The sequence below is a fragment of the Acidiferrobacter sp. genome (genome assembly GCF_054609335.1).
On record NZ_JBTRWP010000015.1, the window covers coordinates 1 to 57671 of the forward strand.

46 protein-coding genes and 1 tRNA gene (1 of these 47 running past the window's edge) are annotated in these 57671 nt (G+C 58.1%); 18 read left to right on the plus strand and 29 right to left on the minus strand.

Features of this window, described 5'->3' with window-relative positions:
* Positions 1 to 46 precede the first annotated feature (46 nt).
* From ACYCTF_RS05605 to ACYCTF_RS05630, 6 genes are all read left to right on the plus strand, one after another.
* Positions 47 to 122: transfer RNA gene (locus ACYCTF_RS05605), tRNA-Asn, on the plus strand.
* An 87-nt stretch (positions 123 to 209) separates the two neighbouring features.
* Positions 210 to 1226: a tyrosine-type recombinase/integrase gene (locus ACYCTF_RS05610; RefSeq protein ID WP_461284603.1), complete on the plus strand. Its 1017-nt coding sequence runs from the start codon at positions 210 to 212 to the stop codon at positions 1224 to 1226.
* A gap of 621 nt (positions 1227 to 1847) precedes the next feature.
* Positions 1848 to 2678: a hypothetical protein gene (locus ACYCTF_RS05615; RefSeq protein ID WP_461284604.1), complete on the plus strand. Its 831-nt coding sequence runs from the start codon at positions 1848 to 1850 to the stop codon at positions 2676 to 2678.
* Between the two features lie 466 nt (positions 2679 to 3144).
* Complete coding sequence (locus tag ACYCTF_RS05620) at positions 3145 to 4311, plus strand: ComEC/Rec2 family competence protein (RefSeq protein ID WP_461284605.1); 1167 nt, start codon at positions 3145 to 3147, stop codon at positions 4309 to 4311.
* Positions 4308 to 6554: a ThiF family adenylyltransferase gene (locus tag ACYCTF_RS05625; RefSeq protein WP_461284606.1), complete on the plus strand. Its 2247-nt coding sequence runs from the start codon at positions 4308 to 4310 to the stop codon at positions 6552 to 6554. The genes ACYCTF_RS05620 and ACYCTF_RS05625 overlap by 4 nt, the downstream gene beginning before the upstream one ends.
* Positions 6547 to 7743, plus strand: a complete 1197-nt coding sequence (locus tag ACYCTF_RS05630) for a patatin-like phospholipase family protein (protein WP_461284651.1) — start codon at positions 6547 to 6549, stop codon at positions 7741 to 7743. The genes ACYCTF_RS05625 and ACYCTF_RS05630 overlap by 8 nt, the downstream gene beginning before the upstream one ends.
* 661 nt (positions 7744 to 8404) lie before the next feature.
* On the opposite strand, the gene ACYCTF_RS05635 is transcribed toward ACYCTF_RS05630, so the two are convergent.
* The 7 genes from ACYCTF_RS05635 to ACYCTF_RS05665 all read right to left on the minus strand — a co-directional run bounded on the left by ACYCTF_RS05635 (position 8405) and on the right by ACYCTF_RS05665 (position 21274).
* On the minus strand, positions 8405 to 10117 hold the full coding sequence (locus ACYCTF_RS05635) for a DUF262 domain-containing protein (RefSeq protein WP_461284607.1): 1713 nt from the start codon (positions 10115 to 10117) through the stop codon (positions 8405 to 8407).
* Between the two features lie 267 nt (positions 10118 to 10384).
* The gene (locus ACYCTF_RS05640) at positions 10385 to 13210 is read right to left on the minus strand and encodes an ATP-binding protein (RefSeq protein ID WP_461284608.1); all 2826 of its coding nucleotides are present in this window, start codon (positions 13208 to 13210) and stop codon (positions 10385 to 10387) included.
* A 14-nt stretch (positions 13211 to 13224) separates the two neighbouring features.
* A complete protein-coding gene (locus ACYCTF_RS05645) occupies positions 13225 to 16146 on the minus strand; it encodes a DUF1156 domain-containing protein (protein WP_461284609.1) in 2922 nt (973 codons plus the stop codon).
* A gap of 10 nt (positions 16147 to 16156) precedes the next feature.
* Positions 16157 to 16777 (minus strand): NYN domain-containing protein, encoded by a 621-nt coding sequence (locus ACYCTF_RS05650; RefSeq protein WP_461284610.1) that lies wholly within the window; start codon positions 16775 to 16777, stop codon positions 16157 to 16159.
* Between the two features lie 151 nt (positions 16778 to 16928).
* The gene (locus ACYCTF_RS05655) at positions 16929 to 20465 is read right to left on the minus strand and encodes a helicase-related protein (protein ID WP_461284611.1); all 3537 of its coding nucleotides are present in this window, start codon (positions 20463 to 20465) and stop codon (positions 16929 to 16931) included.
* Positions 20466 to 20495: 30 nt separating this feature from the next.
* Entirely contained in the window at positions 20496 to 20852 is a 357-nt protein-coding gene (locus tag ACYCTF_RS05660; protein WP_461284612.1) for a restriction endonuclease, read from the minus strand.
* A gap of 251 nt (positions 20853 to 21103) precedes the next feature.
* A complete protein-coding gene (locus ACYCTF_RS05665; RefSeq protein WP_461284613.1) occupies positions 21104 to 21274 on the minus strand; it encodes a hypothetical protein in 171 nt (56 codons plus the stop codon).
* Positions 21275 to 21299: 25 nt separating this feature from the next.
* Here ACYCTF_RS05665 and ACYCTF_RS05670 point away from each other — a divergent pair, with 25 nt between their 5' ends.
* Complete coding sequence (locus ACYCTF_RS05670; RefSeq protein WP_461284614.1) at positions 21300 to 22220, plus strand: restriction endonuclease; 921 nt, start codon at positions 21300 to 21302, stop codon at positions 22218 to 22220.
* A 20-nt stretch (positions 22221 to 22240) separates the two neighbouring features.
* Complete coding sequence (locus ACYCTF_RS05675; RefSeq protein WP_461284615.1) at positions 22241 to 22771, plus strand: hypothetical protein; 531 nt, start codon at positions 22241 to 22243, stop codon at positions 22769 to 22771.
* A 433-nt stretch (positions 22772 to 23204) separates the two neighbouring features.
* On the opposite strand, the gene ACYCTF_RS05680 is transcribed toward ACYCTF_RS05675, so the two are convergent.
* The 8 genes from ACYCTF_RS05680 to mobF (ACYCTF_RS05715) form a co-directional block, all read right to left on the minus strand.
* Positions 23205 to 23954: a GIY-YIG nuclease family protein gene (locus ACYCTF_RS05680; RefSeq protein WP_461284616.1), complete on the minus strand. Its 750-nt coding sequence runs from the start codon at positions 23952 to 23954 to the stop codon at positions 23205 to 23207.
* Positions 23955 to 24915: 961 nt separating this feature from the next.
* Positions 24916 to 25230 carry a hypothetical protein gene (locus ACYCTF_RS05685; RefSeq protein WP_461284617.1) on the minus strand — a complete coding sequence of 105 codons (315 nt, stop codon included), beginning with the start codon at positions 25228 to 25230 and terminating at the stop codon, positions 24916 to 24918.
* Between the two features lie 985 nt (positions 25231 to 26215).
* Entirely contained in the window at positions 26216 to 26680 is a 465-nt protein-coding gene (locus tag ACYCTF_RS05690; protein WP_461284618.1) for an outer membrane lipoprotein, read from the minus strand.
* 55 nt (positions 26681 to 26735) lie between these two features.
* Complete coding sequence (locus tag ACYCTF_RS05695) at positions 26736 to 27686, minus strand: ArdC family protein (RefSeq protein WP_461284619.1); 951 nt, start codon at positions 27684 to 27686, stop codon at positions 26736 to 26738.
* 350 nt (positions 27687 to 28036) lie between these two features.
* On the minus strand, positions 28037 to 28543 hold the full coding sequence (locus tag ACYCTF_RS05700; RefSeq protein WP_461284620.1) for a hypothetical protein: 507 nt from the start codon (positions 28541 to 28543) through the stop codon (positions 28037 to 28039).
* Between the two features lie 375 nt (positions 28544 to 28918).
* Positions 28919 to 30877, minus strand: a complete 1959-nt coding sequence (locus tag ACYCTF_RS05705) for a type IV secretion system DNA-binding domain-containing protein (RefSeq protein WP_461284621.1) — start codon at positions 30875 to 30877, stop codon at positions 28919 to 28921.
* Positions 30878 to 30888: 11 nt separating this feature from the next.
* Positions 30889 to 31116, minus strand: a complete 228-nt coding sequence (locus tag ACYCTF_RS05710; protein WP_461284622.1) for a hypothetical protein — start codon at positions 31114 to 31116, stop codon at positions 30889 to 30891.
* A gap of 297 nt (positions 31117 to 31413) precedes the next feature.
* On the minus strand, positions 31414 to 34251 hold the full coding sequence (mobF, locus tag ACYCTF_RS05715; protein WP_461284623.1) for a MobF family relaxase: 2838 nt from the start codon (positions 34249 to 34251) through the stop codon (positions 31414 to 31416).
* Between the two features lie 433 nt (positions 34252 to 34684).
* On the opposite strand from mobF (ACYCTF_RS05715), the gene ACYCTF_RS05720 reads away from it, so the two are divergent.
* The 3 genes from ACYCTF_RS05720 to ACYCTF_RS05730 all read left to right on the plus strand — a co-directional run bounded on the left by ACYCTF_RS05720 (position 34685) and on the right by ACYCTF_RS05730 (position 36626).
* Positions 34685 to 35023, plus strand: a complete 339-nt coding sequence (locus ACYCTF_RS05720) for a hypothetical protein (RefSeq protein ID WP_461284624.1) — start codon at positions 34685 to 34687, stop codon at positions 35021 to 35023.
* A gap of 84 nt (positions 35024 to 35107) precedes the next feature.
* Complete coding sequence (locus ACYCTF_RS05725) at positions 35108 to 35833, plus strand: hypothetical protein (protein ID WP_461284625.1); 726 nt, start codon at positions 35108 to 35110, stop codon at positions 35831 to 35833.
* Positions 35834 to 35903: 70 nt separating this feature from the next.
* Entirely contained in the window at positions 35904 to 36626 is a 723-nt protein-coding gene (locus ACYCTF_RS05730) for a hypothetical protein (protein ID WP_461284626.1), read from the plus strand.
* A 92-nt stretch (positions 36627 to 36718) separates the two neighbouring features.
* Here the strand turns inward: ACYCTF_RS05730 and ACYCTF_RS05735 are convergent, their stop codons facing one another.
* The 4 genes from ACYCTF_RS05735 to ACYCTF_RS05750 form a co-directional block, all read right to left on the minus strand.
* Positions 36719 to 37147, minus strand: coding sequence for a protein-export chaperone SecB (locus ACYCTF_RS05735; protein ID WP_461284627.1), 429 nt, complete (start codon positions 37145 to 37147; stop codon positions 36719 to 36721).
* A gap of 7 nt (positions 37148 to 37154) precedes the next feature.
* Complete coding sequence (locus ACYCTF_RS05740; RefSeq protein WP_461284628.1) at positions 37155 to 37643, minus strand: helix-turn-helix domain-containing protein; 489 nt, start codon at positions 37641 to 37643, stop codon at positions 37155 to 37157.
* Positions 37644 to 38241: 598 nt separating this feature from the next.
* Positions 38242 to 38871, minus strand: coding sequence for a replication protein P (locus ACYCTF_RS05745; protein ID WP_461284629.1), 630 nt, complete (start codon positions 38869 to 38871; stop codon positions 38242 to 38244).
* Positions 38872 to 39816: 945 nt separating this feature from the next.
* A complete protein-coding gene (locus tag ACYCTF_RS05750; RefSeq protein ID WP_461284630.1) occupies positions 39817 to 40356 on the minus strand; it encodes a hypothetical protein in 540 nt (179 codons plus the stop codon).
* A 775-nt stretch (positions 40357 to 41131) separates the two neighbouring features.
* On the opposite strand from ACYCTF_RS05750, the gene ACYCTF_RS05755 reads away from it, so the two are divergent.
* The 3 genes from ACYCTF_RS05755 to ACYCTF_RS05765 all read left to right on the plus strand — a co-directional run bounded on the left by ACYCTF_RS05755 (position 41132) and on the right by ACYCTF_RS05765 (position 43268).
* Entirely contained in the window at positions 41132 to 41464 is a 333-nt protein-coding gene (locus ACYCTF_RS05755) for a type II toxin-antitoxin system RelE/ParE family toxin (protein WP_461284631.1), read from the plus strand.
* Positions 41445 to 41735 (plus strand): NadS family protein, encoded by a 291-nt coding sequence (nadS, locus tag ACYCTF_RS05760; protein ID WP_461284632.1) that lies wholly within the window; start codon positions 41445 to 41447, stop codon positions 41733 to 41735. Before ACYCTF_RS05755 ends, nadS begins: the two co-directional genes overlap by 20 nt.
* A 537-nt stretch (positions 41736 to 42272) precedes the next feature.
* Entirely contained in the window at positions 42273 to 43268 is a 996-nt protein-coding gene (locus ACYCTF_RS05765) for a tyrosine-type recombinase/integrase (RefSeq protein WP_461284633.1), read from the plus strand.
* Between the two features lie 6 nt (positions 43269 to 43274).
* Here ACYCTF_RS05765 and ACYCTF_RS05770 read toward each other — a convergent pair whose 3' ends face one another.
* The 9 genes from ACYCTF_RS05770 to mobF (ACYCTF_RS05810) all read right to left on the minus strand — a co-directional run bounded on the left by ACYCTF_RS05770 (position 43275) and on the right by mobF (ACYCTF_RS05810) (position 52977).
* Positions 43275 to 43562 carry a hypothetical protein gene (locus ACYCTF_RS05770; protein ID WP_461284634.1) on the minus strand — a complete coding sequence of 96 codons (288 nt, stop codon included), beginning with the start codon at positions 43560 to 43562 and terminating at the stop codon, positions 43275 to 43277.
* A gap of 31 nt (positions 43563 to 43593) precedes the next feature.
* On the minus strand, positions 43594 to 43845 hold the full coding sequence (locus ACYCTF_RS05775; RefSeq protein ID WP_461284635.1) for a hypothetical protein: 252 nt from the start codon (positions 43843 to 43845) through the stop codon (positions 43594 to 43596).
* On the minus strand, positions 43823 to 44164 hold the full coding sequence (locus tag ACYCTF_RS05780; protein WP_461284636.1) for a hypothetical protein: 342 nt from the start codon (positions 44162 to 44164) through the stop codon (positions 43823 to 43825). Before ACYCTF_RS05780 ends, ACYCTF_RS05775 begins: the two co-directional genes overlap by 23 nt.
* A 147-nt stretch (positions 44165 to 44311) precedes the next feature.
* Positions 44312 to 44551 carry a hypothetical protein gene (locus ACYCTF_RS05785; RefSeq protein WP_461284637.1) on the minus strand — a complete coding sequence of 80 codons (240 nt, stop codon included), beginning with the start codon at positions 44549 to 44551 and terminating at the stop codon, positions 44312 to 44314.
* A gap of 505 nt (positions 44552 to 45056) precedes the next feature.
* Positions 45057 to 45554: a hypothetical protein gene (locus ACYCTF_RS05790; protein WP_461284638.1), complete on the minus strand. Its 498-nt coding sequence runs from the start codon at positions 45552 to 45554 to the stop codon at positions 45057 to 45059.
* A 742-nt stretch (positions 45555 to 46296) separates the two neighbouring features.
* On the minus strand, positions 46297 to 46713 hold the full coding sequence (locus ACYCTF_RS05795) for a hypothetical protein (RefSeq protein ID WP_461284639.1): 417 nt from the start codon (positions 46711 to 46713) through the stop codon (positions 46297 to 46299).
* A gap of 1 nt (position 46714) precedes the next feature.
* Positions 46715 to 49045: a type IV secretory system conjugative DNA transfer family protein gene (locus ACYCTF_RS05800; RefSeq protein ID WP_461284640.1), complete on the minus strand. Its 2331-nt coding sequence runs from the start codon at positions 49043 to 49045 to the stop codon at positions 46715 to 46717.
* A 408-nt stretch (positions 49046 to 49453) separates the two neighbouring features.
* Positions 49454 to 49771 carry a hypothetical protein gene (locus ACYCTF_RS05805; RefSeq protein ID WP_461284641.1) on the minus strand — a complete coding sequence of 106 codons (318 nt, stop codon included), beginning with the start codon at positions 49769 to 49771 and terminating at the stop codon, positions 49454 to 49456.
* 53 nt (positions 49772 to 49824) lie between these two features.
* Positions 49825 to 52977 (minus strand): MobF family relaxase, encoded by a 3153-nt coding sequence (gene mobF / locus ACYCTF_RS05810; RefSeq protein WP_461284642.1) that lies wholly within the window; start codon positions 52975 to 52977, stop codon positions 49825 to 49827.
* Between the two features lie 444 nt (positions 52978 to 53421).
* Here mobF (ACYCTF_RS05810) and ACYCTF_RS05815 point away from each other — a divergent pair, with 444 nt between their 5' ends.
* From ACYCTF_RS05815 to ACYCTF_RS05830, 4 genes are read left to right on the plus strand one after another with little or no spacing between them, the layout of a single operon-like run.
* Positions 53422 to 53709 carry a hypothetical protein gene (locus ACYCTF_RS05815; protein WP_461284643.1) on the plus strand — a complete coding sequence of 96 codons (288 nt, stop codon included), beginning with the start codon at positions 53422 to 53424 and terminating at the stop codon, positions 53707 to 53709.
* 12 nt (positions 53710 to 53721) lie between these two features.
* On the plus strand, positions 53722 to 54465 hold the full coding sequence (locus tag ACYCTF_RS05820; protein WP_461284644.1) for a hypothetical protein: 744 nt from the start codon (positions 53722 to 53724) through the stop codon (positions 54463 to 54465).
* Positions 54465 to 55241 (plus strand): hypothetical protein, encoded by a 777-nt coding sequence (locus tag ACYCTF_RS05825; RefSeq protein WP_461284645.1) that lies wholly within the window; start codon positions 54465 to 54467, stop codon positions 55239 to 55241. Before ACYCTF_RS05820 ends, ACYCTF_RS05825 begins: the two co-directional genes overlap by 1 nt.
* Before the next feature lie 60 nt (positions 55242 to 55301).
* Positions 55302 to 57572 carry a DotA/TraY family protein gene (locus ACYCTF_RS05830; RefSeq protein WP_461284646.1) on the plus strand — a complete coding sequence of 757 codons (2271 nt, stop codon included), beginning with the start codon at positions 55302 to 55304 and terminating at the stop codon, positions 57570 to 57572.
* Between the two features lie 63 nt (positions 57573 to 57635).
* Here the strand turns inward: ACYCTF_RS05830 and ACYCTF_RS05835 are convergent, their stop codons facing one another.
* Positions 57636 to 57671, minus strand: the final stretch of a protein-coding gene (locus ACYCTF_RS05835) for a DNA-primase RepB domain-containing protein (RefSeq protein ID WP_461284647.1). The gene runs 876 nt beyond the window's last position; the window shows 36 of its 912 coding nt (coding positions 877–912); its start codon lies off the right edge, out of view — the gene reads right to left on this strand; it ends in the stop codon at positions 57636 to 57638.

Sequence of the window (57671 nt, forward strand, 5' to 3'; positions counted from 1 at the left end):
TCCTTGACGCCAGGGGTCTGGGTTCGTAGCATAGCGGGCCTTGTGTTCCCCGGTAGCTCAGTCGGTAGAGCAGGTGACTGTTAATCACCGGGTCGGAGGTTCAAGTCCTTCCCGGGGAGCCAATAAATCAAGGACTTAGCACCGCCCTCTTCCTTTCCAATCCGTAATATGTCCACACTATGTCCACCTGAAAAAGAAAAGGGGCGGATATGGCGAGTCTGCGGGCAAGACCTGGCCCATCGGGCCGTAAGGTTTGGCAGGTACGGATCAAGAAGCGCGGTTATTCTGAACTCGCGCGGACATTCGACTTGAAGGGCGAAGCCGAGGCTTGGGCCAAGCAGGTCGAGGCTGAAATGGATCGGGGAATTTTCGTCTCCCGTACCGAGGCCGAGGGCACGACCTTAGCCGAAGCCCTGAACCGCTACCGTACCGAAATCGTCCCACAAAAAAAGAACGCAGAGCGCGAATCTCGGCGCGTCAACGGACTCATCCCTATGCTCGGTCCCCTTGCCCCGCGTTTTCTGGCGAGCATCCGAGGAAAAGACATCATGTCCTTTATGAAGACCCGACAGGCAGGCGGCGCGGGTCCTAATACCGTCCGATTGGATCTTGCCTTACTCTCTCACCTGTTTAATGTCGCCCGTACCGCCTGGGGCATGGAGTCTTTGAGTAACCCCGTCGAACTCGTCAAAGGCCAACGCCCTAAACTCCCACAAGGCCGCACCCGTCGCTTGGTAGACGATGAGCAAGCCCGCCTGCTGACCGCCGCTGCTACCTACGGTGGCGAGATCGGCCCGATCATTACCTGGGCCATCGAGACCGCCATGCGCCAATCCGAGATCGCCACCATGCGGTGGGAGCGAATTGATTGGCAAAAAAGCGTTTTGACGGTTCCTTGGGAAGAAACGAAGACCAGCGAGGCGCGGGGCGTGCCACTGTCCACGGCGGCGCTGGCGGTCTTGGGCGCCCTGCCCAGGCAGATAGACGGGCTGGTGTGGGGCATGCGTCCCGGCTCTATCAGTAGGGCCTTTAAGCGCGTCTGTAAGCGCGCCGGCATCGAGGGCCTGACCTTCCACGACCTACGCCACGAGGCGACCTCACGGCTCTTTGAAAAGCAGGAGTTCAATGCCATGGAGGTCTCCAGTATCACCGGGCATAAGTCGATGCAGATGTTGAAGCGATACACGCACCTGCGGGCCGAGGATTTGGCGAAACGGATGAAGTGAGGATGGGTTTTGGTCCTCGCGTCCCAACTCGATCAGCCAAGCACAGATACATGCATTTGTGGGCAAAGAGCCTAGTAGCGAAGTTGGGGTAACGTGAATATCAATAACGGTAGGGTTTTCTTCAAAGAACGCTGACCACTTTCTCCACGCTATTTTTGATTACGCAAAGATCGGGTCGGGACTCAATGCAGTCAATTAAGCTCCTCGCATTGAGTGTCTGGTTGTTGGCCAATGGCGATGTTGGCGTTTCGATCCATTTGGTCCGCAGTGCATGCCAGACCGGACATGGGCACGGATAGGAAACCTGACCGGCTGCTTTGATCAAGCCCGCCGGCGGGACTGCCCCATGGCGGGCATTCGCCTACTATAGAGGAACCAATGGGCCGAATGATCTCGGAGACGCGGGTACATCGCACTATATCTTCGGCTCGTTGGAAGCGACGCCTTAGTCACTGACGACAGGGGGCCATAATTGCTCTCAACGAGACGAGACATTGACGGCAGTGCGAGTACGCTTTGAGGTCGCCACAGAACTGCGAATCACATACGAACTGCGGAGTCGTAGCTTGACGACATGCAGTTCATCCATTTTGACGGCCCATTGGACGGTGACGCTTAAATATGAGCAAGATACGGGGGAAGACCATCGCGATCCGGACTGTCACAGGAGGTCCAGCGCGCAAGATTACCAAAATTATCGGTTATGGCGCAAAGGGCTTCGCAGTGGTTACGCCGTATCATGCCGCCCGCGCCGGCTTCGTAGGGAAAATGCCGGTTGACTACAAGAAGATTGGCCAGTTTGAAGTGCCGCACACTGACATCGTCGGATTCACAACCAGTGATCGCGTAAAGCTTTCGTACCACCCAGACGGCTTTGTTCAGTTTTCGGGAGAGGCGCAGGGAGCTATCATTTCTGGCCGTGACCCAACTAATGGCCTCCCGAAGGGAGTCGCGCTCATGAGTCAGCCCTTGTCGAGTCCGGTGCGTTCAGGACCGACCTTTGGGATCACTGCGTGGGGCCTCCACGATTTTTCTGCTTTGCCAGATACGGACGCCGTATCTCCGGCAACCGTCCTCTTCGAACCAGACGATCTGTACTTTCGCGGAGCAACCCCTTGCGAGGCCAACGGCATTATTCTGGAGGTCTTCGCGTTCCCAAAAAGATACTGGGCGGGTGTACGGAAACGCGGTCGCGACTATGTTCTGACAATCGCGTTCAAAGACTTTGAAGCGTCACGAGCCGCAATTGAGCTCAAAGTGATCGATATTCCAGGGCAAGATGTAATGTTGGCTGGCTTTGCCAGCAACGCTCGGTTGACGTTCCCAAGTGATTCTGGTTGGGTGCTCAGCGGTCCTGGCAGTGCTGCTCCTGATGGGAAGGGTCACGTGCTGGTAGCTTTTTATCCGCGTGACACATTCGATGCGAAAGGACTTCCGTCGCTTGACCGCTAGAGTCTGCGACGGCCGACAGTTAACCAACAGTTACAGGACACCGTAGGCAGTCTTCCTGCGGCCGCTTTGCGCAACTATGGTCCATACTGACAGTGTCGGCCCGGAAGGGTTGTTCCCTTACGTCGCCATCGGATATTGCTGTGTCCGCTCCGCTAACCGGTTATTGCTAGCGCCGATGGCGTGGTTCAGCACTCGAACGTCGATCAGCAACATACATCCTTGAGTCGCCCGGTCTGGATCTGTTGGCCGCGCTCGGCTCGGGATTACCCGTTCAGACGGGGTTATTTCAAATCAATCCTTGTCCCGCTGCCTCGCGTATAAACTGAAAGTCCAGAAAAGTTCCGGTAGTTGGACGTGTTCCCTTGAAATGCAGAAAAGCGGCCCCATCCAAATAGATGTCTACGAGTTGGGCGGCACGGTGGCATCGTCCCCCCGATTGCCAAGCATACTTTTGGAGGAGCGCTGCATGTTTGCCGACGTAAAGGGACCATCTTTCATCTTCTGGCCGGTTGGTTGCGGCGACAGCACCACCATCGCAATCAGCGATACTGAAAACCTACAGATTGATCTCAACGACAGCGCCATGGCTGAGGCGGGCGACAACGAGAAAATCCCACTTGTTGATGAGCTGGTAGCCAAGCTTCCACAGCGTAACGGTAAGCCCTATCTGTCCTGCTTTGCTCTCACACATCCCGATCTGGATCATTGCAAGGGGTTCAGGGACCTCCTCAAGCGCGCGACCATCGGCGAACTGTGGCACACCCCACGGATTTTCCGAGAATTCCATCGGGATTTGTGCGATGACGCTATTGCTTTTAAGAAAGAAGCCAAGCGGCGCGTTGCCGAGACGATCAAGGCTGGCGGCGACCCCGGAGCTGGAAATCGCGCTCGGATAGTAGGCTATGATGATTTGCTGCAGGAAGACGACTATCGCGACTTCCCCGGGGCGTTCTTCACGACGCCTGGAAAATCCATAACCTTTCTGGATGGCGTCGATGTCGCGGATCGCTTTGCCGCTTTCGTCCACGCGCCCTTTAAGGACGACTCTGCCGAAGAGCGCAACGAAACCAGCTTGGCAATGCGGGTCTTGATCGGCACACCCGCCTTATCGATGGCAGGCCTGTTCTTTGGGGATTTGGCCTATGCGACCCTACGGCGCATCTTTGACGAAACTAAGAGCAATAACAAACTGGACAAGCTTAACTGGAACGTTTTGCTGGCACCGCATCATTGTTCGAAGAAGGCGATGTACGAAAAGGACGACCAGGGCAACGATGTCCTCAAGCAGGATATTTTGGATGACCTCAAGAATCGGCAGTATGCTGGCGGCTACATCGTGTCGTCTTCATCCACCATCCCCGGTTTGAATTCGTCCGGTGACAATCCGCCCCACGCCAAGGCCAAGAACCGCTACCAAGAAATGGTTTCCGGCGGCTTCCTGTGTACTGGTGAGTACAGCGCCCCGGAAAAGATGCGCCCGATCATTTTTACCGTGACCGCGCAAGGTATAGCGCAGGTTGACAAGGACTATCCCCTGTCCGAAGAAGCTAAGTCCGACCTAGCCAAGGCAGTCGCGGCTGCGCGTGGCACAAACGCCCCCCCTTCCGCCAAAGTCGGTTTCGGCCACGGATGAGGTCAGGCGGCCAGACCTGGGCTCTCGAACAACTCGAAGGGATCGCTGCCAAGTCTAATGGCGCCTTGGAGATAGTTGAGATCACGGAGCCCGCGGAGACAGACGCTTACCTAAAGGCGGGGGTCTCGGTCGACTGCGGTCGCTATCCTCGGGCTAAAGGTGGTATCCCGTATCGGCCGCGTGAAAGGCTAGTGATTTCGATTCCGTCGCAGTTCCCACTGGAGATTCCTAAACTTAGGTTTACCCACTCCGACTATAGCGGGTTTCCGCATATCCAGTGGGGTAGCTCGGTCTGCCTCTATCAATCGCCGGAGACGGAATGGCAACCGGATGATGGGATGTTCGGCTTCATCCGGCGCGTGGACGAGTGGCTTTGTGCCGGGTCAGACAACCAGCTTGAGCCCATCGGACTACCGCTGCATCCACCAGTCGCCTACCAGAAAGGGCAAGCTCTTTCTGTTGTTCCTACCCAGAATACCCCAACGCCCGAGCCGCCCTGGTGGGCAGGGTACGCAAAGATCGTCAGGGAAAATGAGGTTTGTCTGGAACTTGGCGAATGGCTGGAGCGCGACAACGTTGCTTCAGGAACGCGCGTCGCGCCCGCGATTCTGTTACCGGGCGACATGCCATTTGAGTATCCCGAGACCATCGCCGCGCTGAAGGATGTACTAGAGCAACGTGGCATCCCGCTGGAAATCATTCGGTTGCTCCTTTCGATAGGCGCGCTGCGCAACCATGATGACAAGCCGCTGATCTTTATTCTGGGAGCGGCTATGCGGAGGATAGCGGGGGGCGATCGGCAGCAGCACCTCGCGGTCTGGCGCATCAAAGCGGAACAAGCGCTTGAACTGCGCAACGCCGTACTCGCCGCAACGGAAGAGAACCCGGTCGATGAGCATCTCTTCCAGGAATGGACGGAGCGGGCTAGTATCGATTGGTGCTCGGTTTTGGAGGACCGGCCGGAAATCATCGTCCAGAGGGACACTGGGACGCCCGCTCAGTTCTGGCGTGGTCGCCATGTAGTGATAATCGGCTGTGGCGCAATCGGAAGCACAATTGCGATGCTTCTGGCTCGAGCGGGCGCGGCGAAGCTCCAGCTCTACGATAAGGCAGTGGTGAAGCCAGGTCTTCTTGTCCGGCAGATCTTTGACCGTCATCAGATCGGTTACGGGAAAGCCACTGCAACCCGCTCCAATGTCCGTTACATCAATCCGAAGGTCGACGCTGTTGCGCACAACGAGAATATTCTCGATGCGCTGCGCAACGCCTCCATGCTTGGGGCCTTATTCGAAGCAGACGTTATCATTAACGCAACGGCCTCGGTTCGTGTTGCAAGCGCTTTGGAATATCACTTGCGCGACTGGCCAAAAAGCCATCCCCCGATCGTGTCAATGGCCATTGGCCACAAAGCCGACACTGGCTTGATGACATTGGCGCAGCGTGATGTGGCCGGCATCACTTGTGATCTAGACCGGCGCCTGAAGTTGGAATTTGCCAATTCACCGAACGGCAACCACTGGCTGGACGAGTTCTGGCCGAACAAAGCATATGCATCACGACTATTCCAGCCTGAGCCCGGATGTTCTGATCCCACTTTTGTCGGATCAGCGACAGACATAGCCGTCCTGACTGGTCGCATGTTGAACGTGGCAAGCGGTTGGCTTACCAGAGGCGTCAGTGACCGTGCCTACGGTTTTGGTATGTATATACCGACAGCACCTCAGACAATCGCTGACTTGCCGCCGGAGGCGGAATATTCTTGGCCATCGGACGGGATATATGCTGACGCGCGACATGGTTATCAGATCCGTCTCGCACCTGCGGCGAAGGCCACGATGTTGAGCTGGATACGGAGTTCGGAACGGCAGCGCGCGGCCGACGTGGAAACCGGAGGTGTTCTATTTGGTCAAGTAGACGATTTCCTAAAAGTCATCTGGGTTAGCACCGCCAGCGGGCCACCACCCGATAGCACGGCAACCCGGAACGGATTCGTCTGCGGAACGCGTGGCGTGGAACGGATGAATCAGGAGTTCGTTGCACGGTCGCACGGCTCTGTATCCTTCATCGGCATGTGGCATACCCATCCTGGGAGTGTGCCTGAACCGAGCCCTATAGATCAGGATGCCATGGCACAGCTGTTCGCCAGTCCCGACTTCCTGGGCCACCACTTCCTTATGTTGATTGTCGCTGGCTCATCGAACGCACCATTGATCGCGGGAAGCTTGTTTGACCGAGATGAATAGCGCTTCCCCTGAACCTTCACAGCCATTTGTCGCGCTTGCTCTATCTGGCGGCGGCTCGCGTGCCATTGCGTTTCATCTCGGTTGCTTGCGCGCACTCCATGACAGAGGTTTGTTGGAGAAGGTCAAGGTCGTGTCGACGATTTCTGGCGGCAGCGTCATCGGGGCCTGCTTGGCGTACTGGGATGTTGACTTTCCTGAGTTTGACCAGCGGATCGTGGGTATTTTGCGCAAGGGATTTAACAGATCAATTGCCCGGTCGGTGTTCTTCAGTCAAGAAACGCCCAAGATCTTGGCGACTCTTGTATGTACCGCCATCCCCACGCTGGTACTGGGCGCGGTGAGGATCGCGTTGCGATTGATTCGTCTCATTACGGGCCTGCCGACAACGGCGATTGAAAATTGGCTGGCATTCCTGTCGCGCTCGCTGCCGATCTGGGGAAGCCTGACGACCGCATTCGAAAATGCGCTTCAGAGGAATGTTTTTGGCACTGCCACGCTGACCGAAGTCAAGCGGCCAGGCGTGCGAGTTGTCATCAATGCCTGCGATTTGCGGACTGGAACAGCATTTCGGTTCGGTTCCCAGAGCTCCGGCGGCTGGAGATATGGACGTATCACCGAAAATGATATTCTTGTGGCAAAGGCAGTGGCGGCGTCTGCTGCATTTCCTCTTTTCCTGCCGCCGCTAATCGAGGAATTCCGCTTTGAACGAGCGGGAGCGATAATCACGGAAAAGGTGGTACTAACAGACGGTGGCGTCTTCGATAATCTCGGCATCACCGTTCTAGAACCCGACAGGGATAGCGGAATCAGCATTAATACCTTTCCCGCAACCCATATTATCAGCCTCAATGCTGGGCCGGGCCAGATGAGTGGGGATACGAGTCCATTCTGGTGGCTAAGCCGGGTAAGACAGTCCTTCGATACTGTCCATCGTAAGGTTCAAGACAGCGCTTATAGTCGCCTGCATCGCTACGTTGAGAGTGGAAGATTAAGGGGATTCGGTATGGTATATCTTGGCCAGATCGATAGCCGCTTGCCCTGTGCGCCGGCTGACCTTGTTCGTCGTGAGACGGTACGGGACTACCCCACGAACTTTGCGTCTATGGCACAGGGCGATTTAGACATGCTTGCGCTTCGCGGTGAGCAACTCACGAACGTCGTAATCGATCGGTATTTGTCCAGTATTTGAAAAGGTGAGACAGTGTTTTCTAAACGCGCAGTTCGTGATGCAGCGCCCCCCGCACATCGTAAGAACACAGCGGAATCATGAACCCATCCGCGTAGCCGGCAGAGAAAGGTGTCACGCCCTAGGTACGTCGCAGCGTGTGACACCCTCGTGTTCCACGGAGCAGCGCTTGCTCCTATCGGAAAGAGTCGCTCCGGATCACGCAAAACGAACGCTAAAAGCTGGCCGCCACAGCTTGTACTCAAATGGCTGGCATGGCCGAGTACCTTCTGGAGAATGCGAGGGTGATTGGCCAGAGCACATAGAACGCTGCCTTCGACACGGCACTGAATCGAACGGCGGCAGTTGGTTGAGTCCCGCCGGCGAGTCCGATCAAAGCCGTCACTCAAGCGTCCTATCCGCGCCAGTGTCTGGTATTGCCTGCACTGCGGACCGAATAGATCGAAATGCCAACGTCGCCATTGGCCGATGATTTGCCGTTCGTGACTGACTCAATGTCGGCCAAAGCCGTCGTTGATCGCCCGCTTGATCAACGACGGCTAACGACCAGAAGCGGAAGTAGATCGGTTGTAAAAGTGGACGCACATTGCCATGCCACTCAAGCCGAGTGACACGTTTTGGACGTATTTGACGACAACCCATCCACTAGCGAAGCACGAGACTGCTACATCGCGATTCTTTTCAGCTTGCCCTTGATGTCGTCCCGCCGCCGGCCAATAAATTCGAGGAAATGGTCAAACCCGTAATTATGCAGTACCGGAATCGAATGTCGCGTCTTGAACTGAGCGTCACGCATCTGTAACCACCCATCAAGCGCCGCAGCATTCTTTTCCAGATTTTCCTTGTCAGTCAGCAATTGAAGGTTGGTAATCGTGTTGAAGTGCTTTTGGTAAGATGCGATGACATCGGGGTCATACCCTCGGGCATTTAGGTTCCGCGCCGTAAATTCCGATTTCGGATAAATGTGGTCCTCGTGGTACGTACTATCTTTCCAGTCCCGGCTGGGGTATAGGAGCGACAGGATCAGGTAACTGTACTTGGATCCATACTGGGTTGCCAGAAGATTGTCGATTTCCGTCTCAGAAAATCCAGGCTCGATGTTGAGTTTTTTGTTGATGGCTTCATAAGGGAAGAACGAAAAATCCGTTTGTTCGTTAAGTACGTCTTGGAGGTTCTTCAATGTGGTGTCGGATGAACCGCCAAACGCATTCTTGAGGAGGGCTATGGCAAGCCACTTCTCCATCAGTAGTTGATTTCGCACATCCGCTTGCTGGGTTGATTCGACAAAATTCTTCTTCCCAAGCCGACTTAGATACAGCGCGATCGGGAGCAGCGCCAAGGTGGAAATCAGGTTCTTGTCGCTATAGCCAAATCGGCTAATCAAGCGAATCGTCGTGTGGATGTTTGTCTTGATCAGTTCCCAGTTGTCCTCGATTTTCTCTAGGTTCGGTTTGGTGAAATGTTTCACCTGATACTGAATCGGGAGTCCGGAGGTAAGATACAGAGCGCCTTTGAGCACAAAATCTTTGCCGAGGTTGTACCCCGCACCGATGGCGTTAATTTCGTCTGTAAAATCATGGATCTCGTCGCGTGCGTTGAGGTTTCTCCATTTGGCAGTGGCTGTGGAGAGTAGAATGTCACTGTACTCCAGCTTTTTCCCTCCCGTATTCGCACGAATGAAAATCTCAACTACCTTGTCATAGTCATCTGACCGCTCTTCGAAAAAGTTGATCAACCGCTCCGTAAACAACCGATTGTGTAGTTCCTCGATCAGTTCAACAGCATTATCAATGAGTAACAGGTCGTGTCCGATGAGCCGATCCCGAATGTCCTTTCTGGCTTGTTTAGCTGAGTTGAAGTTCAAAATATTTCCCACAAGGTACCAATATTGTGGGTTCGGATTTTTGGGGTTTTGTGTCGCACTTTCCCTGAAGGCGAATTCGTAAGTTAGTTCCTCTGGATTGTCACTGCGCTCTGGCTTCTTAAAGAGGTTGATATAGAGGCGTGTTTGTTTCCAGTTGTAATAGAAGAACCGATACGATCCCTTAAGGCCGAGATAGAGCGATGTCAGTCTCTGCTGCCCATCTAGGACAAGGTAAATGTCCTGATTGATTCCGGCCACGTTGGCCTCTTCGTTGTGCGGATATTCCTTATCAAAATCGCTGAAGAATTTGTACGCGGCCCATAGACTTTTGTTTTTTTCCAGTACCTTCCAAAACAGAAATGAACCAATCGGGTAATTACCCATAATAGAATCGAACAACTTTTCGATGCCGTCCGTGTCCCAGACATATTCGCGCTGTATCGCAGGCAAAAATGTCGTCCGATTTATGTACTCGAGAACGACTTCGCTGATTGTTTTTGGAATATAGCTCATGGAATCCTCAGGATTGTATGTTTTTGTGAAGGAAATAGCACCCACACGTATTTGTATGGCTTCATACCATTCTGCCACACGATTAGTAAGCGAATTGCCTCTTACGCTATAAATATCGTGTAACTACGAAGATAGCCCTCACTTTGATTGACCGTTGGCGCCCAATGGTCATTTGGCGGCTCACCACGTAGTCACAAGCCTCCAGCAGGATATCGCGCAAGCGCGGATCACATTGTAGATGATCATGCTCTGACCGGGCTTGCCATATCAGTCACCTTCCTCTTCGAATTCAGCGTTCTTGAATCGCAGCACCTTGGAGTTCTCCTTCACGGTACGCTGCACCCCCTCATCAAATCCTGCGGTTGCCTCCGCCTGAATATCCACCGTAATCTTGACCTTCACGCCGGCACGCGATGTGAAGTGTAAGATCACCTCATCGACCACATCGGCAAACTGCTTTTTGGCTTGAATCGCCTCCAACTCGATACTGCCATAGAACTGCGTCTTCAATGTTTGCGGCGCGGTTTGACCACTTGTGTAGACCGCCTTTCCGGAGTCCTCAATGTGAGGCGCGTTGCCGGCGGAACTGGCAATCGGCTCCGTCGGATTCAATCGAGCAGCCCCGTCGGCAGCCTTCTGCGCTGCGGCATAGGCCGCCGCCGTTACAGGCTCGATCAGGAGCAGGGAGGCATCCAAAACCTGCGAGGTGGGCTTTCCGAACGTAAATCCGAGGTAGCGACCTTCTTCCTTACCTTGCGCAAAACCGAAGAAGTCCTGACTCTCCGCCCCGCCGCGCAGCGTGCGCCGAAAAACGGCATCATCCTTCAGGCGTGGCAGATACAGCTGCTGGCAGCTCTGCTGCCACACATTCAGGGCGTTGGTCTCCGTGACGCCGTCCTTCCAGAACCAGTCCTTTAGGACTTTGGCTAAGTGGATCGGCGCCCACTCGGTGATCAAGAGCTCGTTCTCCTTCAGCACCCGTTCGATTTCTTGCGTGAGGTTTGGCGCCCCCGCGTTGATTAGAAAAGGTTCCCACCGGATTTCGGACAGCCCTTTGCCGGGACGCGCTTCCTGCATGGGGGCGATAATCCACTTATAGGCCTCGCGGATCATACGGCGCAGCGCGTCGTTCGCCTCTTCGAGGGTCTTGCGGGCCTGGCGTGCCTGGATCTGGTCGAGATTGAGCTTCGTCTCGTTGATGTCGCTCACAATAGAGCGCCATGCCAGGGTCGAACGCACCTGATCCCTTAGGCGGCTGACGGTGTCGTCGGCGGCCGCCAGGAAGATCAGGCGGTTCTGCTTGAAGCGCGGCTGGTCGCCACGCGTCTTTAGAATCTCGGTGGCGCGCGCAATCGCACGGTTCTCGCCACTACGGCTGAACGCGGCGTCGGGTGGTAGCGCCACCAAACGCAGTTGCCAGTCATCAGGAACATCGCTACTGGGCATGAAAGTATGGGTACCGCCGAACACGCCGCCAGCGAAGGCCTTCTGCACACCCTCCCGGATGACAGGGAACACGTCCTCTTTATCCTGGAAGCGGCGCTTGCGCTCCTCCATCTCCCGGCGCAGGTTCGGACGGGTATCAAACCAGAACCGGTTACTGCCGCTATTCAAATAATGAAGGCGGTCGCCTAAGCGGCGCAGGGCATCTTTGTAGATGCCGACCTGTTGCCCCGGTTGGGCGGCACCCAACAGAACACGCTCCTGTTCAACGCCCCGCACCACTTGATTCGCCGTGCTCGGTGCGCTTCCCAAAAAGATCGTCCGGGCCGAGCGGCGGCACGCTTGCACGCTGCCCAGACGGGGGTCGCGGTTCTCAATCTCGGTGGTCTCGGCGCGCTCGCCATCGACATCCCGCTCGACCACGGGGTCCCAACCCTGCGGCAGGTAGTAGAGCAACTCGTTGCGCGTGTCGGCATCGGCAAGCGGGAAGCTGCCGGGCATAATCAGCGGGTCTTTGTCGTTGTCCTTCCACAGTCGGTGGATGACTTTTGCCATCAACTTCAGTACGCCCCGAGTCCGCTGGAAGCTATCGAGCGATGACCAGTCCTCATATAGGCGATCGAAGACTTCCGGGTGAATCGGATAGGCATGCATCAGGCGCTCGAAATAACGGCTCTCCTGCGTCTCGTGCGGAAAATCCTCGCTATGGGCCGTATAGGTGTCAGCAAACGCCCGGCACACCGATTCGGCGGCCGCTTTGTCGTTGATGCAGGCAAAGAGACGCCGGCGGACGATCTCGAACGCCTCCTCCGTACCGACCGGCTTCCACAGCGCTTGGATACGACCAAAGTAATGCGCTAAAGAGGCCAGCGCCTTCATACCGCGCTCGCTGCCGGCCTCCTTATCCGACTCCGGTAACGAAACCAACAGGACCGCGGTCGGTACGGCCTTGAGGGCCTCCGTCAGCGCCTGCACGAAGCTTAAGTTCGAATCAAAACTGCCCCCGGTCAGGGTCTTCCCTTCCTCGAACTGGCGCACATAGGCCACCAGTTCATCGATCAGAATCACGCAGGGGGCATAGCGGCCGAGCAAGGTCCCTAGTACCGCCTTGCCGGGCGAGGTGCCAGAGGCATCGGCATCGGCCACCAGGGCGTAGCCCTCAGCCTCCCCCAACTGCCACGCAAGATCGCCCCACAGGGTGCGAATGATCTGCCCGTCCCGCGTTACCGGTTGGTTGGGCGATGACTTGACCCCATCCAGTACGGCCACCCGCGCGGGCGGCAATTCCGTCACGCCCGCCGCATCCAGAATCGGAGGGATACCCGGTAAATCACTGACTGCGGCCTCTCCTTTGGCGAGGTGGTAGACCGCCAGCATCGTGTGCGTCTTACCGCCGCCGAAGGCCGTTTGCAATTGGATGACCGGATCCCCGCCCTTGCCAGACAAGCGCTTCACCACAGAATCCAGCAGCAGACGCATGCCCTCGGTGATGAAGGTGCGCTGATAGAACAGCGCGGGGTTCTGGTACTCAGGCGTTGCCGTCCCGTCATGGACACGCGAGAGGTCGGCGGCAAACTCGGCTTGCTGGAACGTCCCTTTTAGGACATCCTCATGCGGAACGGCCACTTCACGCCATGGTTTGAGATTCATATTCATCCCCTCAATCAGATATCCAGTTGCGCCTGAGCACCGACAACACCCTCAGCTGTTGATGCCTTTTCGATACTCGGCCATGCCGCGATTAATTCGTTATAAGCTCGCGCCTCTTCAGCCCACCCTTGGCGTTCACAAAGGGTGTAGAGGCGATAAGCAAGCGCGCGGATAGATTCCGCATAGGTCGGCATGCGGGCCAGCAGATCGCCTGCAGCGGATTCCGCACCCTGATTAAGTGCACGGATCAATTGGTGCAATGCCTCCCATATGGGCGTGCGCATACCCGCCTCAGGCGTCCAATCTGTCTGGAGTTCCGCCCAACGCAGAAGCCGCAGCTTCCCACCACCACTCTCGACTACACCCGCCGATTGCAGACTCCCGACACTGGTACCTTTGGCGCGCGCCAAAACGTCAGCCTCCCCAAATTTGCCCTCGGCCCAGCCTTGTCCCTCGCACCAATGCAGGCAGAATTGGGTGTCGTGGTCGAAATCGTCTTCAGCAAAGAAATGATTGATAAGTTGCAGAGCCGTACGCACGCTCATGGGCTTGCCGTCGGCTTCGAGTACGGCGGCGTATTGGCTATATATGGCCATCCCTGGGCCGATAATGGCCTGTGACAGATCCACCGGAGCTACCGGGGAATTAACGCCACCGCGCGTCATATCCAGCAGCGCCTCTGGCAGGGTCGCGTTCAGTTCACGGATAAATTCCCGACGACTAGCGGTCGCCGCATCTGCTGCGCGCTTGCGGCAGACGAGGACGATACTGGAGGCGAGAGCATTGGTCCCTTGCCCGATCATTCGGCTGCCGTTCTCTGTGCGCATAGGCCAAGTCCCGCTGATGGCAAAACCAGCTTCGATAACGGCAGCCAAGAAAGTCGCCCAGCCGGTATTAGTCAGTCCTTGAGTATCGTCACTCTCCGCCTGCTTAAATGCATAGTAGATGGTAACCGGAAAGGCCGGATGCGCTTGCTCCGCCAAGCGGTGCATCGCCTGCGTCATACCGCCCAAGAAAAACGCCTCCGCCTTTTCCTTGCTGCCATGCCGGTACGGTGTCGCCACCAACTCCTCGGCCTTCGGCACGGCGAGCGTGGCAAAAAGGTCGGGGAAGACAGATTTCAACGACCGCCGCAACCAAACGTAAAAAAAATCCGACAAGTCCGCGTAACCGATATTGTCATAATATGGCGGATCGGTAGAAACCACTTTTTCATTCGACAGCTCCTGTTTCCCTGCATCTATCTGTTGAGCGGAACCAGTTGCCTTTGCTGCAACGAACTCGAACGCCTTTGCAAAAGCTTTGAAAACACCATCTACGAGCACAACCCATGCGCCTGAGCTACGACCAAGCGGATTAGTTTCTGCAAAGTCCCAGATCATCGGGATCGCTTGGCGCCCAAACAACTGACGTGGACACTGCGCGACAGGCTCCCACCTACAGAGGCTGTTCCCAAGGTCGGCCTGCTTGCTGAGCACAAACGCCAAATACACCCCCACTGCCTCCGCATAGGCCGTGGCCCCGGTACCCCCCTCACTCAATCCCCGCCCATCGTCCGTCATACCGGCGGCTACGGCATCTGTTTTCACCTTGGCCCGAGCTTCCTGGGCTAGGTCAGAAAACGCGGTCAACGCCACGAGTTGGCGGGGGGTAAAATAATCACCAAAAGTCCTGAATCCGTAGCGGCGACCCTGTGCATTGCTCGCCCAGGTTCCGCGGCTCGGTGCGTCTGGTTTCCACATTGGCTGCGCAGTCCGCGCAATGGCTTCCATCTCAGCGGTGGGCGACAGATACACGCGGCCACGAATGCCTTCAGCAACAATCGCCATGAGCCGCGCATCCATACGTCCAGCATTGGCCTCGTCGTCAATGTATGAGTATCGGAATGGCGAGTTCGACATAAGGCAGCGGAAACTACCCTGCGACACCTTAGTACCCATCTTTGCCGCCTCGGCGTCCCGGGGTTTCCCCACCTTCACGGTGAACCGGTAGCCGCCGTTCTTGATCACCGGCTCGACGTACGCCTCCTTGCCCTCTTTGGTAGACAACATGAAGGTGCTGGTAAGCGGCACATCCACGTGGCTGAAGGCGGGGTTGGGGCTTTTGACTGTGCGCGCCCAGAGCCAAGCAATGACAGTGAGCTTCTTTCCTATATAGGGTTCGAGGTCGGGTCGCGGATTATGCGGGTCTTCCACCATCTCTGTTGTGACAGCAATCTGCGGATAAAGATGGCCGATGCGCTTTTCGGCCTCATCGCGCATCCATTGACCGTAGTAGCGGACATCTTCCGCCAATCCTTTAGCCCCACACCAGTCGGTTGTCATGGCCCTGCAATCGGCTGCCTGTTGCCGCCACCCGGGGTTCACCGGCGGCAACCGGGCAAACTTCGGTGGGATCTCGATCATCGCCTTGTTGATCAACACCGCCACCGGATTCAAATCCGAGGCGTAACTCTCAAGCCCCAGCCGCTGTGCCTCTAGCGGCAATGCGCCACCTCCTGCGAACGGATCATGGAAGGCAGGCAGTTTATCGGGGTTGAACAACTCAGCGGCCTGTGGGTGGTCCTTATTGAGTTCGCAGGTTTCACGCCAGGAACGCCTGATCTCGGCCCGGGCTCGGCCTAGTACCTCTTCGTTGGTCGTGTTCTCCCACTGCACGAGATCTTCGATGATCTTAAAGAGCCGCTCCCGCTCAATGGCGGCCTTCTCCTTGTTCATTCCGTACTTGAAACCACCACCCTGCTGGTAGCCGGGGTCATTGACCATCTGCGCAAAGATCACGGCCCGTGCCGCCGCGAGCGGTCGACGCGCCCACCAGAGGTGCAAAGTGCTGGGATGTCCGTGACGAATGGATTTCTCGCGCGCGGCCGCCACATTGATGACATCAAGGGGCAGTGCCACCTCGATCAGTTTCTTAGGGGTTTTGATGGGCGTCATTGTGCGGTCCTTATTGCCAGTGAGCAGGGCGCTGGAGAATAAAACCATCCGCGCGAGACACCGCGGGCGGTAACTGCGACTGACGCAAATTCGCCTCTCCTATGGTAAAGGTGGCGTGGGCCGTTTTTTTGAGTTCGAAAGATTGTCGGCCGGGAGGGAATACCACGATAAGCCGCTTGGCCAGGAACTTCATGCGCAGTGTGCGCACGGGCGTGGTCAGGTCGCTGTCGCCAGAGATGAGCAGCGCGGTATCGAATCGGTCGTCGAAAGCATCCGTCAAGAGCTGGACGGCAATATTCACATCGGTCATCTTCTCCTCATAGTCCATCCACTCTGCGCCACACTGCCGGCACTGCCGAGGCTTTTCGAGGTAGTGGCCGAAGTACGCCTGCAGCCTCGGCAACGTGCTGAGGGCTTCAAGATATGTGGTCTGACGTTGCCTGTCGGCCAGGTTGCGGCCGTTGGCGCGGATGCGCGATGTGAAATAGTGCACACCTTGCAGCGTTTGCCCCGGCTTCAACAAGGCTTGCCCCAACGCCACCAGATCCAGCCAGTAGTATTTGCGCCAGCCTTTGCTGCGTAGCCCAAAGTACAGGTTGAAACCATCAATATAGACCATGACACGGCTCATCCCGGGCCTCCGGTCTCGCAGAGGCCAGCCCATACCTTGACACGGGTGGTCATTGTCATGACAATGTGGCTTGTCAACCCCGCCGGCGATCGCATCTCCGGCCCGACGCCTCCCTCGTGGAGGCGTTTCTTTGTGGGGTGCTTCCAGCGCATCATAGCGACCCCACTCCGGCGACGGCCTTTGCCAGCAACTGGTCCAGATCGAGATTGATGCTCGTGACCGCCCAATCCGGCTCCTGCCCAAAAGGCTTCCTCACATAGAACGGCCCTTCATGCCGATCCCCATCCACCAAAACGATCGCCAGGATGAACTTGTCCTGCTGGTTCAACCCATAGAGGATTTCGTTGCGGGTGACGGTCACCGTGCGGCTGCCCTTGGCACGGCCCTTCACTTCGATATGACGCGCGGGCGGCAATCCGCCCTCCTGCGCCTTCGGCAGACTCGTCACGTCCCATCCGCATTTTTGCGCCGAGACATCGATGACATCATGCCCCAGGGCCCGCTCGGTCTCCATAACGGCCATCATGGCGACCTGCTCCACGCGCGCCCGAGCCTCGGCATCCGCCGTCCACCCCGGCTGCCCCTGGCGCTGGGCGAGCAACCCGGCCGGAATCACCAGCGCTCCCCCGACCACCACGGGTGTGGCCGAAATCACATGACGCATGGCGAGAAGTTCTTTTTCGCGCGACGCCAAACGCACCGTCAGATCATCAATCATGCGACGGACATTTTCTAAGGTAAGACGCACATCCTTACCCGCCGCGATGTCGTCCTGAAACTTGATATAGCGATCCGACCAGTAATTGATCTCTTTCACCAGCCGTTCGTGGACTGCGGCCAGGGTCTTATCCACGCTCTTCTCGCGCCGGGCACGCACCTCATCGAAATGCTCGGGCACGAGATGCGTGGAGGCGTAAGCCAAGGCCTGCTGCTCGAGATTCTGCGTGATCCACGGGGCCGCCAGGATGTCTGCGATAAGCCCCCTATCTGCGTCGCTGATCGGTTCCAGATCAAGGTGGGGGGCCCACCCTGCGTTGATCGCCCGGCCTTGCGGGTCGATCTCAACAAACTGCATGCGACGGGACACGACAGGGGTGGAATCCGCCCCCTCCTTGACGGAGTGATCGATAATGAATAGCGCCTTAACCGTAAGGCCCGTGTCCGTGGGGTCGACCAGCACCGTGCCCTGTTTAAGCGTGGGGCGATGCTGTTCCAGCACGAGATCGATGACGGATTGCATCAGCGGATGAGCCGGGTGGATGAGGCTCGCCATCACAGCCCCCACGCGGTCGGTGAGACGCACGTACTGCTTCTCAAAGCATACTCGCTCATAGCGACGCAAAACGGGGTTCGCGTGCCGGCGATCCCGCCCCGTGATCTGCCGATCCCGTTCGCGGATATTGGCCGGGACGTGGGTGATCTCGTAGCGGCCTGGCTCACGGGGGCGCAATTCGCCGCCGAGCTGCTGGAAGGCCTGATGGAAAAAGGAGCGGATAAAATAGGGCTGGAGCTTGCGGGCCTCGGCCTTTTCCATTTCCTCCTTGACCGCGAAAAGCCGGTGCTCGTCCATCACCTCTTCACAGAGGGCGTTGCGCTGGATGATGGTTTCGAGGTGCGCGGTATCCAAAGCGCCCTCCACCTTGCGTTGGAGGCGGGCGAGCACCTCGGGATCGGCGCCATAGCGGATGGCCTCTATCAGGAGGTCTTTGAGGCTCTTATCCTCAAACACCTCGCCCAAAATGTCGAACACACGACCGCCCAGCGCTTGGCGCTCGATTTCCAGCTTCTCGAGCAGGCGCTGAAAGACATCGCCCTCACGGGTCCCGGCCGCCACCAGGTTCCAGAGATGGCAGACCTCGGTCTGACCGATGCGGTGGATACGACCGAAGCGCTGCTCCAAGCGGTTGGGATTCCAGGGGAGATCGTAATTGACCATGAGATTCGCGTTTTGTAGGTTCACGCCCTCACCTGCGGCGTCGGTCGCGAGCAGCACGCGCGTGGCCGGGTCGTTACGAAACAACTCCTGCACCTTGCGTCGTTCTTCGCGCTTGATGCCACCGTGAATCATCGTCACGGCCTCTTCATGACCGATCAGGCCGCGAATCTTGACGGCCAGATAGTTCAGCGTATCGCGGTGCTCGGTAAAGAGAATGAGCTTGCGCTGGCGGCCCTCAGCATCACGCATCTCGGGCGTGTTTTGCAGCAATCGGGACAACTCTTCCCACTTGCGATCTTGCCCGGAGTGCACCACCTGTCGGGCTTGCTCCTCCAGCCCTTCGAGAATGAGGATCTCGGCCTCAAGCTCCTGAATGGTCTGCGCGGCCGTGGCCTGATCGACCACAGCCTCTTCGAAATTCTCGTAGTCCTCCGACGAAAGGGCGTCGGCGGATTCCCAGATATCTTCCGGGGCATTATTTGCGGTGCTCGGATTCACGGTCTCGGCCAGCGACTGACCGCGCTGGCGCAACTTCTCTTCCTCGACCCGACGGGTGAGTTTGTTGCGACGGCGCTTGAGTGACTGGTAGATGGCTTCGGGGCTGGAGGCGAGCCTACGCTGCAGAACAGTGAGCGCAAAGCCCACCGCGCCCCGGCGGCCCCCATCCTGCAGTTGATCCGCGCGGTTCATTTCCTCCTTCACGTACTCTGTGACGGCGGCATACAGCGCGGCCTCAGGGTCCGAGAGCTTATAATTGACAGTGCGGGCTCGCCGATCGGGGAAGAGCCGCGTCCCGTCGAATTTCAGCAGGTCTTCCTTGACCATCCGCCGCATCAGGTCGCTCACATCGACCTTGTGTGCCCCATCGCGCGACTTGCCATAAAAGCGATCGGAGTCCAGTAAGGACATGAACAGCTGAAAGTCCTCCTCCTTGCCGTTATGCGGGGTCGCTGTCATTAAGAGAAAATGACGGGTGATGGACCCCAGCAACTCGCCCAACTGGAAGCGCTTCGTTTTATTGACTTTATTGCCGAAGTAACTGGCCGAGAGCTTATGAGCTTCGTCAACGACGATGAGATCCCAGTGCGAGAGGCGCAGCTTTTCCTGAAGGTCTTCGCTGCGGGATAACTGGTCAACGCGCGCCACCATAAGATCGATGTCATCAAAGGGATTGCCGCTCCGCGATTGTTCGACCTGCTCGCGGGAAAATAATGTGAAGGACAGGCCGAACTTCTCGAACATTTCGTCCTGCCACTGTTCGACCAAGCTTCCCGGGGCCACAATCAGCACGCGCTGGGCGTCCGCACGCATCAAGAGCTCCCGGATCAAGAGACCGGCCATGATGGTCTTTCCCGCGCCCGGGTCGTCGGCCAGCACATAGCGCAGCGGCTGGCGCGGCAACATCGACTCGTAGACCGCGGTAATCTGATGCGGGAGCGGCTCCACATTCGAGGTGTGGACGGCCATCATCGGGTCGAACAGGTGGGCCAGATGGATCCGATACGCCTCGGCCGCGAGCTTGAAGGCCTCGCCCGGCGCATCGAAGGCCCACGGCCTACCCACCTCGGCCAGCGACAGTTGGGCCTCGTCGGTCCGGAACAGCATACGTTCCAGGACCCGGCCATCGGGCGTCTTGTAGTAAACCGTGAGGGCGTTGTCGCCGGCTAGCTCTGTCGTGACGACCCGCACAACGTGACCCGGGTCGATACCCGTAATGACGGCGTTTTTCTCGATCTGCTCAAGTTTCAGCATGCGGCCCTATTGTTCTAAAATCCTGGCTCATCAGACCGTGCGCCGGTAGTAAGGCAATGGATCGCTGAGACGCACGTTGTTCCGGCGGTATCCACGCGGGATATCTCGTGCTTGTCGCCTGTAGAGGGTGTGGGGCAAATCGTGGAGCTTGCCCTGGGTGGTGCAGACTCCGCCCTCGCGTTCCTGGGCCACCAGATCGATCCCGGCGTCCGGCCGGCCGTCGCGTCCGGGCCAATCGGCCCATAGCCACACGTTACTGTACTGATCCGCGTAAACGGGATAGGTACACAGGTAGGTGGCCATCAGCCGTCCAAGCTTGTCGCTCTTGTCGCGGGCATCCGTGGCGGTACGGGCGAGATCGTCCAGGATAGTGTGGATCGTGGTCATGATAGAGATCTCGGGTGGCCGAATCGCCCGGTGGTCCGGGTCCGTGTTATATGGGCATCTTAGCGCGGTTTGGGTGAAAATACCCAACCGCCGTCTTGCTGTTATGAATCGGGAGCCACCGCTGGCTTGGCGGGCGATTCCATAAGCAGGCGCTCATCTTGGGCACGGACTGCCTGAGAAAAGCTTTCGGCCAGCCGCACAAGCCCGCAGGCCAAGTAATACGCAGGACCTAGCAGATCGTCCTTCAGTGACTAGGCGGCCTTTTGGAAACAGTGAACGGTATCGGGTTCTTCGCTCTCATAGACGATCCCCCGCATAACGGTGATACTCACCGACACATCGCGCGCGGCGTCTCTGTCGAACCCGGAAAACGCCCGCGCTTGATTTGCGCCGTTCTGTAATTCCCGCCACAATGCCGTCATAACAAGACCCTACAAGGCCCAAGCCATGGCGCTGCCTACCTACCAAGATGTGATGCTCCCGCTTTTGCAAGCCGCGTCCGACCAAGAGACCAAAATCTCGGACGCTATCGAGCGCCTAGCGCAGACCTATCAGCTCTCGGAGGCCGAGCGCACCCAGCTCCTTCCCTCCGGGCGTCAGACCATTTTTGCCAATCGTGTTAGTTGGGCGCGGACCTATTTGAGCAAAGCGGGGCTCCTAGCCACTCCCAGGCGAGGATTTATCCGCCTCACCGATGAAGGACGACAGTTGCTGACTACCCATCCACCCCGAATCGATAACGACACGCTCATGCAATTTGCGTCGTTCCGCGCTTTCCGAACACGGGACCACGACCCGGTGGATAATGGCGGCCTGCAACCACCGCCAATCCTGGCGCACGCGACGCTTACCCCTGATGAGATCCTGCGGGCGACACATGACGAACTGGAGGCGGCCCTAGCCGCAGAGCTTCTCCAGCGCATCCGTACGGGAACACCGGCTTTTTTTGAGAAACTGATCATCAGTCTTTTGATTGCCATGGGCTATGGGGGCTCAGTAACGGATGTCGATAAGGCCTTAGTTGGCAAAAGTGGGGATAACGGCATCGATGGTGTCATTGACCAGGACCCTTTGGGGCTGGACCGTATTTATGTGCAGGCCAAACGCTATGGGGAAGACAATCCAGTAGGGTCCGGGGCTATTCGGGACTTTTTTGGGAGCCTAGATCGCGTTAAGGCTAGTAAAGGGCTCTTTGTGACCACGTCCCGGTTTTCACCTTCTGCCCGGGATACTGCCGAACATTTGAGCAAACGCCTCGTGCTGATCGATGGCGACAAACTTACGCGCCTCATGATCCAGCACAACGTCGGCTGCCGGATCCAGGAGACCTTTTACAGCAAGGCCGCGGATGAGGAGTTTTTTGAATAAAACTGAACGAGGAGGAGTAAATGCCATACCAGTATAAGGTTTACGGCCCGTTTGTACTTCGACGTAACGGTCAGGGATATCTTGACTTTTCTGCCCCATTCAGGAAACGCTTCTGGAGTGGTGTTTCTGATGCGATGGAAGGCCTGTCAACGGCATGTGGGTGTTATGTTTTTCGGATCGGTACCAAGCCATGGTATGTTGGTCTCGCGTCTGCTCAAACCTTTAGAAATGAATGCCTGTCACCTACCAAGAAAGCCGCATACTTAGAGGCCGACAATCAGGCCGATCATTACGGTACAGCTTCCTTGATCCTCCTTGCAAAACGCACCCCCGGGGGATCCTTTGCGAACCCGAGTCAGCATCCACAAAAGGACATCACGTTGCTTGAGGAACTCTTGATTGGCCAAGCGCTCCGCCGAAACTCGGGACTAATCAATGTCGCAAAGACCGCGTTGCTCAAAAACATGCGCGTTCCGGGACTAATCAACACAGGTCCGGGCGAGGGTGCTGCGCTAGCGGTCCAAGCACTACGCAGAACTATGGGCACGTAATTTAAAGAGATTCCCATGTTGTGCTGTAAAAGTTGCGTTGGCCAGGGTTAGGTGGCAATGGGGCGCGGCCCAAGGCCGAATGTCAATTGCCTACCCTCTTCTCCACACCAGCAACGCCGACACATCAATGATCGCCGACCGTAACGGCTGGCGCGGATCTCGCCGTGCTTCTTTCTCCATCTTCTTACGCGCCCGATACCGGGCCGCCTCGGCGTTGCGCTGATGGCCCGGTATCGGGCTGGCCGCCCGTCATACCCTCTACCAGGGCAAGATCAAACCTCCGTCAGCAACTGGCGCAGCCAGTCACAAACATGGTGAGTCCCCACGCAATTATACACCCCACTGAATCACTTCCTCTTCAGTGAAGTTTTTCCTGTTTGACATGAGCGGCAGACCCCTCTGCTTGCCGGGGTACGCCTGTTCGACGAAAGGGTTAGCAACCGCCACCTGCAGAGAGGCGTATGGATGTTGGAGAGAGGACTTGCACACCAATACGATCCATCGCATGTGCGTGCTTATGAAACCAGTCCCGCAGGGCTGTGCCGCCCATCACCCTTGGTGTTCCATTCGCTCGACGATTAATTGTGCCCAGGACAGGTTGCTGAGCGCTTCCGAGAAACAGTTCTATCGTTTCACCGTCGGATCCTATGCGTTTCTGGGAGGAGACTCCTACGCTGAAGAATCCTGAGCGGAAGTACGTCTGCTGCAGAATGAAGTGGAACGTTTCCACGAAGGTCAGAGGCGACTCCGCAACAGACTCCAGAGATTCCATCTCAGCATCAGGAATTTTCTCTGGCTTTCCGCCGTTCCATGGCGGGTCAAGCTTCCGAATGATGTCGTCTTCCAGTGCTGCGGCAAGGTTGAGATGGAATTTTCCGTAGTGCAGGAGGCCGTTGTCTGGTAGAGCGAAGATTTCGATGTCCGCTCCGCGCGCGAGCACATCTAGTATTCGACGGTTGTTATTGATGTTTGTGGTCTGTGTCTTTCCAGGAGTCCTATATCCAGACATTCGTGTTGCGAGCGATTGGATCGTCTTCCCGACGTACATGACCTCTGCATCACAAACGAAAGCGTAAAGAATGTTTGTCTGCGTGGAATGCCGCGTGAGATCAAGTTTGAGCTTTCCCTCGACGCGGAGCCAGTGACCGGCGGGTTCGAACCCAATCTCGAGCAGGCGATTCATAGTATTGAGTGGAGCCTAATGAGTGAGGCTATGTAGATTAGCGCGAATTTGTGCCCGCTTCCAGTCTCCGGTCTGTGACAGAACAGGAGAGGCGCATCAATTCTGTCGACCTATTTAAGGGAGTCCACTCACAATGTTCTGCGTCTCCCCACTCACCCGCACCACCGGCTGCACCAATCTGAAAATATATTCAGGATCGTCATGCTCACGGCACCAGTCATTCGTGTCACGCCCCCTTTATGCCGGATGCCGCCCGTCCCACAATAGGTTGCCTACGGACTGATCCCAGGATGTTGTCGAGACCCTGGTTTTAACATCGCGTACAATTCTCGACACTTCACCAAGGGTTCACTGGCTTCGTCTCACGTACCCTCACCTGACTAGGTCCCTCTGCCTTTTCCCTAGACGCTTACCACCGGCACTCTTAATGTCGGCAGCCCTGGGTGGTTTGGCATCAGCGCCTCATCGCCGAAGCCGAGGGACCACTCCTCATCTTGGATGCAGCATGTCGCTCCTCTTTTTCCTTAGGAGAGCGACTTCTTGGAACACCGACCACTCATTTGGCCCGATGGCGACCACCGGATATCCGCCTCTTCCTGGTAGCTGTGTTTCTACTCCCCCCGGTCAATCCGTCAAGATCAGGCCACGGCGGGTCGCCGTCTAGAGCCGGATGGAATAGCCCGATACATGGAAGCCACTCCCGCGGATTTCATGATCTCTGTGCGGTGCTTCGCTATAACGTCACCCGGTGATGTAATAATCCCGCGCCTTGTCTGCATCATTTTTCGTCACGCGCGCCTCCACACTCTCTAGGAGTGTACCCAGGACCTGGGCCCGGCTCATGCCCCAGTGGCAACATTGGCGCCGACGATGAGATCGGACTGCCAGAGTCTATAAAGTAAGGCCATAACGATGCCTCCCGTGAGTTTCTGAAGGTATTGGCGGGCGGGGAATTCCCACGCTATCCGTTGATATAGTAGTCTTCGCGGTCATCTTCGCTCATGCGCGCGGCTACACGCTCATCGGCCTTCAAGAGCAAGTCCGCGACGATCTGCGCTTGGCTTCGTCCTTTGCGCCTCGCTAAGCGCCGCAGAGCCAAGCACGCGGTCGTTGGTAAAAACAGGTCGAGGCGGCGCGCCCCTTGGCCGGGGTCGTCTGTCTTTGCCGCGATCCCACCCTCCCCGCGCATCGCGCGGGCTCGGTAAGCGGCTTGGCGGTCCGACGCCGTCTTATAGAGGCGTGGCCGGCCGGGCTTTGGGGGTTTCTTCCGAGCCATGTCCTGTCTCCTTTGTTGTGTCAACGGGTAACAGTATTGTGAATGCCTGTAGTATTGTCAACGGGTGACGTAAAGAGCCTTAAAGACCATAACGGCAAACAAGTGCCCCAGTGGGTCCATAGGCCCCCTACCCCAGCGGCCTTTCCCTGGCTGGCCGCTTGTTTATGATTAGACGTGAACTGTCAGAACGCCCCGCAGTACCCACACAAGTGAGCGCGGATGCTTGGTAAAAAAGGCGGCGCGGCCCGCTTTTGCGGTCGGCCTTGGCGCCATCCGACCTTTGGGGTAAGCTCACCCGGATACCGATACAGCAATAAAGGTCTATCCAACTTATCGGTATAATTGAAAGCCTTCTATAAAAGCTTGGGGAGCAAGGCGTTACATGCGGAAGATAAATCCAAGAAAAATTGCCATTACTCTATCTCTACTTGCGGCAGTAGGCATGGTACATGGCGCCATTTACCGCACCGGTAATAGCTTTTCAGACACGCCCTCTCAAGGTTCTACGCAGCTCCGTGGTATGGTTACTCAGTCCGAGAATCAATCTACAATACCAGCACCAATACCAGCGCAGCCACAGGCGCAGGAATCCCACGCAGCGGCGCAGCGGGCCTGTAATAGGGCTAGGGTGGCCTATGCGCATTGTAAAGGGGCCTATGATAGGTTCACGAGGAGAGAGCGAGAGCGCACAAAGAGAGCTAACGCTAACGGCGAAGGCTACGTCGGCGCGTCACCGCAGGAGTACACTATGACAGGCAGTTGTATTGCGCCCGACGCCGATCGGGTGGCTCTAGTGTGCCGGTGAAACCAACCCTATCTAGCTTTGGATTTTTTTATTGGTTTATGCACCTGGTTTCTATAGCCGGGCGCCTTCCGATCCTTTAGCACCGATCTCAATACCGAGATCGGTGCGCGGTTTCGCGCTAAGTCCTTGTTGTACAAGACTGCTCGTATTACGAGCAGTCTTCTTTTCATCATCATCAAGTTAGTTAAACGGCACAACGCGATCGCGGCGCTGGCCTTGGATGATCTCCACCTTCTCGTTCACGAAAAATGGATGCTCGCCTTTTGCCATTGGCTGAGGTAGAGCAAACGTATATCCGTTAGCGGCTTGAATGGTCACCATTTCCCCCGACTGGGTTTGTTGGCTTCCTACGAAAGCCCCGGTGACGGCGCCCAATACGCCTCCGATCACAGCACCGCGAGTGTTGCCTAGCGCGGCTCCGACACCTGCGCCACCTAAGCCTCCCGCGGCCGCGCCCGTGGTCCCGTCCTGCGCGCCTGCCCGGATCTGAATGGCGCGAACCGCTAGGACTGTGCCAAAAGCCACGGTCCTCGGTTGCATGCTTTCGCTCGCCCGGTAAGTGTTGGCGTTGAGCGGCGGCATCGCACACCCGGTTAAGGCCGCAACGGTCACTATTACCATGCCTAATATCGTTAGTTTCTTCATTGCTATAAGACTCCTGGTTGAATGAGTGCCCCGGTTTTGGCCGGGGCCTCGGTGGTTAGGCGGCTGCCTCTTGCTCCTGGCCGGCAATCAATCCCTTAATGAAGCCATGGGCCTTGGAGGCTTGCGCGGCGGCCGTTAAGATGGCCTTCTTGTCGTTTTTGAGAATCTTGATCCAGTTCGCCAAATAGTCGGCGTGGTCGGATAAAGTCGTGTTCAATATGCCGATATCTGCACCTAAAAAAGCGCTTCCGAGATCCGCGATCAGTTCCTCGAATGCATAAGCCTCAGTTCCGAAGCGTCCCGAAAAGTCACGGTCTAGGCGGCTCTTGTGGCCGGTGCTGTGCGTCATTTCGTGAAGCGCAACACTATAGAAGGCCTCGGGGTTAATGAAGGCCTCGCGGGCTGGTAGGTGGATGGTATCCGTTGCGGGCCGGTAAAAAGCCTGCGTTCCGCCTATTTTAATAGGTGCCGGGCTCGCGGCCATGATGCGCTCGGCTTGCTCGATGGCGATAAAGGCCGGGCGTTCTTCTCTGGCTGGTGCTTCTATGCCGTCGATCTGGTCCAGGTTAAAGGCGGTAAAGGATTTGAGGATCGCGCCTTTGGTGGTCTCGGTCTCGCCCGTGGTGGCATTGGTGTCCTGCGATTCCCATGGCTTATAAAATACGCAATGCGTGCCATGCTCGCCCTTCTTGGCCTGGCCGCCCTTGTCGGTTGCCTGTTTGTAGGTGAGCCAGTAAGGGGAGGTGTAACCGTGGTTAAGGCCTGCTGACCATAAGATAAGGACATTGATACCCTGGTAGGGCTTCCCCGTGGCGAAGTTTAAGGGAAGGCTCTGCTGACTGTCCCAAAGACGGCGACCTGTCGCGCGGGCTTGTTCCATGGCCTGTAAAATCTGGTCGGTGATCTGCTGGTGAATGTCCATCTTGCCCCCCTGCGGATTGTTGAGACCCGAACCCTCGGTTTGGCTTGTGTGGTCTGGCGTCTGTTTGCGATTGTTCGTATTCATGATGAGTCTCCTGTTTGTGGTCCTGCGTCTTGCGTCAACCGTCGCCCTCACTGAAGGCCGCGTCAGCGAGCGGGCTACGACCGGCGGGGACCGTGACAACAGGGGTATCGTTGGCGCTGGACCTGTAAGGGAGTCGCGAGCGCAAGCGGCACCGGGCGACGGGTGGGGCTTACAGGACCACGGAGGCGAATGAGAACCATCGCGGACGCCGGGCTTAAGGCTAAAAACAAGGGGGTACTACAATAAGGGCATTAGGGTGAGCTTGTCGGGCTTTAGCGCCGATCTCGCTATTGAGATCGGCGCCCGGGCGCGTAACTGAACAAGGGGGCCCCTTTCGGGGCCATCAATGGTTAGATCCGGACTGTCCGACCGTCTACCAGCCTGGACAAAGGCGCGGGCGTAAAGTACAAGTCAAGTTCGGCGCCGTTCGCCACAATCTCGCGGATGCTGATGTAACCAAGCTCGCACTCGAAAACGACTGCGAGCCCGAAGGCCTGCGACGTACCGTCGCCTGTCATGTCCTTCTCTGTGACGTACCAGTCGAAACCGGCGGTAAAGTAGTGGAGGTATGCGACGGCTTCCATGCCCGATCCGTCCTGGTCGTACATCTTGGGCATGCTCTTGATAAGCCGCGCAAGGTCCATAACTTTCTGCTTGAAATATGCCTTTTCTTCACCGGCGCGGCAAAGGTCCCATATCGCCCGCATTTGGCTCTTACTAACGAAAGGATTCAGTACGCCAAGGCCCGCTGTTGCCTGCACTAAACTGATTTCCTTACCCCCCTGCGGATTGTTGAGACCCGAACCCTCGGTTTGGCTTGTGTGGTCTGGCGTCTGTTTGCGATTGTTCGTATTCATGATGAGTCTCCTGTTTGTGGTCCTGCGTCTTGCGTCAACCGTCGCCCTCACTGAAGGCCGCGTCAGCGAGCGGGCTACGACCGGCGGGGACCGTGACAACAGGGGTATCGTTGGCGCTGGACCTGTAAGGGAGTCGCGAGCGCAAGCGGCACCGGGCGACGGGTGGGGCTTACAGGACCACGGAGGCGAATGAGAACCATCGCGGACGCCGGGATGCTATGTGAGCGTTAAAACAACTCGGAGCGTAAGAGGATATTAACGGTGACGCGTTACATAAAAACAACGGTTAACTCTATGGCGCGTCACCGATATTAGAGCGGTAAAAAGCCCCCGTGTGGGGGCCAGCCGACTCCCTTGGCGGGGCGTTATTGAGTCTCACTCCCTTTCATCATCACGTTGTTCCTGTTCATCCTGTCCACGCTCCGTCGTGATTGTGGTTGTGACCGCAAGCCCCTGCGGTCCCACGGCTGGTATCGAGGCCGCGCCCGTTGCCATTCCCAGGATTTCGGTGGCCATGGCGGCGCCTGGTAGTGGTGTGGCCGTCGCGGGAGTGACGGTTCGGCGATCTTGCGTTGGCTCCTTTTTCGGTGCCTCCGTTTTTTGCTCCCCGGTTCTGGGAAGCAATGGCGTCGCGACCTCGGGAGGGGTCTTACCCCACACTGGGGGCTTATAGCCGGACTGAATCCAGCGCGCGTCGACGACGGGCTCGCGCAGGCCTCCGAGTGGGTTGAGAGGCCAGTCTAGAACGGCCGCCTCACCTGCCGCTAGCAAGAGGGCTCGGGGGCCTTTCAACCGACCCCGCGAATCTTTTTGCATGCCCAACTCCTGCCCAAAAGCCGATGGAAGAAGGACGGGTTCGCGAACGCGCTGCCACGACCCGGAATGCTGCCCCCCGGCGTCACTGTGACTTTCTTGGGACAGTTGGTGCTGGTAACGTTCCACTTCCCTATCGCCCAAGAACCGTGAGCCCCATTCCCGATCCTCGACCGACCCAAGCTTGCCGATGATCTTGATGTCACACTGACCCTCCCAGATTTGAGCGGTGTCCTGGCTATACTTTTCCCGAACCCCAGCCAAACTCTGGAATCCGAGTATCACGCGCACGCCCTTACTGCGAAGCGTTGTTAGGGCTGTGGTGATTGAGGGAATGTGACCTGCTACCGGCGCCTCATCGACACATAGCCATATCCGTCTCTGCTCGGGCGCCGCATCGGGGAATCCCCCGCACTGCCTCACTACCCGTTCGATGATTGAGGCCGCGAAACATTGGCTCATCTGTTCCGATTGCTCGCCCCGAAAACCGATTACGACCGTTGCTGGCGTCTTGCCTGCTAGCCACCCGCGGACGCTCCAGCCAGGATTGGCTTTCAGGTCGTGTGCGCTGACACCGAGATGAATGATATGCGTGAAACTTGTAATGATTTGAGAGAGAAACGCGAGGGCCGTACGGTTTGGCGCCTCGGCGTCTTCACCACCGAGTAGCGTTATACAGATCGGCGCCTCCCGAAGGATGACGGCCTTCAGTCTGTCAAAGTCGGAGAGCGCTGCCGCGCATTCGTAAGCCAGATGATCCAGCCCCCACTGCTCCCCGAACCGCGTCTGAAGATCAACGATAAGCCCGGACACGATCGCGCGGCTCCCTTGGATCCAGAACGGGTCCGACTTAGACCCCCCCGGCGGTTCTTGAATGAGAGTCACAGCCAAGGCGTGCGCTTCGAGTTTTGTGCGAATGTCGCGGCCAATTATCCAGCGACTTGATCGCGCGTCAGTCGGCGACAATAGAGTGAACGGCCCGGGGACCTTTTGGGTAAAGTCCCCCTTACTGTCGAAAATCAAAACCAAGTCTTTCCGGTTGATCGCTTGCTGAATCCAAGGCCAGAGGATCGTTGTCTTACCGGCACCCGTCCCCCCCACGACCATGAAGTGATAGGTTTCTTGTCTTTGCACGATCTGGATCTGTGGGTGAACAAGGATGCCGTGCGCCTCGCCTTTGCCAGGGTGTAGCGCGCGTGCGATCGGTCTGGGAGAGCGGTGCAAAATATAACCACGGATATGGCGCTCCGGGGCCACCGTTAGGAGCTTCCATGCGGCCGCTCCGGCGGCCAGTGCGACCAGTCCTGCTGCGATGGGGGGAATGTACCCCTTCCAGCCCCACGGGTGTAGCAGGGGCCCATAGGCCATGATGAGGCGCCAGAGACCCAAGATGGGCGCCGTCCGACCATCATATATATAAAGAATCGACTGCACCGCGCCGACCCAACCGGCCAGTACGCCCAAAACGGCGGCGGTGACGGTCAGCTCAAGTCTTGAACCATAGCGATTTGGGTCGTTCATATAAAAGACTCCTATTGCTGTTGTGTGTGCCACTTCTCACGAAGCCGCTCCAAATGCTCGTGTCCAAACAACAGCCCACCAGACAGGGCTGACATGTCCGTGAGGGCTTGCAGGTCGCGTGGGTCACGCAGCCAGTGCGCTCTGCGCATGATCTCCTGCGCCAGGTCGCCCCGACGGTGGTGGTCGTGAAGGGCGGCGTCGTAGGACGCTGCAAAAATCGCTACTGAAATATCGCTCATAAAAAGCTCCTTTGTGCTACTCATGGCGGCACGCGCGGAAATTGGGTTTACGTGCGTCTCCGCAGACCGGTCCGATTGCAGACCCGTCTACCCCTGCGACCGCGGACCATTGCCGTCTGCGGTCCTGCCAACTCACCGTATTAGGGTAGGACCGGGGTTCTGTGCGCCGCCTTTCTCTTTTTCCTAACATAAACACTCCTTAAGTTTTCTCTTAAAGGGGCGGCGAAATACCGCGCTTGCCTATAGCTCCGCCTGCGGAAATCGCCCTGCGGGGTTGTTTTGGGCTTTTCCCAAACTTCATCGCTCGATCTCTTGCTCCTGGCGCACATGCCGTAGCTCGACACGCTCCGGCTCACGTGCTTTTGATAAATCACCATGGCGACCGACATCCTTGGCCGCTTCGGCGCGCCGTTCTTTCAGTGAGTCGAGGTTGGGGGCTGAACGATCTTTTGTGGCGGACAGAGCGTGCTCGCGCTCCGCGAGCCGGGACCAGTGTTTTTCGAGGGCGGCTGAATGGTCCGTGTAGATCGTGAGCGTATCGCGCTCACGCGATGCGGCCACGTAGGCCGTTTGTGCGGTAGCGACCCGCGAGGCCTCGCCGGCGATGATGACGTGATCGACGGACGCCCCCTGGGCAGCATGGATAGTCCGGCACCAGGCATAGTCAACGGTCTGGCCCTTAGATGGGTCGAGCGTGATTTCCTTGCCTGATTCGAAACGGGCGACCGGCTTTCCGTCGTCAATCCGGTCGATGGAGGCCGTTTCTCCGTTTCGAATGCGCTCCACCCCCTGTTGATTTTCGCGAAAAATAATTTTGTCACCCGGTGACATTGCCATGTCACGGGGCTGATAGACGCCGACTGGCTTTTCTTTGGATGGGTTCCATTCACGCGACTGGCCCTCGCTATGCACCACAGTGACGATATTCCCCGTCACTCCCCGTACTGTGTACTCGATGGTTTGGCGTGCACGCCCACGGCCTTCTTCGAGCCGGACCACCATGCCAGGCCGGTACGATTCGGCTCGCGCTTGCTGTTCGCGCGTGAGTCCGAATTTGTCCAGGGCGGTCACTGTGACGGATTCCCGGGAGACCACGCCTTGGTCTTTCAGTCCCTCTCGGATCTTTTCGTTGATTTGGCGCCGTAGGTCGTTGGTGCCGCTCACAACCAAAGTCGCGTTGCGCGTGATCGCATCCCGAGACAGATAATCCGCGGCCGTTGTGGCCGCAATCGCGGCGCGCTTGTCTTGGGTTGTCGGCTTGTTACCTGTTTTGGGAATCTCGACCTCGTGCATATACGGGCGGGCCAGTTCCGTTGCGCGGTCCGCGTCTCCACGCGCGAAGGCCTGCGCAATCTCCCGCAAGGCCGGATCGCGTTGCCGTTGGATCTCATCGATGACGGCATGCTGTATGGCGTTGGTTTCCAGCATGTGTTGAAAGGGACTACCGGCCTCCACGGCGGAAAGCTGGCGCGGGTCGCCAACGAGGAGCAGGCGGGCGTTTTCGGAATCGATGCGCCGGAGCAAAGCATCCATGTCGCGGCCTGAGACCATGCCCGCTTCGTCCAGGATATAGATGCGCGGGCCTTCTGATGGCTGGGATGCCAGGAGACTCGCCAAGGTCCGGGTGTCGTCGGCGCCAGCTGATGTCAGTTCATGGGAGGCCGCGGCGCTCGGGGCGATGCCGACGACCTCATAGCCCCGTTCTTTGGCGGCCTCGACATACCCCGCCATCGATGTGGTTTTACCAGCACCGGCGGCGCCTACGATGCCGGTCACGGTGTCTTGGGATATCAGGCCAAGACGTAAGGCCTCACGCTGCCCGGCACTCAAAGGAAAACTTTGCGTGGCCTCTCGCGCCTCTATAAAAAATAGCGCTTCCTCTGGTGACATGAGCGCGGCGGCCTGGTCGCGACCTGTGCGGACCCGCGCGAGAATCTCCTGCTCTCGATAGAGCGCCTCGCCCGTCGTGACCTTGCCGCCGCCTACATCAATCAGACCCGCGACTTCATCGGCCAATGCCCTATCGATCTTATCGAGAGTCGCACCCCCCATACCCGCGCGTAGGGCTTCGAGACGGGTTTGGTGTTTGGAGAAGACCGACTCCCGTTCGCCTAGGTGGCGGACGGCGGACTTCACGGCCTCGGTGGTGAGATCGACGGATTCGATGGGACCGCGCCCTTTGGCCCGAGATACGATGTTATCCAGATCGATACCCGCCTCGCGCAGGCGCGAGCGCCACTCCCAGCGCTGGTCCTCTTGGCTTAACTGGGTTTTACGGCCGCGCGTTGCTAGATTGGCCGCATCCCGCTGGGCGGCGGTGCTGCCGTCCCGCGTTAGTCCCTGCGTGGCCAGCCGGGCATCTACCTGGTCGCGGCGGCGGGAGAACGCATCGAGTTGTTCCTGAGTGATGCCGGCCACTTCAAAACCATCTTCTGTCTGCCGAATGTCATATCCCAGGGCCTGCAGGCGATCGGCCAAATAGGCCTTGGCGGCGTAATCGGCGGTCATCCGGATCACATTGCGCTGACCAAAATCGAGGTCGCGCGCCACCCATTGCCCGTCTGATCGTTGCGTCACATTCATGACGATCATATGGGAGTGCAGGTCCATATCCGCCTGCCCGTCCACGGTGCGGGCGTCCTGGTGTTCGAAGGCCGCACACACCATTGTGCCGGTATGTTCCACTTGCGTGCCCCCATGACCCATGCGGGCGGTGATGGCATCTTTTTCCATCACACCTGCGGCCACCTTGGTGGCCTCTGCCCACAAACCTTGCAGTCGCGCGTCACCACTACAAAGCGCCAGAATCGAGAAAGACTTAGGCGCGCTCAATGTGAGGTCAGTCCCCATGCGCCGATCCGCCTCACGCCCGCCTCGTTTCGAAAGGTCCGTCCCGTTGGGAAGCTTTCCTTGCAGGACGGCGATCAGGTCGCCGTGTTTGACCTCCCCCGTCAGTCCGAGGCGCTTAGCGCCCTCACCAAGCCACATGGACGGGGCGGTTTGCGTACCCCCCGTGTAGTAACCGGCGGCGCCCTCCGCCTCGCGCGTGTGCTCACAATACTGGGCAATGTGGCCCGCAGCCGCCCCCGTGGACTGGCCTTTACGAACTTTCAGATGTTTGGGTTTGCTGATCATGGCTCCGACTCGCTGTGTCTGTTGCTACCTGCTACATCGGCGGAAATTGCGAGTGCTCGCGGCCGTGGTCTTCAGGGGGTCGATAGGAGGGATGAGTCACGCAACCGGCGGCGAAGCCGGTCCCCTGAGCGCAGCGAGGGGCACAAGCCGAAGGCTGGTGCGGTTGTGTGATCATTCAGCCCATCGCGAAGCGGTGGGCGTCATACCCATCTTTGTCTGAATACGGTATCAACACCGTACCAATACGGTACCCACACTGACGGAACCGGAACGAGTTAGGGCGCTAATGGGACGTTCTTAGGGCACAGTTGCGACGGAGTTCAGGCAAAGTTGAGAGAGGGTGGCGAAAGTTGGTACCGAGCCGAGTTCCTATTGGGGCCATTTCCGCGCGTGCCGCTAAGCATGTAACGGCGTCACAACAGAGGACCACAACATGACTATCCATGACCAGGCCACACGGCTGACCGCGCGCGTCGCACCCTATCTTGAGGCCATTGCCAAAGCCCGCACGGCGGGGCTCACGTGGGCGGATATTGGCCACGTGTTTCAGGTCAAGGCGCGGCGCCTGCAATGGGCGGTGAAGCACTGCCGCTACACCGCGGAGCAAAAGCCTTTGCCGGAGCCCCCATCAACCGCCACCAAGCCCGCACCACGAGCCACAGCGCCGTCGACAAAAACGGCGCCACCCCTACCCCCTCCACCGGGGCAACGCCCCGTGGCCACGGCTCAGATGTCAGAACTCGACCGGATCCGGGCCGAGTTCGACCAATAGGTCCCCTTCGGGGATAGGTAATTTCCGCCCCCGCCGCTATAGCCAACGGGCCGGATCGTCCGGCCCCTTTGAGAGGAAACCAACATGACCGAAAACCTCAAACTTCTGATCTCCCATGGCGACAAGGGCGGCACCGGTAAGTCTATGGCCGCGGCCTTAGCGCTCGACCACTTTCTCGCAACGGGTGCCCCCGTCTTGTTGATTGAGGGCGATGCCGGGATCCCAGACCTTGCCTTGCGTTTTCGCGGGTCGGTGCCCGTGACGCTGGTTAATTTAAACCGCGCCGGCGACGCCGAGACCAGTTTTAACAGGTTGGGTAATGTCCTGGAAGCCGCGGCCGCCGCCGGCCAGCACATCGTGGTCAATATGCCCGCCGGCGCCGGCGACACGATTGACGAACTGGCCCCAGTCCTGTCTGAGATCGTCAGCGCTATCGGGTATGAACTGGTCGTGACATTTAGTATCGGGCCGCACCGCACGAGCACCGACGCGCTCCTGAAATCGCTGGATCGGGGACTCCTGTCCGTTGTCGATCCGGCCCGCCGCTCGGTGCTCTTTCCGCTTTTCTTAGGGATCGCCGCGCAGTTTGATTGGAGCAAGTCACCCAGCCGGACGGACTTTATGAGCGCGGGTGGCAAAGAGGCCGCCATTCCCGCCCTGCGTCCCGACGATCTGCGCGACAAGATCCTGGCGGCACCGGGCGCGTTCTCGGTCCTGGGTGAGGATAAAACCGCACTCACGATCACCGAGCGGGCCTTGTTCCGGCGCTGGCTGGCACTCGCCCATGCGGCGATCGCCTCAGTCGTTTAACCCCAAGGCCGGGGCGCATTGCGGGCCGCATGGCCCATGACCCCCGACCCTTCTTAACGAGGAACGGACTATGAGTAACGAGCAGACAAACGCCAACGCCCGCGACACGGCCTTGGAATCCCTGCCCCCCGAACTGCGCGAGGCGCTATTGCGCAAGGCCTCCGACTTGAGCGTCCACCGCGCGGATGACGTGGTCTGGGCACTGGTCGCCTCGGTCATCGATGCGGCGGGCGCGGCGCAAGTCGCAGGCCAGCATGTGAAGGCGCTGGCGGAAGAAACTGCCAAAGTCCCGAACATGATTTACCAAGGGACGATGCGCGCGAGTGCTGACCTCAAGGAAGGGGTCGCCAAAACCATTGAGGACAAGACCGTAGAAGCCGGCCAGGCGCTGGTCGGCGCCATTGCCCATGCAGCGAGCAAAGGGGCTCAGGATCTACAGAAGGCCGCTGCAGGCCTCGATCGGATGGGGGCTGAGAAGGCCACGGCCTTCATCGAGCAATGGAAAGCGCATCTGGCCCATGCGATCAGGGAGCAGGCCAAGGCAAGCTTGGCCTGGAAACTCGCTGAGGGTTGGGGTGTGGTGGCTGCACTGTTGTCGGGCATGTTTGTTTTGGGGCTGCTGGTGATGGCCGGGATCGGCATTCTGAATCACAGGGTCATTCTATCGTCAGGAGTGACGTATCACCGCGCGGCTACGGGCAGCCCCCCGCAGGTCGATTTCGTGGGACGACTCCAGTGGGCAAACTCGTGCCCGCCGGGGGACACGTGCGCGGTGGTTGATCAGAGTGATTAAGCCCAGAACGATAAGTGCACATTCCGAGCGATACCCCAGCGATATAACTGGCTTGATTGTGTGGGACAAAAAGTCGGGTTAACCAATTACCCTCAGCCTAGAACTGCCGGTGTGGCCGCCTGCTGCGATAGCGTTTGAAAATTGACCGTTGGCAATTGATAAGGTCCCCAGGGACCGCGGCCGGTTATTAACAACACCATCTCACGTGCGGCCGAATAGAGCATCGAAGTTCCATTAATGCGGACAAGTTTCTCTTTATCATTATATGACGGGTCCAAAACAGAAAACTGTCCGACCACCTGGAACGCTACCTCGTAAGGTAGTGTCCCGGTCCCGTCCGGGGCTCGCAAACTACTGAGCTCCAGCGTGACTTGATATTTATTCTCAGCGCCTACCACTGGCCCCAGTCCCGCCTGAATCTGTACGTTGACCATTGGCGCAAGTGATTCCGGTTTGTGTCCAATATTTGTTTCTACGCTAAACTTAGAAAATACATATTGGTCAAGCTGTAATGGGCCCATAGATACGTTACTGGTTTACCACGTTAGGCAGATCAAGCTTCAGATCCACTGTTTCCGTGCGCACATCTGGAATTAATGGTTTTCGTGAAGGGAACGGAGAAATGGACGCGCTCTGTGGCGCAGATAGGCTCTTAATAATAGGCAGCTCATCGCCAAAGCTCAACGCCGCTAGCCCCCGCGGACTCTTGTCAGCGATTTCCGTAAGAAACTTAGTAAATGGCACGAATTTCACCAGCAGACCCACGTCGAACGCAGCCGCCAATTCTGTAAGGGTTTTTACACTAACGCGCCCATAGTCAGGATCCTCCAGTCGAGAGACGGCGTTCTGTCCTTTGCCAAGCCTTTGACCCAATATCTCTTGGGTCCAATGACGCTGTTCCCTGAGTGCGCGAAGCTGATAGGCGATTCCCGTAGTAACCTCTGCCGCAACATAAGCGTCTCGATACTTCTTGCTTTGCAGTTTTGTCAGCAGTTTGTCCTTAAGAGTCCCAATCATGGGTGCTCCCTCCGGTTGGATTAGGTTGATTTCGGGGTGCACTTAATGCCGACATATACTTCATCGCGGATACGCACGCGCTTGCCGGTTGGATTTTGTCGCCCTTCTCAGTAGCTCCGACCAATAACGTAAATTGATTCGCCTCCGGCCCAAAAAAACCCAAGGGCCGATATTGCACCCTCTTTACTTTAAAGCGAATCTCGCCAAGCTTCGCATATGGTCCACTCAAAAGACTAAAATAAGGCCTTACCCATCCATTCCGAGGCTGCTGCTTCAAATACTCTAACCTGGTATCAAAAACAGCCTGCACGTCTTTATCCAGGCTGTCGTACCAATCCTTAAAAGGGTTGCCCCCATTGGCGGCAACGTAATGCTTAACGATCCACATTGTAGATCATAATTTTGTGATATAGCAAGGCGCCGTCCGTCGGAGGAGGTTTGGGCGCGGACGCGTAACTGGCTGAGAGATCAAACGCTCGGTCCGCCTAGTGTTAAACATGTGCGATTCAGCATAAATGTTTCTGATGCCTGCTTCAACGGGGTTCTAGTTGCAACGGTCGTAGCAGTTGCCAGCGAGAAAGCTATCGAATCTTCGCCATTATCGGCGCAGTAGAGCACGCATCGCAGTCAGCGCCGCCTCTGCCACATCTGGTCGCGTTGGCACTGGGAGCTTTTCAAGAGCCCGAGGCACCGGCGCATCGAACTGTTCGCCAGCCAATACGCGGCGCGTCACGATCTCATAGGCCCGCTCAAACAACGGGCGGCTTTTGGATTCCGGGAGCGTGCGCAGTTCAAAGAGGCCTGCAGCCTGCGCAGCGGCATAGACCGCGGGGTGGCTCCATCGATGATCCTTGTCCGCCAGCGCGGCTTCGCGATACGCAGCGTCAAGCGTCGGTAAGCCCAGGTCCTCGGCCGTTGGCGTACACAGCGCCCGAAACTCGGGCAAAGTGGGCGGCCACCCGCCCTCGCGATGCGTTGCGCAACGCGATAATCCGTGGCCGACCTGGGCGGGCGTCAAGCCGCGCAAGCCTCGCAGCCAGGTTGAGTCATCCGTCGCCCCAAACGCTGACGTCCAGCGGTGGCCGTAGATCCGCGTCATCCGGCGCCACAGGTCCGCCATGTGGCGTTCCGTCAAGAGGTTCTGGCTGGTAGAGGTGGGCTGTGGCGCGCTCGACGCGAGCGACAGCGGAGTTGTCAGCGGAGCTGTCAATGCGGCTACGTGTTGCATAAGGGATCTCCTGCTTTAGGGCAAACAGGCCTTGCCAGCCGTTTGCAATCGATTGGTGTACGACAGCGAGTTGTCCACCCCACCCCTCTGCCTCTGATCCGAACTTTACCAGTCGGGTCTGGGCGGCTTTTGCAGACGCCGAGTGGATGGGTTTACGGATAGCGGATCGGAACGTCACGAAGTCGGTCCAGGCTTCCAAATCCAAGCCTTCGACCAATGGCGTGAGAAGCGCCCGGAGCGCATCCGCGCGACGAGAATTAGGGGGCTTGGGGGCGCGGCTTCGCACAGGACGGTGCGTACCGCGCACGGTGGTGCCCTTTGGCATCGGTGGTATTGCGTGCGCGGGGCTCGTAGCGCCCGCCAAAGACGGCGAGAGCGATGATTGGGGTGCGGGCGGTCTGTTCGTATCGCCATGCCCAGGATCATCGGTGGTGGGCGGTCGCGCCGTCCCCCGTGGGGGGACTACCGAGCGGTGCGAGGTAGGGGGGTACATATTCTTCAGGTTGTGTTCTTCAAGTTGTATTCTTATATGGTCGGGCTGTCCGTGCACGGGCGCCCCGTGGTCGGGAAACCCGACCACGGACAAGTCGACCCCGGGGGCGCCGTTGGGAACAGGGGTGAACGCGTTCTCCCACTTCCACTGGTTTTTTCGTCCGGTTATCGGGTCGACACCAATAGGGTGTTTGCGCCGGCTCAAATAACCGCCCGCTTCCAGTTCACGGGCAATCCGCAACCACCGCTCTTTCCCAAGCCCCATTTTTCGGCAGAGAACGGCGATAACGATCTGAAATCCGGCGTCCTGCGTGGCTAACCAGGCCGCTACTGCCCGGGTATCCAAACTGAGGTGCGGATCCTCCAACAACGCACGCGGAACGATGCCATACCGACTGCCAGGCGGCATAGACACGGAAAGCACCCCGCCACTATGAGTATCTTGGATGGTCGTCATGCCGCTATCCCCCACCCGAAATCGCCTTGCCGGGGGTCCACGAACCGCCGGCGCGGACGGCTTGTTGCACGGCGAGGCGCCTTGGGTAACGGCGGCACGCAGGGCACCAACATCAAGGTGGGTCTGGCAAGAGCGTTACCCGGTGTCGTTTTCCGCTTGCGGCCGGCACGACTTTGGGGAAGCGGCTTTGTGAGATCCCGGCCGGTGCGGACCCGGGAAGGTGATAGTCGTCGGACAAAGCCTGTTTTCTTGAAGCGATCTAGCCGGGCGCGGGCATACCGTATGGCCCGGTCGGTGCGATCCAGTCCGGCCGCGATTCGCTTGATGGTGAGGCCTGAGGAAAGCCAAAGAAGGACCTGATAATCCGCGCCGTCGTGAGGATATTTTTTTAACAGGCGGCCATACTCGGCGGTCTTCAAATCGTGGGCAGACAGCCGCTCAGCGACGCGGTCGGTAATCGAGGCGGTATCCTCACCTAGGCGCGCCCCGCCATCGTAGCTGTAGTCGTAATCCCCTCGGGCCCAACTCGGGGCCATATCCGTTAAAATTTCGTTAGTAATTACCCAGGAGCAGGCGCAAGCGGGATCTGTGGTCTGTGTGCGCATGGTTAGACCCCCTTCCCAGAATTGCGAGGTCGGCCAACAGGATTAGGGTCCGTGATAGTGTCAAGCCAAGCCGCAAGATCCGTAATCGGAACGAGGCGGCGTCGACCGATCTTTAGGGTTTGGACAGGAAAAACACCGAGCGCGATCTCATTGCGAACAGTTTTTTCACATCGACCCGATGCGATACCGGTCTCTTTAACACTCAGGAAAAGTTTTCCAGGGAATTGTTTTAGCAGTAAGTCAAGATTAGCTTGTGGTCGCTTCATGGGTCCAGATCCTCTGGACCCCGTAATCGCGCAGCGTGATATACTCAAAAAGCCACTTTGCGCTTTTAAACGGGGCGTCTTTTGGCACCGGTCTGGGGGTGTTCAAGCACCCCCAGACCACCCTTTTCTGGATAATGGAGGGAATACAACATGCGTTCTATCCTTCACTATCCTTGATTGAATTATGCCTTGAATTCCTAGTGATTCAAGTCTGATAGGGTTGTAAGTGCTTGTTTTGTATAGCATATGATGGTACTCGTATCCTATACACGCCCGTAACTGATTATTCTGACAAGGAAAATTTGTGAGTGGATCCTTTAAGATTTATTTTTGACCCGCCGCGTTAACGTATTCCCACCGTACTGTGAACTGACATCCTATAAACCGGCATCGGTAAGTCCCCCATTGATGTATACGCCAATGGCGTATAGCATACGGTTATGGAATTCATTGAGACCCCGACATTCACTCGCCTGATCACGGATCTCTTGACCGATGACGAGTATCGGCTCTTACAGAATATCCTTGTGGAGGACCCGGAACGCGGCGCACTCATCCGGGGTGGTGGTGGTATCCGCAAATTGCGCTACGCCCTAGCCGGTGGCGGCAAAAGTGGCGGCATCCGCGTGATTTATTACTGGATCACAAAACAAGATCACATTTACCTTTTGGTCGTCTACCCGAAGTCAAAGAAAGACAACTTGACGGATCGAGAGACGGCCGTATTGCGGACTTATGTAAAGGAGTTAACCCATGGACAAGACCCTCTTTGATGACCTTCTGCAAAGCCTCCAAGAGGCGGGAACGATTGCTAAAGGGACTGCGGCCCCCTCGCGGCAATTTACGGTGACTGTGCCTGACGTCAAGGCCGTGCGGGAACGCGTCCATCTCTCGCAGCAGGATTTCGCCACACTGATCCAGGTGAGCATCAAGACCTTGCAAAACTGGGAACAGGGTCGGCGCCATCCAACCGGCCCCGCCGCGGCCCTTCTCAAGATCGTCGCTTCCAATCCGGAGATGGCGATGAAATCTTTGCATTCGTAAGGTGTGTAGGATCACCGTGCCGGACGCCGCATCATCAGCCTCAGAAAGGCCAATGCGCGAGAGGTAAGACGTTATGTCAGTCAAATCTCAGTCGGGGCGGATATTTGATCTGCCTACGCCCGAGGAGGAATCCGCCATCCAGGTGGGGATTGCCCAGGACCCGGATAGCTACGAGGTCACGGATGCCGAGTATAGTAAATGGATAGCTGTGTATCCTACCCAACAGCGCGTGTCGATGGAATCGTTGTGCTCCATTCTCTGTCCACCTCTTGTCCACCTGCGCATAAAAATGGAGGGATATTTAGGGATATGGAGGGATGATGTTTATGTGGAATTTCAAGTGGTTACGTTGTAAGTGATTGATGCTTATAAGGGCTTTTTGCGACTGTTAATCACCGGGTCGGAGGTTCAAGTCCTTCCCGGGGAGCCAATAAATCAAGGACTTAGCGCTACCCCTAGCCAACCCCCCCAGCCTTTTGCGACAATGCCGCGACAACGCGAGGTATGTACCCCTCATTAACACATGGGAGGCGTCGCATGGCGACATTCGTTCAGCGTCCGGGCCCGGGCGGCAAGAGGGTCTGGCAGGCGCTGGTGCGGCGCCGAGGGTATCCCCAGCAAACCCGCACCTTCGACACCAAGGCTAAGGCCGAGGACTGGGCGTCAGTCCTGGAATCCGAGATGGCGCGCGGCGTATTCGTCTCCCGCGCCGAGGCTGAAAACACCACCCTCCACGAAGCCCTGGACCGATACGCCCGCGAAATCGTGCCGGGCAAGAAGAATGCCGACCGGGAAGGTCGCCGCGTGAAAGGGCTCCAGGCCCGCACCCTGGCCCGGCGCTCGATGGCGAGCATCCAGGGCAAGGACATCGCGGCCTTTATGCAACAGCGGCAGGCGGAAGGAGCCGGACCGAACACCGTCCGCCTGGATCTCGCCCTCCTCTCCCACCTCTTCAATGTCGCCCGCACGGAATGGGGCATGGCGTCGCTCGCGAACCCCGTAGAGATGGTCCGCAAACCCAAGCTCCCCGGCGGCCGCACCCGCCGCCTCGTCGCCGACGAACTCCCGCGCCTCCTGGCCGCCGCCCACGCCTACGGGGGCGAGACCGGCCCCCTCATCACCTGGGCCATCGAAACCGCCATGCGGCGCGGGGAGATTGCGGCCATGCGCTGGGACCACCTGGACCGTAAGGCGCGCGTCCTCCTGATCCCGGAAACAAAGACCGGCACGCCCCGGCGGGTGCCGCTCTCCACGGCGGCGCTGGGTGTCCTGGATCAGCTCCCCCGGCGCCTCGATGGCCGGGTGTGGGGCATGCGTCCCGATTCCATCTCACAGGCCTTCGAGAGGGTCTGCAAGGCGGCCGGCATCGAGGGCCTGACCTTCCATGATCTGAGGCATGAGGCGACCTCACGGCTGTTTGAGAAGGGGTTGAACCCTATGGAGGTCGCGGCGATCACGGGACACAAGACCCTGCAGATGCTCAAGAGGTATACGCATCTGCGGGCCGAGGATCTGGTGGGGAGGTTGGGGTAGCGTCGGTCAGTCGTCCCTTGACGCGATCCCGATGTAGTATGTCTCGTCGTACTCGGACACGACCGCAAAAACCCACCCGGGTTCGTCACGGATGCGGCCCCGGATATCCGGCGCTCCCCACGCGACACAGTCTCTAACGTCGACCATGTGCGCGGGCGCTACCCCCGACTTTATCGCCTGGATTAAGTCGTCCAGGTACGTCCATGCTTCTCCGTCGCTTTCAACCGCCTCAAACTCCCACGCACCGCCCTCGCACGGCTGGATAAGCATCTCGTAAAACGATTGTCCAGACATGATGTGTCTCCTGTTGGTAACTGTAACCGCGCTATTTTGCGTCTTTCAGGCGCTTATCGATCTCTTTCATAAGACCGCGCGTGATCGCCCCGCGCGACCGCCCGCCTCGCTGGTCGCGCTCCTTCCGAAACGCGATCGCCAACTGCTCCAGAAGCCCGGTATCAGAAAGCCCTTTCAGGTCCTCGTCCGGGCTCCAGACCTTGGCGCGGTCGCGCGCGCGCTTCTCGCGCTGGCGTTCGGCGGGTGACATGGGGCCGGTCTTATAGAGTTGTTTGCGTGGCATGTGTGTGCTCTCCCGCGTCATCTGCCTTTTTATTCATGATGCTGTCTCTGACGCTCTTAAAGAGGGCCTTGTACGCGCTTCTGTAGGCGGTATCAAGCTCGTGCAATTTGCTCTCGACTATCTCTCCCGCCCGCAACATCGTGCTTTCTTCTCCGTCAAAGCTTACCTCATCATCGCTCCCAAATTTGTGGCCTTTGACGTGCCAGTGGTAGCTCAAAACGCCCGCACTGTCAGCGTGCACGAAAATCCACCCAACTGCTTCGCCGCCGATCTTCCCGCACTCCGCCATGACGCCATTGTCTGTGAAAGTGAACTTCATGCGCCGTCTCCTGTTGATTGTGACTGTAACTAAAGTATACGTCGTGACAGTCACGACCGCAAGGTGTCAATGCGTTTTTTGTGGGTTTCTTTGCACAATCCGACGAACGGGCGTTTTGGCCGTTCCACAGACGTACAAATATGGGTCCTAAAGCCTTCGCCACGCCGGTATGGCGGAAAGGTCTATGATCGCCGACCGCACCGGCTGGCGCGGATCCCGTCGCGCCTCCTTCTCCGCCTTCTTGCGTGCCCTGTAGCGCCGGGCCGCCTCGGCGTTGCGGATGGTGCGCGGGGTCGGGCTGGCGGGACGGCCGCGCTTGGCTTTGGTTTTTGCGTCGCCGACCATGTCGCCTCCCGACCTCGTGGATCCCTTGGTTTGCCTGCTCATACCGTCGCTCCTATGCCGTTTCTGTGCCTAATATAGATGACTCATCATATGTATTCAAGCTATTTCGATGATGCGTCATCGAAAATAGGGGTATTTTTGGGCACGGTGAAAGGGGGTCGGCGCCTACTCCTTGGCCTACTCCTTGGCCTACTCCGTGCCTGCGGTGGGTGGGTCGGCGGGCCTGCGCCTGCACGGTCCGGCCTTTAGCCTCAGCCGCTAAGGTCCAGCCCCAACCCAATCGCTCATGCGGCTTTTGACCTTAGCGTTTTGGCTAATGCGGCCCCGGTGGGTCGCCGGGCGCCTACAAGCGCCCGGCACTCCGTTAGTGTCTAAGCGTCCGCATCCTCCGTATCCGGCACGATCACTACAGGCACCATCGTGACGCCCTGACCACCATCCGTCCGATATGTCAGCATGGCGCGCACGCGCCGACCATCGACAACAATCCAGCCCTTAAAGTCTGGGGACATCCGTTGCCACCGACTCCGCGTTATTGTTTCGGTCTTCATGCGGCCCCCTTAATCTCGGCTAAGATTTTGGGGACCCAGTGCAGGTCCAGTTCCGCGCCATTCGCCACGATCTCGCGGATACTGATGTAACCAAGCTCGCGCTCGTGGACGATCGCCAAGCCAAAGGCTTGATCGATGCCGGCGCCCGTCATGTCCTTCTCTGTTATGTACCAGTCGAAACCGGAGGTAAAATAATGCAGGTATGCCACGGCCTCCATGCCCGATCCGTCTTGCTCGTACGTCTTGGGCATACCCTTGACAAGCTGTGCCAGGTCCATCACTTTCTGCTTGAAATACGCCTTTTCCTCGCCCTTGCGACACAGATCCCAAAGGGCTTGCATCTGGCCTTTGTTGATGAATGGCGCCAAGACTTGAAGGCCTGCGGTCGCTTGCACTAAGCTGATTTCGTTACCCCCCTGCGGATTGTTGAGGACTTGAGCCCCCTCGATGTTGACTTGGCCTCTGGCATCCGCGTTGCGCTCGTTCGAATTCATATTTGCCTCCAGGTTGTGGTCTCTGCGTCTTGCGTCGGCTCTTCGCCCCTCACAAGGGGCGCCGGTAAGCCGTGGGAGGGGTTACGGAGCGGCAAGGACCATGACAGGCGGGGTTAGCCTGGCGTGGCCCTTGTGAGCGGACGCCCACGGCGAGGCGCTTGGGGGCGAGAGATGAGGCTTGCAGGAGACCAAGGAGGCGAATGAAGAACGGGCGCGGATGCCGGGTTAAGACTTAAAAAAGGGGGTACATCGGTATAGGGTGTGGGTGAGATCGTAGCTCCTGGGGCTTCCTACGCGGTCGTTTTCGGACGCTGGCCACAAAAAGGGCCCCGGAGGGGCCCTTGTGTTGCGGATACCGTGTGGCTTATGCCGCCACCAAATCCATGAGGTCCGCAAGTGGCGCATCCGCCCGCGCCGCAAGCGTGAGCAAGCCATACCTTGCCCAATCATCTTGTGTCCCATGAGACGCGAGGCACGTAGGCGCGCGGGCGATTAAGTCCTTGACCTCATCGACCGTTGCGCTGATCCCTGCGTTGTTTACGGCGGCGCGCCAGTCCGCAACTGCGACGCATTCGGGACCGTCAGCGTAAAAGTCGAATTCGCATGTGCATTCTTGTGTCTGTGTTTGCATTGTGGTGTCCTCCCATGGGACGGTTGTGGTAGCAGACTCAACCGTAGCAGCCGCCCCACGATATGTCAACCATCATGGAATTATCAGGGACACAATAACACACGCGACGGCTCAGGAGCCTGTGTCTTCCCAAGGAAGGCCTGCCGTGTCCTGGTTTTCCGCATCAGCCCCGATTGCGTCCGGGATTTGGGTAGGATTCGCGGGCACCACAGGCAACCGACTCTCGCGGTTCGATTGGATCAAGAGCGCCCTGATTTCGCACCGTGCGCCGCGCGGGATCAAGGTCGCCTCCGCGACAATGAAGTCGCCAGGACGGAGCCTTTCGACGACGCGGATGCCTGAGTCGTTCGTGACTGAGATCGAGTACGGTCCTGCCTCTCCAGATACGATGATCGTCCACGGCGTGCGCAAGCGGCTCTTGTGCCTGTGGCTGGGCGAAGCCGCAAGGACTTCGCCCGCCATAACAAGTTTGCACACAGGGCCTAAACGTTGCTGCAATGAGGCAGTATTGGGTTCGCGCTTCGGCATGTCAGTCTCCTGCTTCGGGTTCCGATGACTGTTCCGGCTCGTCCGGTTGATTCGGTATTCCTGGCGCTGGTGGTGCGCCGCCGGGGCCGGGCAAGGTTGTTGCGTCGCCCGCCGTATTGGCGATGTCTATAATAACGGATGCGCCGGGCAGAATCGCATCGGCCAGCGCGCCACCAACCAAATCACCAAAAGGGTCGGATTCGCCCCCCTTTTCCTTGCGAGGCGCGACCTGCGCCTGCGCCTGAGAGGTGGAGGGTTGCATTTGTTGTGGCTTTTTTGTAGTCGTGCTTTTCGACCGATCTGGCACTTGCTCCCGATCCTGAGATGCCTTCTTCTGCGTGTCTTCGGCTTTAGGCTTGGCCCCACACGCGCATGCGTTCGGCGCGGCATCGATGATCGACTTGATCGCGTCGGTCAGCGTCCGGCGGTCCGGAAAGGATTTGTAGAGGTCACGGGAGAAGCCGGTATTTGCGAATCGGTATGCGGCAGTTGGGTCAGCATCGGCTCGCCTGTAGGCCTCACCACATTCCGAGCAGACCGTCACAACCCCCGCATCGATTGCGATCTGCAGCGCCTCACCTCCCGCGCCGCCCTGTAGTCCGCCATTGTTTCGGTTGTTGTCGGGCGGCGCGTCGGCCACGGGTGGCGGCGTCTCGCCCCACCTGGGACGGGCGTAACCGGGCTTGACCCAATCAGCGACAACACGATGAGCGTGATGCCGCACGACCTTATAGAAAGGCCACTGTAGTAGGGATGCCCCCTCACTCCCCGCCAGAATTATGGCCTTCACGCCTTTGGTGTCGGGACCGAGTTTCTGTCCGAAGGCTGCCTGCGGCATCACGTGCTCTTCGCTGCGATGCCAGGAACCCGACCGCGACGTCAGTCCCGCGCCGGATTGTGTAAACTGGTGAGTGTACCTCTCGACCGTTCGCTTCCCGAGCAAGTCCGCCGCAAATTGCTGGTCTTGCTGGGACTTCAGCTTGCATATAATCTTCGTGTCCGTTGCGCCCGACCAGATGCTAAGTGTCTGCCGGTCGTATTCTTGTTCGTTCTGCGCGACCGACTGCAACCCCAAAAGCACCCGCGTACTCTTTGAGCGAAGGGTAACCAAGGCAGAACTGATCGACGGGAGTTTACCTAACTGCGCGACCTCATCTAAGCAAATCCACACGCGCCTTTCGCGCGGGTCCGTCTCGTCCCGTTCACCCAACTGTCGCACGGTTTGTTCGATAATTGATGCCGCAAACGATTGAGAAAACTCCCGACTACTCGACTGCCACCCAATGATAGCGACGCACGGGCCCTTGTAATCATCCGCCAGCCACCGGCGGATCGACCAACCGATCTTCTTGTCTGTGCGTGCCGCATAATCAGCCACGCCAACGTTAATGACATGAGAGAGAGCCCCCGACAGTTGCCCCAGAAAAGACGCCGTCGTTTTTGAATCGGCGCCCATCAAAAATGCCTTTGCGGGCGGATGCTCCCGGATGATGATCGACACAAGCAGTTTATAGTCAACCAAGACCTTTGCGGCGAGTTCCGCTAAATCTGCAAAACCCCAGGCGCCGGGTTTGGTTGTCTGCAGATGCGATAACAGTCCGGTCAGTAGACCTCGCGCCCCTTGTGCCCAAATCGGCTCGCCAGCACCCAACGGTATCAGGGTTTCGGCGAGGCTGCTGGCGTCGAGGCGCGTCTGAATATCCTTGCCGAGCGACCAGCGCGCCGACCGCGAGTCGGTTGGAGACAGAAGCGTGTAACGCTTGATACCCGACGAGAAATCCCCTTTTACGTCTAACAAGAGGACCCGATCGCCGCGTTCAATAATAGCGTTCAGCATTGGCCAAATTATTGTTGTCTTACCAGATCCCGGCCCACCTAAAACAAGGAGGTGGTGGCATTCTGTTGTCACCCCGATCCGGACGCCGCCGGGGTGGACGGGAACGCCGGGGCCGCCAAGGTGCGGGCGGAAGGCCTTCGCCGCGCGCCGGATGCTTGTGTTGAGGCGCGGCCCGTCGATGTGTCTGACATTCGATCGCGTGGTCAACCGCCACCCCACAACTCCGCAGGCGACCCCAAGGGCGCCCGCCAGGGCCGAAGGTATCCAGCCGCCCATGACGGGCGGCACAGGGCCATACGCGCGAAGAATGTGCCAGATCCAGTACGGGATCTGACGGAACGGCGTGAGAGAGCTTCCGACCCACCATAGCAGTCCCTCCAGCCCGCCCACATACCCGACCGCCACACCGATGATGGCGCACACAATCGCAACAGTCGGGCGCTCGCCCGAAGCCCAATTGATATCCGAATTGCTTACCGTTTGCTGATCGTCCATCACCGCCTCCACTTCTGCATGACCGCACGGTACTTCTCATCGCGCAGGGCCCTTCCGGTTTTGCATAGACGCTCGTCTAATAAGCAGCATCTTCCACACCGCCGGATGTGCCGATAGAATCTCGTCGCAGCCACTTGCACGGCGTCGTGATCTACCTGCTCTATAGCGCACATCGGGGCGGCCATCACCGGCCCGCCCCTATGCGACGGATCGCGCGTCGCAGCTTTAGGATCTCGGACTCGATCGTCTTGATGCGCCTCGCCGTCGCCGCCCGACCCTTTGGCGACATGAGGTGTGCGGATGCGCCTGACCGGCCTCGTTCCGATTTCAGTAATGCGCGAAATAATGTAAGGGCCTGGCGCTCCATGGCGGCCCGTTCCCGGCGCATCTGTTTTAAGTTCTTCATGTTCACAACCATTTCTCGTCCTCCCGGCGCATCGTGCATTGCCCCGACGCGCGCATCTCGTCTATATAAAGGTCCAAAACCGCTCTTGCCCGAACCTCTGGGTCGTGAGGTTTGGGGCACCCGTCCTGGTAAGACTGTGCCTCCCGGAATTCAGCCGCCCAGGTCGCAAGCGTCATACGTCGCACAAATTCGTCGCGACGGTTCCGCTCTTCAACCAGCCGCCGAACCCGTAGTCCGGGCGAGATGCGAGGGCCCACGAATGTTGGCAACTGCTCCCAATAATCAAAATCGACCGAGGCCGTTTTAGTCTTGCGACTCATGCGATATTCTCCTTTTGTTGTGTTCTCACTAAGCGCCCCATGGTGGAAATTCGTCACCAGCCGTACGAATCCCCAAGCTCCCGTTCTTTCTCTTTCTCTTTTTCCTGCACGACCGGCACGGGCGCCGGCGGGGGTTTGTGTGCCGGTGCCGCCTCGTCTACAGGCTTCTTAGGTTCCGGGGCCGCCGCCTTGTCACCCTGCCCACCCCCACCACCCGTGCCGCTACCGCTGTCTGCGCCGTCATCTCCGGCCTCTCTTACCTCAGCCAGGGCGGCCTTCCGGGCGGCTTCAAGGGGCGCGGTCTCCCGCGCCTTCGCGGCCTTCTCGGTGGCGTCTTTGGCCGTTTCGCGTTCGGCGACGCGCGCCCAGGATTTTTGCAAGGCCTTGATATTGTCGGTGAAGATCCTTAGAGCGAATCGTTCGCGCGTGCAGGCCACGTACGCGAGCATAGCCGTTGCCATTTTGGAAGCCATGCCCGCGACAAGAGCGCGATCGACCGTCCTGCCTTGTGACCTGTGAACAGTCACGGCCCACCCATGGTCGAGCGTGTGGGTTTGGTCGGCATCTAGGATAACGATCTTGCCGTCGTCTTTTCTGACCTCGACCTTACCGTCTCCCGCAACTGTCACCGTTCCAGTTTCATTGTTCTGGAAACCGCTGTCGCGATTGTTCTCTGTGAACACGACTCGGTCCCCAACCGCCAAACCGAGATCGCGCTTCGTATAAAGGCCGGTCTCCTTGGGGTTCAGGTCGCGCGGCTTGAACGTCTTTTCTTCACCGTCCCGGTTCCGCGCCGTAACCGTGTTGCGGGTCGGGTCGCTGGCCGTTACAGTCCAGTCCACGACCCGCTTGGCACGACCGCGACCCTCCGGGACACGCAAGATCATGTCCTTCCGGTAATTGATCGCCTCGCGCAGTTCCGCGCGGGTGCATTGCGATTTATCGAGAGCCGTTACGGTCACGGATTCAGTATCAGAGCCTTCCGGCAACTGGTCGAGCAAGCCCATCTTGACCTTCTCGTTGATGGCCCTTCGCATTTCATTCGTGGCCGCCAGCACTAGCGTTTTGGCGCGCTCATCTTGCGACAATTCGAGATACGCTTGCGCCGTCTCCCTGGCGATAGCTTGAAGGCGGACGTTTTGCGGGGCGAGTACCTTAGCCTCAAAACCGAGTTCCGTCTTTGAATGGGTGTCAAGCCATTCCCGAACGGTTTTAAAATCGTGGGCCGATGGCGCGGGGATGTCTTTATGCTTTTTGCGGATGGTCTTGACAAGATTCAGCATGTTGCGCGTTGCGTCTGGCATGGGACCGTTTACGGGCTTGGCGTCGGACTTCGATGCTTCGGCGGCTTTGTAATCGTCGTCCGTTACTGTCACGGTGGTCATGTAAGGAGCGGCGAGTTGCGTGGCCTCATCGTTTCTGCCGTCGGCGAAGGCTTGAGCCACGGCGAGCAAGCCCGCGTCTTTCTGTCGCACGATCTCATCGATTTCCACGACCTCGACGACCTCCTCTTTCATGAATTGCGCCATGGGGCTTCCGGCCTCGACGGCGGCGAGTTGCAGATCATCGCCTGTGTACACGATCTTGTCTTGTGGCCGGACCTTCTGCAAAAACGCTTCCATATCTCTCGACGAAACCATGCCCGCCTCATCCATCAGGATCAAGCGCGGAGACTGGTCTTTATCTTCGCGCACATTGAATGAGGCCAAAACCCTGGCATCGTCTGGGTTCACATCTTTTGTGCCGTCCACAGCCGTCTGACTGGGCCCTGTTCCGATCACTCGGTAGCCGTGAGACTTGGCCTCGTCGGCCAGGGCGGCGAGTGCCGTACTCTTGCCCGCGCCCGCCGCGCCACGGATCACGATGCACTGGTCCGAGGTTGTGAGGACTTTGATAACGGCCGCGCGCTGGCTAGCCGAAAAGGCAAAATCGGGGCGGACGGTTCGCTCGATCGCCTCGCGCTGAGCGATCCGCGCCTCGGCCCCGGCCTCGTCGGTCAACGGAACCATGGTGCCGCGACCGGCGGCCACTGTTTGGAGGTTCGAGGCCTCGCGCGCCAAGGTCTCGCGGGTCACAAGTTTGCCGGCGCCGCCGTCAATGAGGGCGCCGGCGTCACGGGCCGCATCGATCTCCTTATTAAGAGTATCGATAGTGACCCCATGAACCATGCCAGCCCGCAGGGCGTGCATCTGCACGCTCTGGGTATGGATAACACTCTCCCGTTCTGAAAGGTGATCGGTTCCGTATTTGAGGGCATCGGCGGACGTCACCGGGTCTATTGGTTCCGCCTCCTGGGGCGCAGCCCCTTTCAGATCCTCAAGACTAAGATCAACCTCCCGGCCACGGGATCGCCACTCCCAGCGCAATTCATCCTCGCTGAGCGAGGTCTTGCCTTCCCTGGTGGCCATATTGGCCGCGACCTTCTGGGTGGCGTTGGCACTTTTGCGGTCGAGGCCATGCTTGGCCAACTCCGCCTCGATCTGTGCGGACCGCCCTGAGAAGGCCTCGATCTGCGCGTCGGTTACGGACGCCAGTTCAAAACCGTTTTCGGTCTGGCGGAGGCGGTACCCGGCAGCCAACAATTCCTTGGCCAACTCCGCCTGATAGACGGCCCCGGCGAGATGAACGCCATCGACGCCGAAATCGAGATCCAAGGCCCGCAACTTTCCGTCGCGCCCACGGGTCACGTTTAAAAGGATGTTGTGGGTGTGCAGGTGAGGGTCGGCTTGGCCACCAGCCGTCCGCGTATCCTCATGTCTATAAGAGGACCACACGGCCTCGCCGGTGCGCTCAACCTCCTTACCGGCCTTGCCGTACCTGGCGGTGACGTAGCGTTCCTGCACCCACTCCATGGCCCGGCGGTTCGCGCGATCATGGGCCTCCAGGATCTGCCGGTCGCCGGCGACCAGGGCGGCGAGGCTCACGGACTTGGGGGCATTAAATGTGAGGTCTTTCCCCATTCGCCGGTCGGGCGACGGCTCGGCGAATTGCTCGCCGCCCGGAGCCCGCCCCTCCAGCAGGCGCTTGAAGGTCCGCGCGTCAACGGGGCCAGCAAGGCCCATCTCCGCCGCCAGGGCACCACCCCATTCCGATGGGGCGCCCTTACCTGAGTAGTAGCCGTGGCCCTTACCGTCGGCACGGGCCTCGACGTATTTCACGATATCGGACGCCGAACCTTTCAAACCGCCTTTTGGGAAACTCAGCATGGGTAGTCCTTATATATAGATGCCTACTAAGTACCCCACACTGGTAATTCCGTTAAGCCGTCCGCCCACCCTCTTGCAAACATATGTAAATCCGCGATCGGGCAGGAAGCCGGGATTAGGTTGCGGCAGGGAATCCGACGTTCCGGCAGAGCCGGACACCCCCACCCCGGCAGGGGTGCGGTGGTGTGTCATAGCCCACTGGAACAGTGGGCGTCGCAATCTGGTCTTGACTTGGGACCCTTCTGGTATCCAACAGGGACAGAAAGACCATAAAGAGACCACAAGGAGACCTAAAACTTATCGTGAAGAGACTTATGTGGATACTAGGAAGGACCACTTCGGCGGGTTTGGTGCGTAAGTAGGACCGGGCCGCGTCGAATGTGGGACCAACGAATTACCACCGTGGTCCATCTAGTGACACGACGTAAAACAGGAGGTGTAGAGATGGGTACTCAGAAGATGTCGCGACTAAGAGCCCGGGTCGCCCCATACAAAGAAGCGATAGCCAAAGCCCGTGCGGCCGGGGCGACGTGGGGCGATATCGGGCGGCTGATCGGGGCGGGAGACAGACAAGTGCGGCTGGCGGTCAAGCACTGTAGGTATGAAGCCGAGCAAATCGATCTGCCGGAACCGGAAACCAAAACAACAAAGGAGGTGCAACCCACGCAAACACAAAAACCGGCCCGGACTGCGAGTGGCCGAGAGTTTTTCAATTCCATCCCAAAAATTTAACAGAGGTGACTCATGACTAAGACTTTACTCATATCACATGGCGGCAAGGGTGGCACAGGCAAGAGCTATGTGTCACAAGCGACCGCAGAAGCGCTCTTAGCGATGGGATACCACGTCAGTATCGTGGAAGCCGACCCCACCCAGCCTGACATCGCTAAGAGATATGTAGATGACCCAGACGTGACGGTGGGGGCTCTTAGTCTCAACCGCGCCGGGGATGCCGAAAATGCTTTATCGAAGTTCGGGGAGTGGCTGGAGCGTGCGGACGCTAATCATGTTGTTGTCAACCTCCCGGGCGGCGCTGGGGAGACTCTGGACGCTCTGTCTGACCAGCTGCGCTTTTTGGCCGACGGACTAGGCTATCGACTCGTCGCGACATACTCGCTCGAAAAAAACCAAACCGCAACGGACGAAATGGTTGACAGCTTCAAAACAGGGTTGATGTCGTGCGTCTCACCGGAAAATCGATTCATCATCATCCCTGCCTACAAAGGCGACCCAGAGACCTTTGAGTGGATGGACTACGAAGAGCGTACCGACATCCTCGCATCTGGTACACGCGAGATCGTCTTCCCCGCTCTTAGCAGTCGAAGCGCCCTCAAAAAATTTGAGGCCTCCCGAGGCCGGGTCGCCCACATGATCGTGCCGCCGTACCCAGGGTGTGATGGGTGGATGCTGCTCGACAAGTCCTCAGTTTTTCGCTGGCACAAGGCGGTCATGGCCGCCATCGCTCCGATATTCGAAGGAGGTGAGTGATGGACGACTACGACGATGACATGCCTCAGATACCGATACCAGAGGTGCAAAACGAGGAGGCCCCTTCGGGGGCCTTACCCCTCACTATGGAATCCACATCCACAGAGGCACCCATCGATCAGGTGACGGGCCTACTCTCCGGAGAGGATGCCACGGCATTACTCAAGATCACATCTAAGCATGGGGTCGGGCACGACGACCCCTTATGGTCTGCAGTGCTGGTTTTGCTTGGGTCACAGAAGGCGGCCAGAGAGACGATAGAAGCGGCTGAGAAAATCGAGGCTGCGGGCGGCACACTCGGACAGCAAATCTTCGATCAAACTACCCGCGCGGGTGACGAGCTAAAAACTGTACTGATAGAGGCAGCAGAAAAGACCGGGACAACTTTTGTCCAGAGACTCATAACCGCCATCGCCCAAGCCATCAGCAAACCCGTCGACGCAGGCGTCAAAAAGATCGAAGAGGCCGCCGGGGGGCTTGATGCGACGGCACAGAAGCAAAGAGACACGATCCTTGCGGCCTGGCGGAAGGATCTTGCGGCTGCAGCGCAAGCGGAGGCGAAGCGCCGCACATCACTAGCAGCTGCGTCATCTTGGCTCTCAGTGACATTTGCATGCATCTTCTTCGTGTTCATCGGAGGGGCACTCGTACACGAGTACGAGACCGCTACGGACCAACTCCTGCCGTCCGGGTACACACTCATACACAAGGCCAACGGAACGCCGGATTGCGGTTTCATCCAAAACTTCGGGCAAGTGTGCGGCGTCAACAAGTAGCCGCGAATTACCACACGGGGTCTCTATATAGAGACCCCCATTTTTTTCGAGGACATCGACATGCTCACCAACACGACCCTCCCAAGCCTCGCGCAATCACAGGCCCTACTGACACCCAGCAAGACCGATCAGTCTGTCAGCATACTCAACAACCTGTTTGGCGTCCCCGGCGGCAATTGGCACTCACTTTATTACCAAGCGATTGGCGGAGTCGGGCAAGGAAGCTTGTTTTTTCACCTTCTCCAGGACTTCGATCTCGTGGTCCTCGCGTTTGTCACCGTGATGGTCTTTATCACGATGGGTATCGGCGCGACATCGACGGCTCACGAGGGTAAGGCGTTCGGCAACCGATATCACGCCTTGTGGACCCCGCTGCGGTCGGCCTTCGCGATGGTCTTGCTCGCCCCGATCCCGGGGGTCGGGTTGTCTCTGATCCAAGGCGCCCTCTTGCTGATGGTCTGGTTCAGCATTGGTGGGGCGAACTACCTCGCGACCCAGGCAACGCAATTCATGGTGAAACAGGGCGGCACCATTTCCGGGATGACGCCGACCGGCGGCACGAGACTCGCGCGCGAAATTTTGCAATCAGAGATCGCAGCACAGTACATCGTTAATTACGAGAGCCAGTCGCCACCAAAAATGAACCTCGATTCTGTCGCATGGGTCCCGCCGAGCACGGGTGCCAATGGGTTCTATGGAACATGGGAGTTCACCTTCAATATACCCAGCGGCGCGAAAGGCGGATGGTTCACCTCAGGTCTCGCGCCGGGATCGTTGGGCGTGATCAGTATTCCGTGCTACTCAAAAGGTGGCCCGATGTGCACCGCGCGCAAGGACGCGGTGAGCCAGATGATCAGCGCGGAGTACAAATACGCTGAGAAGTTGGTCAACTCATCGCAGGCGGCGCCCGGGTCGTCCTCGATTTCGTCGACCAACAAGCCCGCGACGGCCGCACCATCGGTGACGGACCCCGTGGTCACGAAGGCTGCGGCGATTTATGACGCGGCGGAGGCCGCAGCGGTGCCGAAGGAGATCGCGGCGAGCAACCCCGCGCTCCAGAAGGAACTGACGACGTTGAACCAGAACGTGACGAATTTGGGATGGATGTCGCTGGGCACCTTCTACTGGGATATCGCTGGTGTCAACGAGAAGGTCCAGTCGCGCATCGATCAAACGACTCGTTGGAGCGGATACAACGGCATCGCGATCGCCAAAGAAATCGGGAAGCCCGACACAAAACGGCTGACGGACATACTCGAAGAGGCGAACGCGGACATTGCGGCGACTCTCCCAACAAACAAAAAATCCGAGAGCCTCATCGACGAGGTGTTCGGATCAGCCGGATCATGGTTCGCCGCCGGACCTGCTGACTTGCTACTTAAAGGTAATCCGATCGCAAACCTGCAGTCCGCCGGGGACGGGATCATCAACATCGAGATACCAGCAGCCGTCGGGACGTACATGAGTCTGCGCGCGGCGACATCGGGGGCTAACGCAGAATCGAAGGGCGCGCCCGTTATAGGCGAGTTGACGTCCTGGGCAACCGGGGCTGCGTCGGCTGCGGTCAAGGCGGGCGGGCCATACGTCTACGCGCTTCTCGCCGGGCTGTTTGCGATCGGCGTGACCTGGGCCTACTACTTGCCTTCCGTCCCGTTCATCCTGTGGACCATGGGGCTGATTGGGTGGCTCATCTTCATCATTGAGGCGCTGGTCGGAGCCGTAATATGGGCCGCTGGCATCGCGCTTCCGGAGGGCGAGGGCATCTTCGGTCCTCGCGGGGATCAAGGGGTCATGTTGTTTATCAATGTCATGTTTCGGCCTGCGCTCATGGTCGTCGGATTCTTCGCTTCATTCCTACTTATGGGCGTCGTAGGGAACTGGGTCGGGGCCAGTGTGTCGATCTTTATGGGATCCATGAATGGCGCCATGGAATGGAACCCGATCACTTGGGTCGCGACCGCTGTGATCATTGCCGTTATCGCCGTGACTGTCACACACAAGATCTTTGGGCTCATTACCTGGATTCCAGAGAATGTGCTGCGTTGGGTTGGAGGCCAAGGCGTTCAGCTCGGGGAGACGCACGATGAGCAAAAAGCGCGCGGCCATGTCGACGCGATCGGCGCGTTCGTCAACAAAGGCGCAGGTCAACAAAAGGCCAAGGGCGCAGGTGCGCGGGGTGGGGTCAGGAAGGGCATGGGTGCCGCTGGTGCGGGTGCGGATGCGGTTGAGGGGGAGGGTGAGGAGACGGTGGGGAGTGAGGGCGGTGGCGGGAATGACGTGGCGGGTGGGGGTGAGATATCAGATATGGCACCGCCATCGAAGCTTGAATGATAAAAACACTCTTTTAAGGAAGCCCTTTGATTGCGGGTTCGGGCTTGAGGCCCGAACCGCAAATCAAAGGGATGAGGGTCGGCGCAGAACTGCCGCCAA

What these genes read in the sequence shown, in the direction of transcription:
- ACYCTF_RS05830 (WP_461284646.1), top strand. Translation starts at nt 55,302, where the DNA reads ATGCTCACCAACACGACCCTCCCAAGCCTCGCGCAATCACAGGCCCTA.
- ACYCTF_RS05815 (WP_461284643.1), top strand. Translation starts at nt 53,422, where the DNA reads ATGGGTACTCAGAAGATGTCGCGACTAAGAGCCCGGGTCGCCCCATAC.
- ACYCTF_RS05825 (WP_461284645.1), top strand. Translation starts at nt 54,465, where the DNA reads ATGGACGACTACGACGATGACATGCCTCAGATACCGATACCAGAGGTG.
- ACYCTF_RS05765 (WP_461284633.1), top strand. Translation starts at nt 42,273, where the DNA reads ATGGCGACATTCGTTCAGCGTCCGGGCCCGGGCGGCAAGAGGGTCTGG.
- ACYCTF_RS05690 (WP_461284618.1), bottom strand. Translation starts at nt 26,680, where the DNA reads ATGAAGAAACTAACGATATTAGGCATGGTAATAGTGACCGTTGCGGCC.
- ACYCTF_RS05820 (WP_461284644.1), top strand. Translation starts at nt 53,722, where the DNA reads ATGACTAAGACTTTACTCATATCACATGGCGGCAAGGGTGGCACAGGC.
- ACYCTF_RS05745 (WP_461284629.1), bottom strand. Translation starts at nt 38,871, where the DNA reads ATGCAACACGTAGCCGCATTGACAGCTCCGCTGACAACTCCGCTGTCG.
- ACYCTF_RS05620 (WP_461284605.1), top strand. Translation starts at nt 3,145, where the DNA reads ATGTTTGCCGACGTAAAGGGACCATCTTTCATCTTCTGGCCGGTTGGT.
- ACYCTF_RS05655 (WP_461284611.1), bottom strand. Translation starts at nt 20,465, where the DNA reads ATGCTGAAACTTGAGCAGATCGAGAAAAACGCCGTCATTACGGGTATC.
- ACYCTF_RS05800 (WP_461284640.1), bottom strand. Translation starts at nt 49,045, where the DNA reads ATGGACGATCAGCAAACGGTAAGCAATTCGGATATCAATTGGGCTTCG.
- ACYCTF_RS05785 (WP_461284637.1), bottom strand. Translation starts at nt 44,551, where the DNA reads ATGAGCAGGCAAACCAAGGGATCCACGAGGTCGGGAGGCGACATGGTC.
- ACYCTF_RS05755 (WP_461284631.1), top strand. Translation starts at nt 41,132, where the DNA reads ATGGAATTCATTGAGACCCCGACATTCACTCGCCTGATCACGGATCTC.
- ACYCTF_RS05725 (WP_461284625.1), top strand. Translation starts at nt 35,108, where the DNA reads ATGACCGAAAACCTCAAACTTCTGATCTCCCATGGCGACAAGGGCGGC.
- ACYCTF_RS05790 (WP_461284638.1), bottom strand. Translation starts at nt 45,554, where the DNA reads ATGAATTCGAACGAGCGCAACGCGGATGCCAGAGGCCAAGTCAACATC.
- ACYCTF_RS05730 (WP_461284626.1), top strand. Translation starts at nt 35,904, where the DNA reads ATGAGTAACGAGCAGACAAACGCCAACGCCCGCGACACGGCCTTGGAA.
- ACYCTF_RS05775 (WP_461284635.1), bottom strand. Translation starts at nt 43,845, where the DNA reads ATGCCACGCAAACAACTCTATAAGACCGGCCCCATGTCACCCGCCGAA.
- ACYCTF_RS05660 (WP_461284612.1), bottom strand. Translation starts at nt 20,852, where the DNA reads ATGACCACGATCCACACTATCCTGGACGATCTCGCCCGTACCGCCACG.
- ACYCTF_RS05680 (WP_461284616.1), bottom strand. Translation starts at nt 23,954, where the DNA reads ATGAATCGCCTGCTCGAGATTGGGTTCGAACCCGCCGGTCACTGGCTC.
- ACYCTF_RS05675 (WP_461284615.1), top strand. Translation starts at nt 22,241, where the DNA reads ATGCCATACCAGTATAAGGTTTACGGCCCGTTTGTACTTCGACGTAAC.
- ACYCTF_RS05650 (WP_461284610.1), bottom strand. Translation starts at nt 16,777, where the DNA reads ATGAGCCGTGTCATGGTCTATATTGATGGTTTCAACCTGTACTTTGGG.
- ACYCTF_RS05610 (WP_461284603.1), top strand. Translation starts at nt 210, where the DNA reads ATGGCGAGTCTGCGGGCAAGACCTGGCCCATCGGGCCGTAAGGTTTGG.
- ACYCTF_RS05740 (WP_461284628.1), bottom strand. Translation starts at nt 37,643, where the DNA reads ATGATTGGGACTCTTAAGGACAAACTGCTGACAAAACTGCAAAGCAAG.
- ACYCTF_RS05710 (WP_461284622.1), bottom strand. Translation starts at nt 31,116, where the DNA reads ATGAGCGATATTTCAGTAGCGATTTTTGCAGCGTCCTACGACGCCGCC.
- ACYCTF_RS05720 (WP_461284624.1), top strand. Translation starts at nt 34,685, where the DNA reads ATGACTATCCATGACCAGGCCACACGGCTGACCGCGCGCGTCGCACCC.
- ACYCTF_RS05615 (WP_461284604.1), top strand. Translation starts at nt 1,848, where the DNA reads ATGAGCAAGATACGGGGGAAGACCATCGCGATCCGGACTGTCACAGGA.
- ACYCTF_RS05635 (WP_461284607.1), bottom strand. Translation starts at nt 10,117, where the DNA reads ATGAGCTATATTCCAAAAACAATCAGCGAAGTCGTTCTCGAGTACATA.
- ACYCTF_RS05640 (WP_461284608.1), bottom strand. Translation starts at nt 13,210, where the DNA reads ATGAATCTCAAACCATGGCGTGAAGTGGCCGTTCCGCATGAGGATGTC.
- ACYCTF_RS05685 (WP_461284617.1), bottom strand. Translation starts at nt 25,230, where the DNA reads ATGGCTCGGAAGAAACCCCCAAAGCCCGGCCGGCCACGCCTCTATAAG.
- ACYCTF_RS05795 (WP_461284639.1), bottom strand. Translation starts at nt 46,713, where the DNA reads ATGCCGAAGCGCGAACCCAATACTGCCTCATTGCAGCAACGTTTAGGC.
- ACYCTF_RS05780 (WP_461284636.1), bottom strand. Translation starts at nt 44,164, where the DNA reads ATGAAGTTCACTTTCACAGACAATGGCGTCATGGCGGAGTGCGGGAAG.
- ACYCTF_RS05750 (WP_461284630.1), bottom strand. Translation starts at nt 40,356, where the DNA reads ATGGCCCCGAGTTGGGCCCGAGGGGATTACGACTACAGCTACGATGGC.
- ACYCTF_RS05645 (WP_461284609.1), bottom strand. Translation starts at nt 16,146, where the DNA reads ATGACGCCCATCAAAACCCCTAAGAAACTGATCGAGGTGGCACTGCCC.
- ACYCTF_RS05700 (WP_461284620.1), bottom strand. Translation starts at nt 28,543, where the DNA reads ATGAATACGAACAATCGCAAACAGACGCCAGACCACACAAGCCAAACC.
- ACYCTF_RS05735 (WP_461284627.1), bottom strand. Translation starts at nt 37,147, where the DNA reads ATGGGCCCATTACAGCTTGACCAATATGTATTTTCTAAGTTTAGCGTA.
- ACYCTF_RS05625 (WP_461284606.1), top strand. Translation starts at nt 4,308, where the DNA reads ATGAGGTCAGGCGGCCAGACCTGGGCTCTCGAACAACTCGAAGGGATC.
- ACYCTF_RS05665 (WP_461284613.1), bottom strand. Translation starts at nt 21,274, where the DNA reads ATGACGGCATTGTGGCGGGAATTACAGAACGGCGCAAATCAAGCGCGG.
- ACYCTF_RS05630 (WP_461284651.1), top strand. Translation starts at nt 6,547, where the DNA reads ATGAATAGCGCTTCCCCTGAACCTTCACAGCCATTTGTCGCGCTTGCT.
- ACYCTF_RS05705 (WP_461284621.1), bottom strand. Translation starts at nt 30,877, where the DNA reads ATGAACGACCCAAATCGCTATGGTTCAAGACTTGAGCTGACCGTCACC.
- ACYCTF_RS05770 (WP_461284634.1), bottom strand. Translation starts at nt 43,562, where the DNA reads ATGTCTGGACAATCGTTTTACGAGATGCTTATCCAGCCGTGCGAGGGC.
- ACYCTF_RS05805 (WP_461284641.1), bottom strand. Translation starts at nt 49,771, where the DNA reads ATGAGTCGCAAGACTAAAACGGCCTCGGTCGATTTTGATTATTGGGAG.
- nadS (WP_461284632.1), top strand. Translation starts at nt 41,445, where the DNA reads ATGGACAAGACCCTCTTTGATGACCTTCTGCAAAGCCTCCAAGAGGCG.
- ACYCTF_RS05670 (WP_461284614.1), top strand. Translation starts at nt 21,300, where the DNA reads ATGGCGCTGCCTACCTACCAAGATGTGATGCTCCCGCTTTTGCAAGCC.
- ACYCTF_RS05695 (WP_461284619.1), bottom strand. Translation starts at nt 27,686, where the DNA reads ATGAATACGAACAATCGCAAACAGACGCCAGACCACACAAGCCAAACC.
- mobF (WP_461284623.1), bottom strand. Translation starts at nt 34,251, where the DNA reads ATGATCAGCAAACCCAAACATCTGAAAGTTCGTAAAGGCCAGTCCACG.
- mobF (WP_461284642.1), bottom strand. Translation starts at nt 52,977, where the DNA reads ATGCTGAGTTTCCCAAAAGGCGGTTTGAAAGGTTCGGCGTCCGATATC.